General features: G+C 62.3%; 47 protein-coding genes, 2 tRNA genes and 1 pseudogene (2 of these 50 running past the window's edge). 28 read left to right on the top strand and 22 right to left on the bottom strand.

Annotated elements, in window-relative coordinates; all coding sequences use genetic code 11:
- A protein-coding gene (locus tag DEM26_RS16790) for a leucyl aminopeptidase family protein (protein WP_233243162.1) crosses the window boundary here: on the top strand, positions 1-1217 show its 3' portion. The gene continues 208 nt to the left of window position 1, outside the view; 1217 of the gene's 1425 nt are visible here — the last part of the coding sequence; the start codon falls outside the window, past its left edge; it ends in the stop codon at positions 1215-1217.
- Positions 1214-2044 carry a C40 family peptidase gene (locus DEM26_RS16785; RefSeq protein ID WP_109172886.1) on the top strand — a complete coding sequence of 277 codons (831 nt, stop codon included), beginning with the start codon at positions 1214-1216 and terminating at the stop codon, positions 2042-2044. The genes DEM26_RS16790 and DEM26_RS16785 overlap by 4 nt, the downstream gene beginning before the upstream one ends.
- 236 nt (positions 2045-2280) lie before the next feature.
- Here the strand turns inward: DEM26_RS16785 and DEM26_RS16780 are convergent, their stop codons facing one another.
- From DEM26_RS16780 to DEM26_RS16770, 3 genes are all read right to left on the bottom strand, one after another.
- Positions 2281-3303, bottom strand: coding sequence for an aspartate-semialdehyde dehydrogenase (locus DEM26_RS16780; RefSeq protein ID WP_075775716.1), 1023 nt, complete (start codon positions 3301-3303; stop codon positions 2281-2283).
- 75 nt (positions 3304-3378) lie between these two features.
- On the bottom strand, positions 3379-3993 hold the full coding sequence (locus tag DEM26_RS16775) for a glycosyltransferase family 29 protein (protein ID WP_109172885.1): 615 nt from the start codon (positions 3991-3993) through the stop codon (positions 3379-3381).
- Positions 3994-4002: 9 nt separating this feature from the next.
- Entirely contained in the window at positions 4003-5193 is a 1191-nt protein-coding gene (locus DEM26_RS16770; protein WP_109172884.1) for an MFS transporter, read from the bottom strand.
- A gap of 152 nt (positions 5194-5345) precedes the next feature.
- Between DEM26_RS16770 and DEM26_RS16765 the strand changes: the two genes are divergently transcribed.
- Both DEM26_RS16765 and DEM26_RS16760 read left to right on the top strand, forming a co-directional pair.
- The gene (locus tag DEM26_RS16765) at positions 5346-5687 is read left to right on the top strand and encodes a winged helix-turn-helix domain-containing protein (RefSeq protein ID WP_233243161.1); all 342 of its coding nucleotides are present in this window, start codon (positions 5346-5348) and stop codon (positions 5685-5687) included.
- A gap of 98 nt (positions 5688-5785) precedes the next feature.
- Positions 5786-6250, top strand: coding sequence for a hypothetical protein (locus DEM26_RS16760; protein ID WP_109172883.1), 465 nt, complete (start codon positions 5786-5788; stop codon positions 6248-6250).
- Positions 6251-6319: 69 nt separating this feature from the next.
- Here DEM26_RS16760 and DEM26_RS16755 read toward each other — a convergent pair whose 3' ends face one another.
- From DEM26_RS16755 to DEM26_RS16730, 6 genes are all read right to left on the bottom strand, one after another.
- Complete coding sequence (locus DEM26_RS16755; protein WP_075775721.1) at positions 6320-6784, bottom strand: Hsp20 family protein; 465 nt, start codon at positions 6782-6784, stop codon at positions 6320-6322.
- A gap of 152 nt (positions 6785-6936) precedes the next feature.
- A complete protein-coding gene (locus DEM26_RS16750; RefSeq protein ID WP_075775722.1) occupies positions 6937-7818 on the bottom strand; it encodes a trypsin-like serine peptidase in 882 nt (293 codons plus the stop codon).
- 5 nt (positions 7819-7823) lie between these two features.
- Positions 7824-8621 (bottom strand): trypsin-like serine peptidase, encoded by a 798-nt coding sequence (locus DEM26_RS16745; RefSeq protein WP_109172882.1) that lies wholly within the window; start codon positions 8619-8621, stop codon positions 7824-7826.
- A gap of 69 nt (positions 8622-8690) precedes the next feature.
- Positions 8691-9968 carry a glycolate oxidase subunit GlcF gene (gene glcF / locus DEM26_RS16740; RefSeq protein ID WP_088720135.1) on the bottom strand — a complete coding sequence of 426 codons (1278 nt, stop codon included), beginning with the start codon at positions 9966-9968 and terminating at the stop codon, positions 8691-8693.
- The gene (locus DEM26_RS16735) at positions 9968-11047 is read right to left on the bottom strand and encodes an FAD-binding protein (RefSeq protein WP_109172881.1); all 1080 of its coding nucleotides are present in this window, start codon (positions 11045-11047) and stop codon (positions 9968-9970) included. The genes glcF and DEM26_RS16735 overlap by 1 nt, the downstream gene beginning before the upstream one ends.
- Before the next feature lie 74 nt (positions 11048-11121).
- On the bottom strand, positions 11122-12555 hold the full coding sequence (locus DEM26_RS16730; RefSeq protein WP_075775726.1) for an FAD-linked oxidase C-terminal domain-containing protein: 1434 nt from the start codon (positions 12553-12555) through the stop codon (positions 11122-11124).
- An 81-nt stretch (positions 12556-12636) separates the two neighbouring features.
- On the opposite strand from DEM26_RS16730, the gene DEM26_RS16725 reads away from it, so the two are divergent.
- The 4 genes from DEM26_RS16725 (at position 12637) to DEM26_RS16710 (ending at position 15483) form a co-directional block, all read left to right on the top strand.
- Positions 12637-13338: a DUF599 domain-containing protein gene (locus DEM26_RS16725; protein ID WP_088720133.1), complete on the top strand. Its 702-nt coding sequence runs from the start codon at positions 12637-12639 to the stop codon at positions 13336-13338.
- A gap of 54 nt (positions 13339-13392) precedes the next feature.
- Positions 13393-15135: a single-stranded-DNA-specific exonuclease RecJ gene (gene recJ / locus DEM26_RS16720; protein ID WP_109172880.1), complete on the top strand. Its 1743-nt coding sequence runs from the start codon at positions 13393-13395 to the stop codon at positions 15133-15135.
- A 171-nt stretch (positions 15136-15306) separates the two neighbouring features.
- Positions 15307-15381 (top strand) — tRNA-Glu (locus tag DEM26_RS16715).
- A 27-nt stretch (positions 15382-15408) separates the two neighbouring features.
- Positions 15409-15483, top strand: a tRNA-Glu gene (locus tag DEM26_RS16710).
- A gap of 158 nt (positions 15484-15641) precedes the next feature.
- On the opposite strand, the gene DEM26_RS16705 is transcribed toward DEM26_RS16710, so the two are convergent.
- The 5 genes from DEM26_RS16705 to DEM26_RS16685 form a co-directional block, all read right to left on the bottom strand.
- Entirely contained in the window at positions 15642-18002 is a 2361-nt protein-coding gene (locus DEM26_RS16705) for an aldehyde dehydrogenase family protein (protein ID WP_199224688.1), read from the bottom strand.
- A gap of 12 nt (positions 18003-18014) precedes the next feature.
- Positions 18015-19022, bottom strand: a complete 1008-nt coding sequence (deoC, locus tag DEM26_RS16700; protein WP_199224692.1) for a deoxyribose-phosphate aldolase — start codon at positions 19020-19022, stop codon at positions 18015-18017.
- A 103-nt stretch (positions 19023-19125) separates the two neighbouring features.
- Positions 19126-20058, bottom strand: a complete 933-nt coding sequence (gene rbsK / locus DEM26_RS16695; RefSeq protein WP_109172879.1) for a ribokinase — start codon at positions 20056-20058, stop codon at positions 19126-19128.
- Positions 20059-20157: 99 nt separating this feature from the next.
- Positions 20158-20892, bottom strand: coding sequence for a DeoR/GlpR family DNA-binding transcription regulator (locus DEM26_RS16690; RefSeq protein ID WP_158275145.1), 735 nt, complete (start codon positions 20890-20892; stop codon positions 20158-20160).
- Between the two features lie 134 nt (positions 20893-21026).
- Positions 21027-22655 (bottom strand): FGGY-family carbohydrate kinase, encoded by a 1629-nt coding sequence (locus DEM26_RS16685; protein ID WP_109172877.1) that lies wholly within the window; start codon positions 22653-22655, stop codon positions 21027-21029.
- Between the two features lie 349 nt (positions 22656-23004).
- Between DEM26_RS16685 and DEM26_RS16680 the strand changes: the two genes are divergently transcribed.
- From DEM26_RS16680 to DEM26_RS16670, 4 genes are all read left to right on the top strand, one after another.
- Complete coding sequence (locus DEM26_RS16680; RefSeq protein ID WP_088720128.1) at positions 23005-23946, top strand: sulfurtransferase; 942 nt, start codon at positions 23005-23007, stop codon at positions 23944-23946.
- Positions 23947-23960: 14 nt separating this feature from the next.
- Complete coding sequence (locus DEM26_RS16675; protein WP_075776991.1) at positions 23961-25079, top strand: YeeE/YedE family protein; 1119 nt, start codon at positions 23961-23963, stop codon at positions 25077-25079.
- Positions 25076-25240 (top strand): hypothetical protein, encoded by a 165-nt coding sequence (locus DEM26_RS20430; protein ID WP_157771600.1) that lies wholly within the window; start codon positions 25076-25078, stop codon positions 25238-25240. Before DEM26_RS16675 ends, DEM26_RS20430 begins: the two co-directional genes overlap by 4 nt.
- Before the next feature lie 133 nt (positions 25241-25373).
- Positions 25374-26288: a DMT family transporter gene (locus DEM26_RS16670; protein ID WP_109172876.1), complete on the top strand. Its 915-nt coding sequence runs from the start codon at positions 25374-25376 to the stop codon at positions 26286-26288.
- Between the two features lie 5 nt (positions 26289-26293).
- Here the strand turns inward: DEM26_RS16670 and minE are convergent, their stop codons facing one another.
- From minE to minC, 3 genes are read right to left on the bottom strand one after another with little or no spacing between them, the layout of a single operon-like run.
- A complete protein-coding gene (gene minE / locus DEM26_RS16665; protein WP_075776902.1) occupies positions 26294-26614 on the bottom strand; it encodes a cell division topological specificity factor MinE in 321 nt (106 codons plus the stop codon).
- The gene (minD, locus tag DEM26_RS16660; protein ID WP_075776903.1) at positions 26611-27453 is read right to left on the bottom strand and encodes a septum site-determining protein MinD; all 843 of its coding nucleotides are present in this window, start codon (positions 27451-27453) and stop codon (positions 26611-26613) included. Before minD ends, minE begins: the two co-directional genes overlap by 4 nt.
- A complete protein-coding gene (gene minC / locus DEM26_RS16655) occupies positions 27450-28205 on the bottom strand; it encodes a septum site-determining protein MinC (protein WP_075776904.1) in 756 nt (251 codons plus the stop codon). Before minC ends, minD begins: the two co-directional genes overlap by 4 nt.
- Positions 28206-28603: 398 nt before the next feature.
- Between minC and DEM26_RS16650 the strand changes: the two genes are divergently transcribed.
- Entirely contained in the window at positions 28604-30898 is a 2295-nt protein-coding gene (locus DEM26_RS16650) for an arginine/lysine/ornithine decarboxylase (protein ID WP_075776905.1), read from the top strand.
- A 102-nt stretch (positions 30899-31000) separates the two neighbouring features.
- Positions 31001-32077 (top strand): alcohol dehydrogenase family protein, encoded by a 1077-nt coding sequence (locus tag DEM26_RS16645; RefSeq protein WP_233243157.1) that lies wholly within the window; start codon positions 31001-31003, stop codon positions 32075-32077.
- A gap of 61 nt (positions 32078-32138) precedes the next feature.
- Here the strand turns inward: DEM26_RS16645 and DEM26_RS16640 are convergent, their stop codons facing one another.
- The gene (locus tag DEM26_RS16640) at positions 32139-32327 is read right to left on the bottom strand and encodes a hypothetical protein (RefSeq protein ID WP_075776906.1); all 189 of its coding nucleotides are present in this window, start codon (positions 32325-32327) and stop codon (positions 32139-32141) included.
- A gap of 47 nt (positions 32328-32374) precedes the next feature.
- A complete protein-coding gene (locus tag DEM26_RS16635; protein WP_088727707.1) occupies positions 32375-32680 on the bottom strand; it encodes a DUF4342 domain-containing protein in 306 nt (101 codons plus the stop codon).
- Between the two features lie 417 nt (positions 32681-33097).
- Between DEM26_RS16635 and DEM26_RS16630 the strand changes: the two genes are divergently transcribed.
- From DEM26_RS16630 to DEM26_RS16605, 7 genes and pseudogenes are all read left to right on the top strand, one after another.
- Entirely contained in the window at positions 33098-34390 is a 1293-nt protein-coding gene (locus DEM26_RS16630) for a tyrosine-type recombinase/integrase (RefSeq protein ID WP_109172875.1), read from the top strand.
- Positions 34390-35160 carry a hypothetical protein gene (locus tag DEM26_RS16625; protein WP_109172874.1) on the top strand — a complete coding sequence of 257 codons (771 nt, stop codon included), beginning with the start codon at positions 34390-34392 and terminating at the stop codon, positions 35158-35160. The genes DEM26_RS16630 and DEM26_RS16625 overlap by 1 nt, the downstream gene beginning before the upstream one ends.
- 134 nt (positions 35161-35294) lie before the next feature.
- On the top strand, positions 35295-35471 hold the full coding sequence (locus tag DEM26_RS16620; RefSeq protein ID WP_109172873.1) for a helix-turn-helix transcriptional regulator: 177 nt from the start codon (positions 35295-35297) through the stop codon (positions 35469-35471).
- Positions 35472-35579: 108 nt separating this feature from the next.
- Positions 35580-35885, top strand: coding sequence for a winged helix domain-containing protein (locus DEM26_RS16615; protein ID WP_199224686.1), 306 nt, complete (start codon positions 35580-35582; stop codon positions 35883-35885).
- An 85-nt stretch (positions 35886-35970) separates the two neighbouring features.
- Positions 35971-37089 (top strand): bifunctional DNA primase/polymerase, encoded by a 1119-nt coding sequence (locus DEM26_RS16610; RefSeq protein WP_158275144.1) that lies wholly within the window; start codon positions 35971-35973, stop codon positions 37087-37089.
- A 150-nt stretch (positions 37090-37239) separates the two neighbouring features.
- Positions 37240-37407: a hypothetical protein gene (locus tag DEM26_RS20425; protein ID WP_158275143.1), complete on the top strand. Its 168-nt coding sequence runs from the start codon at positions 37240-37242 to the stop codon at positions 37405-37407.
- 404 nt (positions 37408-37811) lie between these two features.
- Positions 37812-38002: pseudogene (locus tag DEM26_RS16605) on the top strand (transposase); the annotation flags it as partial.
- A 137-nt stretch (positions 38003-38139) separates the two neighbouring features.
- On the opposite strand, the gene DEM26_RS16600 reads toward DEM26_RS16605, so the two are convergent.
- The gene (locus DEM26_RS16600) at positions 38140-41112 is read right to left on the bottom strand and encodes an SNF2-related protein (protein ID WP_109172871.1); all 2973 of its coding nucleotides are present in this window, start codon (positions 41110-41112) and stop codon (positions 38140-38142) included.
- Entirely contained in the window at positions 41112-43283 is a 2172-nt protein-coding gene (locus tag DEM26_RS20235; protein ID WP_146194475.1) for a hypothetical protein, read from the bottom strand. The genes DEM26_RS16600 and DEM26_RS20235 overlap by 1 nt, the downstream gene beginning before the upstream one ends.
- Positions 43284-44413: 1130 nt before the next feature.
- Here DEM26_RS20235 and DEM26_RS16585 point away from each other — a divergent pair.
- From DEM26_RS16585 to DEM26_RS16570, 4 genes are read left to right on the top strand one after another with little or no spacing between them, the layout of a single operon-like run.
- On the top strand, positions 44414-46588 hold the full coding sequence (locus DEM26_RS16585) for a UvrD-helicase domain-containing protein (RefSeq protein WP_233243156.1): 2175 nt from the start codon (positions 44414-44416) through the stop codon (positions 46586-46588).
- A 30-nt stretch (positions 46589-46618) separates the two neighbouring features.
- Complete coding sequence (locus DEM26_RS16580) at positions 46619-49777, top strand: helicase-related protein (protein ID WP_199224685.1); 3159 nt, start codon at positions 46619-46621, stop codon at positions 49775-49777.
- Complete coding sequence (gene drmB / locus DEM26_RS16575; RefSeq protein ID WP_109172867.1) at positions 49774-51594, top strand: DUF1998 domain-containing protein; 1821 nt, start codon at positions 49774-49776, stop codon at positions 51592-51594. The genes DEM26_RS16580 and drmB overlap by 4 nt, the downstream gene beginning before the upstream one ends.
- 2 nt (positions 51595-51596) lie before the next feature.
- Entirely contained in the window at positions 51597-53273 is a 1677-nt protein-coding gene (locus DEM26_RS16570; protein ID WP_109172866.1) for an NERD domain-containing protein, read from the top strand.
- Positions 53274-53290: 17 nt separating this feature from the next.
- Here the strand turns inward: DEM26_RS16570 and DEM26_RS16565 are convergent, their stop codons facing one another.
- The gene (locus tag DEM26_RS16565) at positions 53291-54925 is read right to left on the bottom strand and encodes a DNA cytosine methyltransferase (protein WP_109172865.1); all 1635 of its coding nucleotides are present in this window, start codon (positions 54923-54925) and stop codon (positions 53291-53293) included.
- Positions 54926-55028: 103 nt separating this feature from the next.
- On the opposite strand from DEM26_RS16565, the gene DEM26_RS16560 reads away from it, so the two are divergent.
- The 3 genes from DEM26_RS16560 to DEM26_RS16545 form a co-directional block, all read left to right on the top strand.
- A complete protein-coding gene (locus tag DEM26_RS16560; protein ID WP_441351183.1) occupies positions 55029-55457 on the top strand; it encodes a very short patch repair endonuclease in 429 nt (142 codons plus the stop codon).
- A gap of 170 nt (positions 55458-55627) precedes the next feature.
- A complete protein-coding gene (locus DEM26_RS16555) occupies positions 55628-56494 on the top strand; it encodes an HNH endonuclease (protein ID WP_109172863.1) in 867 nt (288 codons plus the stop codon).
- Between the two features lie 682 nt (positions 56495-57176).
- Positions 57177-57671 carry the 5' portion of a hypothetical protein gene (locus tag DEM26_RS16545; protein ID WP_109172861.1) on the top strand. Its footprint extends 210 nt past the window's final position, so 495 of the gene's 705 nt are visible here — the first part of the coding sequence; the start codon lies at positions 57177-57179; its stop codon lies off the right edge, out of view.

The raw sequence follows: 57671 nt of genomic DNA, 5'->3' as shown, positions 1-57671 counted from the left end.
GGGCGGACGGCGCGGAGGCGGCGCTGCTGGGCCTCGGGACCGCGGCGGCACGGGCAAGAGAGCGGTTCTCGCTGGCGCGCGCGGCGTCGACCCTTCCCGAAGGCGCGTGGCGGATCGAGGGCGATTTGCCGGAATCTTTGAGGGCAGAGACGGCGCTCGGCTGGCTGCTCGCAGGTTATCGGTTCGACCGCTACGCCGAAGCCGCAGCGCCGAAAGCGCGGCTGGTTTGCCCGGACGGGATGGATGCTGCGCAGATCGAGGCCGTCGCCGAGGGCGAGGCTTTTACGCGTGACCTGATCAACACCCCCGCCTCCGACATGGGACCGGAGGAACTGGAGGGCGCGGCGCGCCTGCTGGCCGACCGCCACGGCGCTGAGGTCAAGGTCGTGAAGGGCGACGACCTTCTGACGCAGAACTTCCCTATGATCCACGCCGTCGGCCGCGCCTCGCCGCGCACGCCGCGGCTGATCGAGTTGAGTTGGGGCAGCGAAGGGCCGGCGTTGACGCTGGTCGGCAAAGGCGTCTGTTTCGACACCGGGGGGCTGAACCTGAAGCCCGGCGCCTCGATGGGGCTGATGAAGAAGGATATGGGCGGCTCGGCCACCGTACTGGGGCTCGCGCATATGATCATGGCGACCGGCGCGAAGATGCGCCTGCGGGTGCTGGTCCCGGCGGTCGAGAACTCGGTCGGCGGCGACAGTTTCCGCCCCGGCGACATCCTGACCAGCCGCAAGGGGCTGAGCGTCGAGATCAACAATACCGATGCCGAGGGACGGCTGGTGCTGGCCGATGCGCTGGCCTATGCCGATGAAACCCCACCCGACCTGATGGTCTGCATGGCAACGTTGACGGGGGCTGCGCGGGTCGCACTTGGGCCGGACATTCACCCGTTCTACACCGATGACGAGGGCGTCGCGCAGGCTTTGGCGAAGGCCTCGGGGGCGGTGGCCGATCCGCTCTGGCGGATGCCGTTCTGGGCGCCCTACGAGGCGAAGATCGAACCCGGCATCGCCGATCTGGATAACGCGCCCTCGGGCGGCATGGCGGGCTCGATCACCGCGGCACTCTTCCTGCGCCGCTTCGTGACCGAGACCAAGCGCTTCGCCCATTTCGACATCTACGGCTGGCAGCCCGCGGCCGCCCCCGCCCGGCCGAAAGGCGGCGTCGGTCAGGGCGCACGGGCGATCTTCGCGGCTCTGCCCGAGGTGCTGAAATGACCGACCGTCGCCGCCTGCCCTTTTCAGGTGCTTTCGCGCTGGAGGCGCTGCGAGGACAGGTCGAGGCCGAGGGTTTCACCCACGGGATGCCCGCGCGGATCATCGTACCCGTGACCGATCTCTGCCCCGAGCCCGACAGCCTGCGCGACCGACAGCTTCTTTTCGGAGCCGAGGTGACGGTGATCGATCAGCGCGACGGCTTCGCCTTCGTGCAGGCGGCATGGGACGGCTATTGCGGTTGGATCGCCTCTGACGCCTTCGCCACGCCCGAGCCCGCCACGCATGTCGTCACCGCGCCCGCCACGCATGTCTATCGCGAGGCGGCGATCAAGCGCGGCGAAGTGATGCAGCTCTCGATGGGCGCGCGGCTGTCCGTGACGGGGGAAACCGGCATGTTCGCGGTGACCGCCGAGGGCTTCGTTCCGCTGCAGCATCTGCGCGCGCTCGATCGGCCCGGGGACGATCCCCTCGCGGTGGCCGAGCGACTGCTGGGCACGCCCTATCTCTGGGGCGGCAACAGCCGCGCGGGGATCGACTGCTCGGGTCTGGTGCAGATCGGCTTCGCGCTGTGCGGGCAATCCGTGCCGGGCGACAGCGATCTTCAATGGGCGGAGATGGGCGAGACCGTGCCCGAAGGTGCGCCCCTGCGACGTGGTGACCTGCTGTTCTGGAAAGGCCATGTCGCGCTCGCCTGCGATGGCGAGACGATGATCCATGCCAACGGCAAAACGATGAGCGTGGCCTGTGAGAGCATCGAGGCCGCCAAGGCACGTATCGCGGCAGCGGGCGAAGGGCCGTATCTCGGGGTTAAGCGGGTCGCGCGGTAAGGCTTTGTAGCGCGGGGCGACCAGCCCGGGCCGCGCCCGACCCTCCCCCCGGGAGGGCGCATTGGCGATGGCCTCGCGGGCACAAGCGACATTCGGGCTTGCGAGATAAAGCGCTCAGCCACAGGCGGAGCAAAGCGCCCGCCCGAAGCTCGGGCGCGTCCCTCATCGCTTTGCCCCAAACGAAAAACGCCCGATCCTCCGACCGGGCGTTTCCCAATTCAAATAAGGCCGAACGCTCAGCCCTTCTTGAGCACGCGCTTGCCCAGCGTCTCGGCGATCTGCACCGCGTTAAGCGCCGCGCCCTTGCGCAGGTTGTCCGACACGCACCAGATGTTCAGGCCGTTCTCGATGGTCGAGTCCTGACGGATGCGCGAGATGAAGGTGGCGAAATCGCCGACGCATTCGACGGGGGTGATGTAGCCGCCATCTTCGCGCTTGTCGACGACCATGATGCCGGGCGCCTCACGCAGGATGTCACGTGCTTCGTCCTCGTCGAGGAACTCTTCGAATTCGATGTTGATCGCCTCCGAGTGGCCCACGAAGACCGGCACGCGCACGCAGGTCGCGGTCAGCTTGATCGCAGGATCGACGATCTTCTTCGTCTCGGCGACCATCTTCCACTCTTCCTTGGTGGACCCGTCATCGAGGAACACGTCGATATGCGGGATCACGTTGAACGCGATCTGCTTGGGGTAGACCTTCGGCTCAACTTCCTGACCCGGCACATACATGCCTTTGGTCTGGTCCCAAAGCTCGTCGATCGCCTCTTTGCCCGAGCCCGACACCGACTGGTAGGTCGAGACCACGACGCGCTTGATCTTGGCGCGGTCATGCAGCGGCTTGAGCGCCACGACCATCTGCGCGGTCGAGCAGTTCGGGTTCGCGATGATGTTCTTCTTCGCGTAACCGTCCACGGCTTCCGGGTTCACCTCCGGCACGACCAGCGGCACGTCCGGGTCGTAGCGGTAGAGCGACGAGTTATCGATCACGATGCAGCCCTGCTTGGCGGCGATCGGCGCATATTTCTTCGTGGCGTCCGAGCCGATCGCGAAGAGCGCGATGTCATAGCCCGTGAAGTCGAACCCTTCGATGTCTTTGGTCTTCAGGGTCTGATCGCCAAAGCTGACCTCTGTGCCGAGGCTCCGGCGCGACGCGAGCGGCACCAGTTCATCGACCGGGAACTGACGCTCGGCCAGGATGTTCAGCATTTCGCGGCCCACGTTCCCCGTGGCGCCCGCAACGACGACTTTATAGCCCATGAGGACCTCCTTGCTCCAATAGAACGCGGCTTACTACCGCTTTACGTCAGGAAATGAAAGGGGCTCGACGCGCAGTCAGTTCCGAATGATGCGCGGATCGGAGGCAAGAAGCCCGCCGACCATCTCCGCTTCCGCGACGAAATCATGGGGCACCTTGTCGGCCGAGCGCCGCCCCGACAGAGATAGCGAGGCGAAGAAATCGAACCCGTATAGATCGAGCCGCGCCAGATCAGAGCGCGCGAGCATGTCGATCAGCATGGCTCCGGTCGTGGGCTGCGCGCCAAGCTTGGCTTTCAGCCCCTCGTAATCGTTGAGCGGATGCAGGTAGAAACCGGGGCTGGTCGCCGTTTTCCAGTCCAGCCGCTTGCGCTTGTGGCTCATCCAAAGGATGCGTGACGGCGCGATGCTGGCGCGCTCGGCTTCGGGCAGCGAGGTCGCGAGCGCCAGCCAGTCGGTGCGCTTGCCGTGGCTCTGCGCCGACGGCATCGGGGCGCGGTTGATCCGGATCACCACGTCATGCGCGTCGATCTCCGCCCCCGCCTGTCCCTCGGCCAGCGCGCGGGCATTGCCGACGAGCGCGACGGTTTTGCCCGCAAGGTCGTCCAGCAACGCCTTTTGCGAGACGGAGAGCGCGGCCAGCGGGGCCTCGCGCCGCAACGTTCGACTGATCAGAAATCCGAGCCGGGTCATGCGATGGGTTTAGCTCAAGCCATCGCCGCTGTCGCGGGCGAAAACGTAGAACATCAGCCCGATCACCAGCGGTGCAAGGAAGAACGCGAACAGCAGCCCATAGGCCACGGCGGGCGTGTGCCCCACCGACACCGCATCGAAAACGGGCCGCGAGGCGAATTGCATCCCAGCCACGCCCATGATCGAGAACATGTTGTGCAGCGTCACCCCCCGCCCCGTCAGATGCGGCGGATAGAAGGTGCGGCCATGCGCCATGATCACCGGGAAGGACGCGCCGAAGAAGCCGATCGCGGCCAGTAGAACCGTCGCCAGCCACAGCGACTGTCCCGGCAACACGAAGAGCATCGCCAAGGCCACGGCCAGCACCGCATTGCCGTAAAGCGCGACGCGCTTGTGGCTGCCGAAAATCTTGTCCGCCGGCCCGTAGGCGAAATTGCCCGCGATCATCGCGAGGCCCATCACCAGCGTCACCCGGCCGATCAGATTCGCATCCGCTCCGAAGACATCAGCCAGATAGGAGCCCGCCCAGACGCCACGAATCCCGGCAGCGGCGGTGTAATTCGCGACCGTCAGCGGCAGCAGCACCCAGAAGCCCGGCAGGCGCAGCACGTCGAGCGCGGTGCCGCGACGGCCTGCCGGCTGCTCCACCCGCTCGGGATCGCGCGCGAGCCACAGGATCAACGCCGCCACCAGCAGCGTCAGCGCCGAGAGCGCCCAAAGCGTCGGACGCCAGCCGAAAGCCTCGATGGAGGCCGCCAGCGGGGCCGCGCCCGCGAGATTGCCAAGGCTGCCAGCCCCGATCATCGAGGCCGCGAGCGTGCCGAACAGCGCCGGCTTGAAACTGCGTGCGAAGATGAAATAGCTGCCCACCAGCACAGGCGCGCAGCCCGCCCCGATCAGGATCATCGCGAGGTGGATGCCCATCGGCCCCTGCGCCATAGCGAAGACGGCGGCGCCCCCACCCCCGCCAAGCGCCATCAGCACGCCCACGGTGCGGCGCGGCCCGATCCGGTCCAGCGCCTCGCCGATGGGAATCTGGATCAGCGCGAAGGCCCCGTACCAAAGCCCCAGAGACACGGCGAGATCGCCCGGCGTCACGCCGATCTCCTTGCCCAGAACGGGCGTCAGAACGGCCAAGCAGGTGCGGTAGAACTGGCTCAGAAGATAGGCGCCCACAAGCGAGGCGATCGAGATATACATGCGGGGGCTCCTTCGCGCGCACGCTCGCCCAAGGCGCGGGCAATGGCAAGAGCACATGCCCCTGTGCATTCGCGCCCCCGCCCCCTTGTCTTGGCCCGGGCACAGGCTCAGGATAAACGCCGCACGACGTGACGAGCCCGAGAGATGCCAGAATGGAACTGACCCGCCTGATGATGCGCCTCTATTTCGACAAGGCGATGCTGGGCCCCGGCAAGGTCCGGCTGCTCGAAGAGATCGCCGAACACGGCTCGATCTCGGCGGCGGGCCGCGCGATGAAGATGAGCTACAAACGCGCTTGGTCGCTCGTCGAAGAGATGAACGCCGGATTCAAGGAACCGCTGGTGGATCGCTCGCGCGGCGGCGCGAAGGGCGGTGGTGCCTCGCTCACCCCCGAGGGCGAAGCGGTCCTCGCAGCCTACCGCCGGTTGGAACAGAAAGCCCGCGACGCTGGCGCCGAGGAGATCGCGCTGATCGGCGCAATGGTCGCTGATTGAGGCCGCGGCGGGCCTTGCGCCGGATCAATGCGGATGGGTCCTCAGTCCGCGCATCCTGCTGAGAGCTGCCGGAAACGGCCCAGTCACGGACCAGAACCATGAGCGATTTTTCGGCGAAGACCGCCGCGCGCGTTACCGCCCTTGGTCTCGCAGCCGCGCTCGCGGCCTGTATGCCGGGCGGTGTCTCGGACGCCCAGACGCTTGCCGCCAAGGTGGAGACCCGGCGCGCCTATGACCTCGCGACGGTGGACGGCAAGGCACCCACCCGCGCGATCCGCTTCTATATCGGGGAGAATTCGCGCTTCGCCGTCTGCGGTCATTGTCTTTGCGTGACCGGGGTGATGTTCGCCCCCTACCCCGCGCTTGGCATCCGGCCGACCTCGGCCTCGCCCACGTTCGCCTGCGAGCAGGAGACGCCGGAATTCAAGGCCGATGCGGGCCTCGCGCAGCTGTTCTTCGACATGAAGCAGGCGCAGGTTGATGGTTCGGCCGTTACTTTCACCGGCAGCGGCGACCATGTGATGGTGTTCAGGCGCGGTGGCGAGGACCTCACTCCACCCTGACGATCCCAGACAGCAAAAAGCGCGGGAGTTTCCCCCCGCGCCCGTCATTTTTCAACGATGGCAGATGCCTCAGGCGTCGACCGTCTCGACCTGCTTGGCCTCGGACTTGGTCGGGCCCGCAATCTCGATCCGGCGCGGTTTCAGCGCCTCGGGCACTTCACGGACAAGATCGAGGTGGAGCATCCCATCCTCATGGGTGGCTCCGGTGACCTTGACATGATCGGCCAGCGCGAAGCGGCGCTCGAAGGCACGGGTCGCGATGCCACGATGCAGATAGGTGCGACCGGAATCGTCCTCGGCCTTGCGACCGGTCACGATCAGCGCGCCCTCTCTGAGTTCGACACTCAGCTCATCCGAACCGAAGCCCGCGACGGCGATCGAGATGCGATAGGCATTCTCGTCGGTCTTCTCGATATTGTAGGGCGGATAGGTCGGCTGCGCGAGATCGCTGGTCAGCGCACGGTCCATCAGATCAGCCACGCGGTCGAAGCCCACGGTGGCGCGGTAAAGGGGCGAAAGATCAAAGCTTCGCATATCATCATCCTCTCTTGAGCGATGGTTATGAAACCCGCCCCTTGCGGGGCCGGGCAGTTAGGCGCCGGAACCCTCATCAGGCATTCCGGCACTCATAAATTTGGGAAATCTCTCGCGACGTTTCAAGAGGGGCGCCGCTTCGGGCCAAGCCCTTAGGGACGCAGGAATTTCGCGCCGGTTGTGCGCCCGCCAGACAGTATACGCGGCTGGCCCTGCCCGGGCTCCGTGCGACGGATCTGCGGCGCGGCGGAGACGCTGGGGGAGGCGGCGCGGATCACGCCGCGCCCGCTGCGCAGCGCGGATTTCAACTGCGCGACGATCGCGGGCAATTCCATCCCATAGGCGCGCGAGACGCCATTCCTGCGCGAGCCCGAGGAAACCAGCGACACGATCTGCGCCCGCCCGCCAGCAGCAAGCCCCGAGCGGTCGAAGACCGGCGCACCCGAGGAGCCGTGATCGACATCGCAATCGAAGCCGATCAGCCCCTTGGCCCGCCCGAACACGCGGCAGGCCTTTTGCCACGACAGCGCATCGGCCCGGCCCTGCGCATAAGACACCACCGACACTTCCGCCCCTGCGGCGGGCACGTCGCCGACGCGAAAAGGCGCGGCGATCGACGTCGGGATCGGCGCGGAGAGCTGTAAAAGCGCGACGTCGTGGCGCACGGTGTCGATCGAGAGCGGCACGAACGGGTTATAGTCCGGATCGGCGACCATCGCGACGACCGGGCGCGCGGCCACCTCCGCCCCGTCGGTTTGCGCGGCTGCAAAACCCAGCGTCGCGGGATCGCGCGGCCCCTGCGCGCGTCGGTCGAAGATGCAATGGCCAGCGGTCAGCACCAGATCGGGTGCGATCAGCACGCCGGTGCAATAGCCCTCGGCCCCGATGGTGACCTTGCCCACCGCCTCCCAGCCGAAGAGATCCGCGCGTTGCGACAGGCGGTCGAGCGCGGAGTTGCGCGCCTCCTGCGCCTCGCCCATGCCGCCAAGCAGTGCCAGAGCGATCACGCCGAAGATGACCCGCTTCACGCCCATCGCGCTCAGTTCGCCTTGATGAACTTGGCCCCGCCCGCGCGAATTTCGCGGGTAGTGGCGACGTTGTCGCGGCTCTCGATGGCCTGCCGCAGATCGGCGACCCCATTGGCCAGCGCCCCGATCGAGACCGGGCGCGTGCCCATCTCGGCCTTGGCTGAGACCACCGAGACGATCTCGGGGCGGCCGTTGGCGAAGCTGAAGACCGGCGAGCCCGAGGCCCCGAAATCGGCCGAGCAACTCATCACGACCGTCGCGCCTGCGCGCTCCAGCACCGAGCAGTTTCGTTGCAGCGACGGTGCCTCCGAGCGGCCCTGCGCATAGGAGAGCACGCCGACTTCCTCGCCACGATAAGGCGCGCTGCGCGACACTTCGAAGGGCTGAAGCTGTGGCAGGCGGATCGGCTGGGCGAGCTTGATCAGCGCCAGATCGAATTCCGAACGCTTCACGCCGACCGGCCCGCCATAGTGATAGGAGGGATGCAGCACCGCGCGCGACACCTTGCGATAGGCTTCGGCGCGGCCGTTGCGCCAACCCGCGAGGAACTCGATCTCCCGCGCGTCTATCAGTGCACCGCTGCGCTTGTCATAGAGGCAATGCCCCGCCGTCAGCACCAGATCAGGCGCGATCAGCGTGCCGGTGCAAAAGCTGCCATGACCCAGATCGAGCCGCCCGACCGCCTGCCAGCCGCGCGTATCGTCGCCGGTTTCCAGCGCGCGCAAGGACGTCGCATGGGTGATCGTCTCGGCCCGCGCAAGCACAGGAACGGCGGTCAGACAGGCAAGAGCGAGAGCAAGAAGGCGCATCGGGGCTCCGAAGATTGCGGGGCGTTTCGTCCTGCTTAGCGCCCCGATGCGGCCAGATTGTGGCGTGGATCACGCTTGCGCAAGCGCGGGTGGCTTCGGCCCGCCCGTGGCCCAATCCAAAAGTTCGACAGTGTGGACAACGGGCACCTCCGTGCCGCCGCCGATCTGCACCATGCAACCGATATTGCCCGCCGCGATCACCTCCGGCTGCTTCGCCTCGAGCGTCGCCACCTTGCGCTTCTTAAGCTCGTCGGAAATCTCCGGCTGCAGCAGGTTGTAGGTGCCCGCCGAGCCGCAGCACAGATGGCTATCGGCAGGCTCGACCACCTCGAAGCCGGCGCGTTTCAGAAGATCCTTCGGCGCGGATTTGATCTGCTGACCGTGCTGGAGCGAACAGGCCGCGTGATAGGCGACTCGCATCCCGCCCTTGCCCTCGGGGAGACCGATCTTCACGAGGAATTCCGAGATGTCGCAGGCGAGCCCAGCCACCTTCGCCGCATCCTCGGCGATCGGATCGTTGCGGAAGATATGCCCGTAATCCTTCACGGTCGTGCCGCAGCCCGACGTATTGATGATCACCGCATCCAGATCGCCCTCGCTCAGATAGGCACGGATATTGTGCGCGGCCTGCGCATGGCTCTCTTTCTCGCGGCCCATGTGATGCGACAGCGCCCCACAGCAGCCAAGGTTCTTCGGTATCACCACCTCGCAGCCCAACCGCCGCAGCAGCCGGATCGTCGCGTCGTTGATATCGGTGTTGAGCGCCCGCTGCGCGCAGCCGATCTGCAGCGCCACGCGGTATTTCTTCTCGCCCATAGGCGCGAAAACCTGAGCGTCATCGTTGCGGCTGACCGGCGGGATGGTCTTGGGCGCCATGCCCACCATCGCGCGCAGCCGCTTGTCCGGCAGCAGCCCCGCGAAGGGCTTCGCCAGCTTCGCGCCGCCCATCGCAAGACGGAAGCGGCCCGGATAGGGCACGATCTTCGCCAGCGTCCAACGCAGCAGCCGGTCCATCATCGGGCGCTTGTAGGTCTTCTCCACATGGGCGCGCGCATGGTCGATCAGATGCATGTAATGCACGCCCGAGGGGCAAGTCGTCATGCAGGCCAGGCAGCTCAGGCAACGATCGAGATGCTTGACCGTCTTCTCATCCGCGGGCCGGTCATTCTCCAGCATGTCCTTGATCAGGTAGATGCGCCCGCGCGGACTGTCCAACTCGTCGCCCAACACCTGATAGGAGGGGCAGGTCGCAGTGCAGAACCCGCAATGGACGCAGGCGCGCAGGATCTCGTTGGAGCGCGCGACGCCGGGATCTTTCAGCTGTTCGGGCGAAAAATTCGTCTGCATCAGCCCATCCTTCCGGGGTTCAGAATACCTTTGGGGTCGAATTGCGCCCGCAGCGCGGTGGTGAGCGTTGCGATCGGCGCGGGTTCGGGCTCGAAGGTCACGCCCGCCGCGCCGCGCATGCAGGTCGCATGGCCGGTATAGGGCGCGGCCAGCGCACGGACATCGCTGCCTTCCGGCAGAAGCGCCCAGATCAGCCCGCCGCCCCAGTCGAGCAGCACCTCGCCGCCGAGCCTTGCCACGATGTCAGACGCCTCCGAAGGCTTCACCGAGAGCCGCCACAGATCGCCGTCCTTGCCGATAAACGGCTCCAGATCGCGCAGGCTTTGCCAGATCGCGGCCGAGCCCTCTTCCTCGACCCGAACCGGGCCGAACGGCTCCATCAGTCTGCGCAACTGTTCCGCCCGGTAGGCGACGGATTCGGCGAGACCTTCGACCCGGACCACCGCGCCGGTGCCGGGCAACCAGCCCGCACCGGACACGTCGAAGGGCGAACCAAGCGCCGCCGCCAGCGCAACTTGCGCGGCCCCTGCCGGAAGGTCGATCACCACCGTCGCCTGAGACGGCGCGGCGGGCAGCAGCTTGAAAGCCACCTCGCTCATCACGCCGAGCGTGCCCCAGCCTCCCGCCATCAGCTTCACCAGATCGTAGCCGGTGACGTTCTTCATCACCCGGCCACCGTTTTTCACGATCTGCCCGCGCCCGTCGACGAAACGCGTGCCGATCAGACTGTCGCGACAGGCCCCGGCCTGCACCCGGCGCGGCCCCGAGACGTTCGCCGCCACGACACCGCCTACGGTGCTCTGACCGCGCACGCCCAGGACCGGGCCCCAATTCGCTGGTTCGAAGGGCAGACGTTGACCCTCGGCGGCAATCGCGGCCTCCACCTCGGCGAGGGGCGTTCCGGCGCCGACGACCAGCGTCAGCGCGCCCGGCTCATAGAGCGTGATGCCCGAAATCCCGACTTCCAGCGGCTCGCCCAGACAACGTCCAACCGGCCGCGTGCCGCCTCCACGCACCGCCAGCGCGCCACCCGCATCCCGGACGGCCTCGGCCAGCTGCGCCTCGCTTTCAACTCTCATGAAATCTGCCTTCCTCTTGGCAAAAATATCCCGGGGGCTCGCGTCAGCGAGCGGGGCAGCGCCCCTCTCCTTTTTCAGCTCGCACGGCGGCTCGCGCTCGCACCGAGCGGGAACACCTTCGCCGGGTTCAAAAGCCATTTCGGGTCGAACACGTCCTTCACCCGCATCTGCGCTTCCAGGTCGGCGGGTTCGAACTGCACATCCATCAGGTCGCGCTTCTCGATGCCCACGCCATGCTCGCCGGTCAGGCAGCCGCCCGCCTCGACGCAGAGCTTGAGGATCTCCGCGCCCAGCTTTTCGCATTGCTCCTGCTGGCCCGGCTCGTTGGCGTTATACAGGATCAGCGGGTGCATATTGCCGTCGCCCGCGTGGAAGACGTTTGCGACGTCGAGCCCGAAATCCTTCGACAACTCGCCGATCCGGCGCAGCACGAAGGGCAGCTCCGAGACCGGGATCGTCCCGTCGAGGCACATGTAATCGTTAATCTGCCCCATCGCGCCGAAGGCCGACTTCCGGCCCAGCCAGATCCGCGCGGCCTCGTCGGCCGATTGCGCCTCGCGGAACTCGACCGGCTCGTGACGGGTCGCGATCTGGCGGATCATGCCGATCTGCTCGTCGATCTCGGCTTCCGAGCCCTCGCATTCGACGATCAGCAGCGCCTCGCAATCGGGATAGCCCGCATGGCAGAAGGCCTCGGTCGCGCGGATGCAGGGGCGGTCCATGAACTCGATCGCGACGGGCAGGATGCCCGCCTTGATGATATCGGCGACGCAGGCGCCCGCGACCTCGTTCGAGTTGAATCCGATCAGCACGGGGCGTGCGCCTTCGGGTTTCGGCAGGATCTTGAGCGTGGCTTCGGTCACGACGCCCAATTGCCCCTCCGAGCCGCAGATCAGCCCCAGCAGATCGAGCCCGCCCGCATCCAGATACGGTCCGCCGATCTCGACCACCTCGCCCTCCATCGTGACCAGCGTCACGCCGAGGAGGTTATTCGTCGTCACCCCGTATTTCAGGCAATGCGCACCGCCGGAATTCATCGCGATATTGCCCGAGATCGCGCAGGCGAGCTGCGAAGACGGATCGGGCGCGTAGAACCAGCCATCGCTTTCCACCGCCCCGGTCACCGAGAGGTTCGTCCGTCCCGCCTCGACCCGGATGAAGCGGTTGGTGTAATCGGTCTCCAGCACGGCATTCATCCGCGCGAGCCCCAGCACCACCGAATCCGCCTGCGGCATCGACCCGCCCGCAAGCGAGGTGCCCGCGCCGCGCGGCACCACCGGCACGCCCAGTTCGTGACAGGCCTTCAGCGCCGCCGCGACCTCCGCCGTCGAGCGCGGCAGCACCACGCCCAGCGGCTGGCAGCGATAGGCCGAAAGCGCATCGCATTCATAGGCGCGCGTCTCGCTGGGGTCGTCGATCACCGCATCCGCGGGCAGCACCTCGCGCAGGCGGGCGATGATCTGCGGCTTGCGCGCCAGCAGATCCTCCTTCGGCTTGGGCATTTCCATGGCAAACTCCTCCCGGTTGGTCAGAAAATATAACCAATAAGCCCCGGTGACAAGGGAAGCCGCATCGCGCTAACTGTCGATATGACGACGATGTTTCATATCGGCCCGCTCGGGCCTCTCGATCTCGCGGCGCTTGCGCTTCTCGTCACCTGCTGGCTCGTGATCGGCTGGACGACCGAACATCCGAGCACCGCCCGCCCTTCGATGGGCAAGCTGATGGAAAATTACCGTCGCGAATGGATGCGCCAGCTGGTGACGCGCCAGCCGCGGATCTTCGATTCGGCCATGGTGGACGGGCTGCGGCAATCGACGACCTTCTTCGCCTCTTCTTCGCTGATCGCCATCGGCGCCGGGCTGGCGCTGATCGCGAACCCGCAGCCCCTGACGAATCTCGCCGATGATTTCGACATCGCGCGCGGCCCGGACCTGCTGTGGGAGGCGCGCATCCTGACGGCCGTGCTCTTCGGTGCGAATGCGTTTCTGAAATTCGTCTGGTCGCACCGGCTGTTCTCCTATGCCGCGATCGCAATGGCGGCGGTGCCCAACGAGCCCGAGGACCCGCTGGCCTATCCGCGCGCCGAACAGGCGGCGCAGGTGAACATCAACGCGGCGAAGAGCTTCAATCGCGGGCTGCGTTCCGTCTATTTCGCGCTGGCGACGCTGGCATGGCTGCTCGGGCCCTATGCGCTCATTGCGGCGACGCTGTTCACCACGGCGATGCTCTGGCGGCGTGAATTCGCCTCGGACTCGCGCCAGGCGCTGCTGGAGAACATCCCCGACTAGGCGCGGCGCGCTCGCCTCTGGCAGCCTCCGCATGATTTGGCTAAACCCGACGCCATGAGCAGTTTCCTTTCCGTCGAGCAATCCCTGACAGGCCGCCGCTGGATCGGCCCCACACCCGAGGCCGACCGGCTGGCCGAGGCGATGGCGCAGCAGACGCACTTGCCCCTGCCCCTCGCCCGCATCCTCGTCGCGCGCGGTGTGACGCCGGAGGAGAGCGAGGGCTTCCTCGAACCCACGATCCGCGAACTTCTCCCCGACCCCCGATCCTTGCGCGACATGGAGCAGGCGGCGGCGCGGTTCCTGAAAGCGGTGAAGTCGGGTGAGAAGATCGCCGTTTTCGCGGATTACGACGTCGATGGCGGCGCCTCGGCGGCGCTGCTGATCAACTGGCTGCGCGCGATGGGGCGCGAGGCGACGCTCTATATTCCCGACCGGATCGACGAGGGCTACGGGCCGAACGTGCCCGCGATGGAAAGCCTCGGGGCCGAGCACCCGCTGATCGTTTGCGTCGATTGCGGCACGCTGAGCCACGAGCCCGTGGCCGCCGCGAAGCCCGCCGATGTCGTCATCCTCGATCACCACCTTGGCGGCGAGACCCTGCCCCCCGCGCTGGCCGTGGTGAACCCGAACCGACAGGACGAGACCGGCGAGCTGGGTCATCTCTGCGCGGCTTCAGTCGTCTTCCTGATGTTGGTGGAGGCGAACCGGCAGCTGCGCGACGAAGGTGTGCAGGGTCCGCCCTTGATGACGCTTCTCGATCTGGTGGCACTTGCGACGGTGGCCGATGTCGCGCCGCTTACAGGCTGCAACCGGGCGCTGGTGCGGCAGGGGCTCAAGATCATGGCGCGGCGCGAGCGGCCCGGCCTCGTGGCGCTGTCGGACGTGGCGCGGCTCGACCGTGCGCCCGCCGCCTATCACTTGGGCTTCGTGCTGGGACCGAGGATCAATGCAGGCGGGCGGATCGGCGCGGCCGATCTGGGCGCGCGTCTGCTGTCGACAACCGACCCGCACGAGGCGCAATCCATCGCGGAACGGCTCGATCAGCTCAACACCGAGCGCCGAGAGGTCGAGAACGCCGTGCGGGAGGCGGCACTGACGCAGGCCGAGGAACGCGGGCTAAACGCGCCGCTGGTCTGGGCGGCGGGCGCTGGCTGGCACCCGGGCGTCGTCGGCATCGTGGCCGCGCGGCTGAAAGAGGCGACGAACCGCCCCTCGGTCGTGATCGGGGTGGAGAACGGGATCGGCAAGGGCTCGGCCCGCTCGGTCGCGGGCGTAGATATAGGAGCCGCGATCCAGCGCGTCGCCGCCGAGGGGCTGCTGCTGAAAGGCGGCGGGCACAAGATGGCGGCGGGCCTCACGGTGGAGGAAAACAAGCTGGAGCCTGCGATGGCGCGCCTGTCGGAGCTTCTGGCCAAACAGGGTGCGGGAGAGATCGGCCCGCGCGACCTGCGTCTCGACGGGATGCTGATGCCGGGCGCGGCGACCGCGCAACTGATTGAAGACCTCGACCGCGCCGGCCCCTTCGGCCAAGGCGCTCCTGCCCCGCGTTTCGCCTTTGCGGATATGGAAGTCGTGGGCGCGCGCCGGATCGGCGAGAGCCATCTGCGCTTCATGTTCGGCGACGGTATGGGCGCGCGGATCGAGACAGTCTGCTTCGGCGCGTTCGACTGCCCGCTCGGCCCCGCGCTGAGCCAGCCGGGCGCGAAGCGTTTCCACCTCGCCGGACGGTTGGAGATCAACACATGGGGCGGGCGCAACAAGGTGCAGCTGCGGCTCGAGGACGCGTCCGAAGCGTAAGCGACGCCCCACGATTGCACACAGAAAAGGGCTGTAATTCCAAGGCTTCGAGGCTGCCGTAACGGAGGGACAAAAACTTTCCAAAAATCCGCAAATACCCTCTTGCGAGTCACGGTTCTCTGGCCTAAACACCGCTCCACCTTAGGCAGGTATGCCCGGAAGGTTCAGAGTGGTCCGTTCGTCTATCGGTTAGGACGCCAGGTTTTCAACCTGGAAAGAGGGGTTCGATTCCCCTACGGACTGCCACTTCTGAGCCCTGACTGAGCGTTGTGCGGTCCGTTCGTCTATCGGTTAGGACGCCAGGTTTTCAACCTGGAAAGAGGGGTTCGATTCCCCTACGGACTGCCACTACTCCCCCCATTTCAAAGCGATTTCACCACGCGCGCCGCTTGGTCGCGTGTGTTTTCATTCGTGGTACAGCGCGGCTCTGCGCGCGCCGATCCCTCATCAAAAAAAGCGGCCCTTCCGGGGCCGCTTTCTCGTTTCCCTGTCAGGGGCCTGAGGCCTCACGCGCCGTAGGGCACCCAGATGTTCTTCACCTGCGTCGCGCGGTCGAGGAACAGGCGCCCCTGCCCCGCACGGGTTCCCCAGTCGCGTGCGTCGTCGGCTTCGACCCAGGTCTGTTTGAGGTTCCCGGCGCTTTGCGCCTCGACCATCCGGCAGCCCTCGGCATTGCCGAAATACCACATCGCATCGACGCCATCATGGGCGGCCAGCGTCTTCGCCAGCTCGTCGCGCGGGCCGGTGACGATGTTGACCACGCCCCCCGGCACGTCGGAGGTGTCGAGCACCTGATAGAGGTCGGTCGCGGCCAGCGGGTGTGTCTGGCTCGGGACCAGCACGACCCGGTTGCCCATCGCGATCGCAGGCAGCACCAGCGAAATCGCCCCCAGAAGCGGCTGCGCGGTCGGGGCCACAAGTCCCATCACCCCGATCGGCTCATTCATCGCGAGGGTCACGAATTCGGACTTCGTCGCGTGCACCGCGCCGTCGAACTTGTCGGCTTGGGCGGCATACCAGAAGCAACGTCCCACCGCCGTCTCGACCTCGGCCTCGGCGGCTTTGCGCGAGGCGCCGAAGCTTTCCAGACGGGCGGCGAATTCCGCGCCGCGCGCCGAGAGGTTCTCGCCGATGTAATAGAGCACCTGCGCCCGGTTATGGCCCGTGGCCTTGCCCCAGCCCTTCGCCTTATGCGCCGCCTCGACCGCGTTGCGGATGTCCTTGCGGTTGCCGAGCCCTGCGAGCCCCACGACCGCCTTGCCACCCTTCACCTGATAGCTGTAGCCGCTATCGGGCCGCGCCTGCTTGCCGCCGACATAGAGCTTCGCGGTGCGGTCGATCTCGCCACCCTTGATCGTGTCGGCGGGGCCGGTCTCCAGCTCGGCGGGCTTCGTGCCCTTTCCCTTGCCGGTAGCTGCTGCCGGATTGCGTAGGTAAGCGCGCATGCCTTCGCGCCCGCCCTCGCGCCCGAAGCCGCTCTCGCGATAGCCGCCGAAGCCCGCGCCTGCGTCGAAAATGTTGGTCGAGTTGATCCAGACGATCCCGGCCTTCACCTGCCCCGCGATGTCGAGGCACAGGTTCACGTTCTCCGACCAGATGCTGGCCGCGAGCCCATAGCGCGTATTGTTGGCGAGCGCCACGGCGTCAGACGGCGTGCGGAAAGTGGTGAGCGTGACCACGGGGCCGAAGATTTCCTCGGTGGCGAGAACGCTCGCAGGCTCCACATCCGTCACCAGCGTCGGCGGGAAGAAGCAGCCCTGCGGGGCAGAGCCTTGGGTCAGCGTCGCCCCCTCGCTTGCGCCCTTCTCTACCAGATCGCGGATACGCGCGAGCTGCGAGGGGTGCACGATCGCGCCGATATCGGTGCTCTTGTCCATCGGATCGCCGGTGCGCAGCGTCTTCATCCGGGCGCGCAGCAGCGTCTCGAACCGTTCGGCCACCGCCTCGGCCACGAGGATGCGCGAGCCAGCGCAGCAGACCTGACCCTGGTTGAACCAGATTGCGTCCACCACGCCCTCGACGGCGGCGTCCAGATCGGCATCTTCGAAGACGATGAAAGGGGATTTGCCGCCCAGCTCCAGCGTCAGCGCCTTGCCCGAACCAGCCGTGCGCTCGCGCAGGATGCGGCCCACATCGGTCGAGCCGGTGAAGGCCAGCTTGTCGATCCCCTCATGGCCGACGATCGCAGCCCCAGTTTCGCCGTCGCCGGTGACGATGTTGATCACCCCCTTCGGGATGCCGCATTCCTGCGCGATCTCGGCGAAGGCCAGCGCGGTGAGCGGCGTGTATTCGGCGGGCTTCAGCACGACCGTATTGCCAGCCGCCAGTGCCGGTGCGACCTTCCACGCCAGCATCAGAAGCGGGAAGTTCCACGGGATGATCTGGCCGCAGACGCCCTGCGCCGTATGGCCCGGCAGCTCGTCCTCGATGATCTCCGCCCAGCCCGCATGGTGATAGAAATGGCGCGCGACCAGCGGGATGTCGATGTCGCGGCTCTCGCGGATCGGCTTGCCGCTGTCGAGTGTCTCGAGCACGGCGAGCAGGCGCGAATGCTGCTGGATGTGACGGGCGAGCGCGTAGAGGTGCTTCGCGCGCTGATGGCCCGACAGCTTCGCCCAACCGCTTTGCGCCCTGCGCGCGGCTGAGACGGCTGCATCCACGTCCGACGCCGAACCCTGCGTGACGCGCGCCAGCACCGTGTCGCTTGCCGGATCGCGGACTTCGAACAGATCGCCCGGCTTGGTCATCGCGCCGTCGATGAAATGGCCGAAGCCGCCCTCATGCTTGGCGAGCCACTTGCGCGCCTGGCTGTCGTCTTCGGGGGCCACGCCGTACTCCATGGTTTCGAGGATGCTCTGAATGCTCATTTTTGTCTCTCCTCAGGCCAGCGCGTGACGGCTGCTATCGGCGTAACGGCCAGTGACGTAGTGCTCCAGCTGGCGCTCGATATCACCCAGCATCGAGCTTGCGCCGAAGCGGAACAGGTCGGGGTTGAGCCAGTCGCGGCCCAGCTCTTCTTTCATCAGGATCTGCCAGGCCAGCGCCTCTTTCGCCTGCTTCATCCCGCCTGCGGGTTTGAAGCCGATGCGGTGGCCGGTCGCCATCCCGTAATCGCGTAGCGCACGCAGCATGGTCAGGCTGACAGGCAGCGTCGCGTTGACGCTTTCCTTGCCGGTGGAGGTCTTGATGAAATCGGCGCCTGCCTGCATCGCCACCATCGAGGCGGAATAGACGTTGTTCAGCGTCTCCAGCTCGCCGGTGGCCAGGATCGCCTTCATATGGGCGTCACCGCAGGCCTCGCGCATCGCCGCAATCTCGTCATGCAGGCCCTGCCAGTTCCGGGTCAGCGCCAGTTCGCGGTTGATCACGATGTCAATCTCGGCCGCGCCCTGCGCCACCGCCCAGCGGATTTCCTCGAGCCGCAGATGCAGCGGCATCAGACCCGTCGGGAAGCCCGTCGCGACCGAGGCCACGGGAATCCCCGTGCCCTCCAGTGCCTTGAACGCATGCGGCACCATCGTCGGGTAGACGCAGACCGCGCCCACAGTCAGCTCGCCCGGGCTGAGTCCGAGACCCGCTTCGATATGCGAGGCCAAGGGCTTGCGCGCCTTCGCACAGAGCCGCTTCACCCGGCCTTCGGTATCGTCGCCCGCAAGCGTCGTCAGGTCGATGCAACGCACCGCGTTGACCAGCCATGCCGCCTGATGCGCCTTCTTCACGCTGCGCCGGGCAGTGAGCGTCGCACAGCGGCGTTCGGCGGCGGCGCGGTTCACCCGGTGCCCCTCGAACATCCCCACATCGAGCGCCATGCCGGGGTTGCGCACATGCTCCCCCGCCGCGTTGGCGGTGGGCACCAAAGCCCCTTCCGCCTGCGTCTCGGTTTTCATTTCGGTCTTCATTGCGTGTCTCCTAAATCGGGACTCGTCACAGCCTCGCCATCACGTCCGGGGACATCTCCGGGGCGCGCGATCGGGACAAGATCAGCATACTTCAGCCGAGCCCATGCTCGGAAAGAAAGTCGTCGAATTCGGCGGGCGTCGCGTAGCTGGTTTGCGTACCGCGACGGGTGATCGAGAGGGCTGCATATCGCGCGGCCCGGGTCAGCGCCGCGGTGGGCTCCATCCCTTGTCCGAGGAAATGCGCGAAACTGCCGATGAAGGCGTCGCCTGCGCCGGTCGTGTCCACGGGGGTCACGGAGACGGGCGTGATCTCTTCGACGATGTCCGCCGTGATCCGACGCGCACCGCGACCGCCGAGCGTCACGACGACGTTGTGGATGCCGCGCTCGATCAGGCTGCGCGCGGCGGCGATCACTTCATCCTCGGTGCCTGTCGGCAGCCCCGAGAGCATTGCCAGCTCGCTCTCGTTCGGACAGAACCAGTCGAGCCCGTCGAGCCGCTCGATATCCAGATCGGGATGCGCGGGCGCCGGATTGAGGATCGTCGTCACGCCTTCGCGCCCCCCGAAGGCCACGGTGTGATAGACGGTCTCCAGATCGACCTCGAGCTGCATCAGGATCGCGGAGGCGGCGCGCAGCGTCTCGGATGCCGCATCGACGTCAGCCGGGGCGAGCGCCGCGTTGGCACCTTTCACGATGAGGATCGCGTTCTCGCCATCGCGCTCGACGAAGATCGGCGCCACTCCCGAGGCTGCCCCTTCCACCGTCCGCACATGGGTCGTGTCGATCCCGTTCGCTTCCAAATTGGCACGGACCTGCGGGCCGAAGCCGTCATCGCCAACGCAAGTGACCATCGCCACCTCCGAGCCCAGCCGCGCGGCGGCCACCGCCTGGTTCGCGCCCTTGCCCCCGAAGCCCATCACGAAATCGGGGGCCTCCAAGGTTTCGCCGCGACCCGGCATCCGGTCGATATAGGTCACCAAATCCATCATGTTCGAGCCGACGACGGCAATCTTCTCAGGCATTCTCTTTCTCCGTCAGTTCGAAAATTCTCGCGGCTCCGCCCGATAATGTTACGATCGCAACATAACTCGGACCTTCTCGCGCGACGCAGCGAGTGTCAACTACAACGTGAAGCTCATCCCGGCGAGAAGCCCAGCCTCGGTCACAACGCCCGAAATCTCGTCGAGCGTCGCAAAAACCACCGGCTTGCGCTGGCCGATCTTGCTGGCGTCCACCACCACAAAACACTGTTTCGAAGCCTCGATCGCCGCGCGTTTCAACGGGACTTCGTACTCGTGCGAACAGCTGAGCGCACCGTCAGAACCGACGCCACCAGCCGAGAGGAACGCCACGTCGATTCCGAGTGGCGCCAATCTCTCCTGCGGATTTCCGGCATGACAGGAGCGTGTGCTCGACTTGATCTCCCCGCCGAGAAACTCGACCGGGACACTGCTGCGCCCCTGAAGGATCTCCGCCGTGGTCAGACAATGGGTGATGATTCGCCGCGCTTTGCCCTGCGCCAGGAGCCGCGCGAGATGGGGCAACGTGGTGCCGGTATCGAGGAACACGACCGCGTCTTCGGGCACCAGGTCGAGCGCATGGCCCGCCGCCGCGCGCTTGGCGTCGATGGCGCGGTTCATCTGCGCGTCGAAGTCGTAATGCTCGGTCGTGCGGGTGGTGACGATATAGCCACCCCGGCAGGCAAACCCCGCCTCGGACTGGGCCGCGTCGCGTCGCAGCGTCATCTCTGTCACGCCCATCTGCTCGGACAAATCCCGCAAACGCAGGGCGGGCGAGACATCTAGCAAGGCGGTTATCTGGTCGATCCGCTCTTGCTGGCGGCTGGGTCTGGTCACGATTTGGCTTTCAAGATCAGGATTTCGAAACGCGTTCCATAATCTGCAGAGTGTCCGTATCCGGCCCCACGAAAGCAAGACCTGCGTTCCAGACCGCGCTGCGCCGCTGCGTCACGCCTCGTCAGCCAGTCGCGTCACCCGACCGCATTGGCCATGCTCTCGCGCACCGATCGGGCGGTTGATTGCAGCGTCAGGAAGGCGTCGAACCGCGCCGCGTGCAGACGTTCTATCACACCGCCTGCGGGCACGAACCGGGTCGCAACCTGCGACATCTCCCCCATCGCGGCTTGCAGGTCATCGAACCCGTTCGCCGCGACCGCGCCAAGCATCGCGGCGCCCAGCAGCACCGGTTCTTCGCAGCGCGTGACCACAACATCGCGCCCCGTTGCATCGGCGATGATCTGACGGGTGACGGGATGCGCACCCGCGCCGCCCGAGATCGAAATCTCCGAGATCGGCGCGCCGTGTTCGGCCTGCACCTCGATGATCTGGCGCAGGCCATAGGCCAGCCCGCAGACCCCCGCGACATAGAGCGCCACGAGCGAGTCCAGCCCGGTCTCCATCCCCTGCCCCACGATAACCGCCCGTGCGTCCGGATCGGCGAAGGGCGCACGGTTGCCAAGGAATTCCGGCACCACATGCAGCGCCTCGGCAAGCGTCGCGACCTCCGAGGGTGACCCCACCTTCTCGAGCGCGAGATCAGCGAGGAATTCGGGCACGGATTTGCCCGCGGCCTGCGCCCGGTCTCGTGCCTCCTGGGCGGCCGGATGCAGTTGCACCAGTTGCGCAATCGCAGCGCCCGCGCCGGATTGGCCGCCCTCATTGAGCCACATCCCCGGGATCATCGCCGAGAAATACGGCCCCCAGACGCCGGGCACGAAGGCAGGCTCGCGCGTCGAGGTCATGGTGCAGGAGGACGTGCCGAACACATAGCCCAGACATTGCGCCGGATCGCCCGACCCGCCCTGCGCCGCGACTGTGCCAATCCCACCGGCATGGGCGTCGATCAGCCCGGCGGCGACCGGCGTTCCGGGCGTCAGGCCCATCTGCGCGGCGGCTTCCTCGGTCAGCCCCGCCCCAAGCGGCGTGCCCGGGTCGACAATCTGCGCGCCGATCCGTTCGAAGCCGCCCTCTGCCAGATCGCCAAGGCCGATCGCATGGAAATACTCCGGGTCCCAGCGGTTCTCATGGGCGAGATAAGTCCATTTGCAGGTGACCGTGCAGGCGGAGCGCTCCAGCGCGCCGCTCGCCTTCCATGTCAGGAAATCTGCGAGATCGAAGAAATGAAGCGCCTGCGCATAGATCTCGGGGCGCTCCTCGCGCAGCCACATCAGCTTCGGCGTCTGCATCTCCGGCGAAATACGGCCGCCCACATAGCGCAGCACCGCGTGATCGCCCGCATTGATCCGCGCCGCCTGATCGCGAGCTCGGTGATCCATCCAGACGATGACATCGCGCTCGGGCGCATCAGGATCGCCCACGGGCAACCCGCCCTCCGGGCCGATCACGGCGAGCGAACAGGTCGCGTCGAATCCGATCCCCGCGACATCGCGCGGGTCCGCCCCCGACGCGGCGAGGGCTCCCGTCACGGCATCGCAGACCGCCTGCCAGATCTGGGCGCTCGATTGTTCGACATGGCCATGATCGTCCTGCCACATCTCCAACGGATGCTTGCCGACACCGAGAAGCGTGCCCTCCGGGTCGAAAATCCCGGCACGCGCCGAACCGGTTCCAACATCGACACCGACGAAAAGCTTGCTCACGTTGATCCTCCCCAGACGCGCATTTTGCCCAATCCTTAACGGTATCGGGCGGGGACTGCCAACCCGAGCCGGGGCAGACGATTCTCGCAGCACAGAGCTGTCACGCCGCCGAACCCCCGATATCGAGGCCGAAAGGCGTTCCGCTGCGAATAAAAACGCGGTCGCGCGGTTCAGCGTCGCGATGGACCGCGCGTCCACCCCGCCACGAGGAAAGGGACGCATATCTCACGATCGATCACGTATTTGGAACATTGTCCCCACGCGCAATAGAACCAGCGAACCGCCAAAGCTTGCCATCACAAAAATCCTGAACAATTTGGGACAAAATCCCTAACCAGCGAGGTTACCCATGACCCGTCTCGCACGAATTTCCGCAGCCGTCGCCACCGGCGCTGCCCTGTTCGCCGCCAGCGCCGCGATGGCCAGCGATCTCGGCCCGCTCGTCACCCCGAGCGAGCTGAACGCCGAGATCGACACGCTCGATCCGGTGCTGCTCGACATCCGCACCGGCAGCTATGAGAAAGGCCATATCGACGGCGCCGTCTATGCGCCCTATTCGCTCTTCCGGGGCCCGGACAACAACCCCGGCCAGGTGCCGCCGATCGCGAAGCTGCAGGCGTCCTTCGAGCAGATCGGCCTCGAGCCCGATCGTCCGATCGTGATTATCGCACAGGGCGACACGGACACCGATTTCGGCGCCGCCGCGCGCGTCTACTGGACGCTGAAGAGTACCGGCTTCACCGAGCTTTCGATCCTGAATGGCGGCACGACCGCCTGGGCCAATGCCGGGTTGCCGATGTCGGACGTTACCGAGAACCTGATGCCGACCGATCTCGATCTGACGTGGAATGACCGCTGGACGGCGGAAACCCCGGCCGTGAGCGATGTCGTCAATGGCAAGGGCAAGGCGGTGCTCGTCGATGCGCGCCCGCCGGCCTTCTTCGAAGGCAAGAAAGCGCACTCCGCCGCCGCGCGTCCCGGCACCCTGCCCGGCGCCGAAAACCTGCCCTATACCAAGTTCTTCCGCTCCGGCGCGACGGTGATCGACGCGAAAGCCGATGCGGCCGCACTGAAGGAGAAGCTGGGCATCAAGGACGGCGAAGAGGTCGTGTCCTTCTGCAATACCGGGCACTGGGCGGCGACCGACTGGTTCGCCATGTCCGAGCTGGCGGGCATCGACAACGTCAAGCTCTATCCCGGTTCGATGGTGGAATATTCCCAGACCGACGGTAAGATGGCGAACACGCCCGGCCTGTTGCAGAACCTGCTGAACCAACTCACCGGAGGCTAAGAGTGTCCACGGCCATTCTTGAGAAACAGGCAGCGTCGGGCGGGATCGCCCGGCGCAGTGCTTTGATCCTCGCCGCTCTCGTGGCCATCGGCGCGCTCGCGCTGTTCGGCGGCGCGCGCTACGGCTTCATGCTGGCGATCGGCCTCGGCTTCGGCATCGCGCTGGAAGGGCTGCGCTTCGGCTTCGCGGGCCCTTGGCGGGCGATGATCGTGCGCCGCGAACCGGCGGGCATCCTCGCGCAGCTTCTGGCGATCGGTCTCGTCTCCATCGTCGCGATCCCCGCGATCACCAGCCATCCGGGTGAGCTGACCGGCGCGCAGGCCCCGATCGGCTTCGCGATGGTCGGCGGCGCGTTTGTCTTCGGCGCGGCGATGCAGGTTGTGATGGGTTGCGGCTCGGGCACGTTGGTCAATGCGGGCTCTGGCAACCCGATCGGGCTGCTCGCGCTCCCGTTCTTCGCGATCGGCAGCTTCTTCGGCGCTTACGGCCTGATCTGGTGGACCAATCTCGGAGCGCTGCCGATCCTGACCCTGCGCGGCACGAGCGGGCTCGCGGTGACGCTGATCCTGCTGGCTCTGGTGGCCGCCACGGTCTTCTTCCTCGGCAAGCGCGGCTCGCGGAGCCTGCCGCGGCGCTATGTCATCGCAGCGCTCGTCCTCGCAGCGCTCGCCATCGCGAACCTGCTGGTCGCCGGGCAGCCTTGGGGCGTCGTCTACGGGCTGGGTCTCTGGGTCGCGAAAGGCGTGAACGGGATGGGCTTCGATCTGACGCAATCGGCCTTCTATGCAGCCCCCGGCTCGATCACCCGCGTGAATGAGAGCCTGCTGACGGATTACACCTCGCTCACCGATATCGGCCTGATCGCCGGCGCATTCGGTGTGGCGGCATGGCGTCAGGGCGGCTTGTCGCAGAAACTGCCGAGCTATCCGGCGCGCGCCTGGGTCGCGACCGTCGTGGCGGGTTTCCTGCTTGGCTATTCCTCGCGTCTGGCCTTCGGGTGCAACGTCGGCGCCTTCTTCTCGGGCATCTCGACAGGCAGCCTGCACGGCTGGGTCTGGTTCGCGGCCGCCTTCGCGGGCGCCTATCTCGGCATCTGGCTGCGGCCTCGCCTTGGACTGGAGGCGCGCGCATGACCCGGAAAGCGACAGCCTTCACCGCGATGGCGGCACTGCTCCTACTGATCTGCGCGGATCTATTGGGCGCACCGCTCAATCCCTACCAAGCCCCTCCGGCCTTCGCCTTCGGATCCGGTCAGGTCGCAAGCGGCGGGTTCTGCGGAGCGCTGCCGAACTGATCTCCCAAATCCTTGCGATCTGGAACACCGGCCCGCTTCCCTCGGGCCGGTGTTTTCCTGCCCGACCTTGGAACCCCGTGCGCGGCCAGCTAGAGATCACCTGACGCGCCATCCGCGCGAAGGGAGCCCCACTATGACCAGACATCCGATGTTCGGCATCTTGCTCGCGCTGTTCGGCGCGCTGGCGATTTCGCCCGACACGCTGCTGATGCGCTGGTCGGAGATGAGCGGCGTGCAGATGGTGATGTGGCGCGGCCTGCTGATGGGCGGCGCGATGTGGCTAATCTCGATCGTCGTGCGCAGGCGTCACCTGAAACACGACCTGAAGGCGCTTGCCAGCGGCGCAGGCTTGGCGCTGGTCGCATGCCATTTCTCGAACATGACGCTGTTCGCGGTGGGGATCGCCGCCGCGCCTGTGTCTATCGTGCTGTTCAGCGTCTCGACGGTGCCGGTATTCGCGGCGCTGCTGTCGCGGCTGATCCTGCGCGAGACGACGCATTGGTCGACATGGCTCGCCATCGCGGCCGTGCTCAGCGGGATCGGGCTTGCGGTCTTCGGCCCCGCCCCGCCGAGCGTTGGCGGCAATCCGATCCTGGGCGCGCTTGCCGGTCTCGGCGTGGCGTTGAGCCTGTCGACGACCTTCGTCACTATCCGGCGCAATCCACATCTGCCGATCCTGCTCGCCGTGGGCTCCGGGGCCGGGCTGGCCGGGCTCGCGGCGCTGGTCTGGACGGGGGGCGCTGCCGCGACCGGCGGTCAGGTCTGGGCGATCGCGCTGGCAGGCGGCGTCGTGCTGCCGGTCTCCTTCATGTCGCTGTCGTTCGCCTCGCGCTACACCTCGGCCTCGAATGTGAGCCTGCTGATGCTTCTCGAGACGATCCTCGGACCGATCTGGGTCTGGTGGGGCACTGGCGAGGCCCCGAGCCACGCAATGCTGATCGGCGGGGCGATCGTGATCGGGAGCCTTGCGCTCTATCTCTGGCACGCGGGCCATCGTCGGCAAAGCGTCCTCCGGCGCAGCCAGTCAGCCGCGCCGGAGCATCTGTGAACCGCTTACTTCCGGGCTGCCGGCTTGGCAGCCGGTTTCGCGGGCTTCGCGGATTTGGCGGCTTTTTCCGCATCCGACGGCATCTCGATATTGATCTCGAGGCTCGAGATATCGTCGTTGCGCTCCATCCGGATATCGACGCCGTCCTCCTCGATCTCCATGTACTTGCGGATCACGGCGAGGATGTCGCGTTGCAGATCGGGCAGATAGTCGGCCTGCGCCGACCCGCTGCCGCGTTCATGCGCGAGAAGGATCTGCAAACGGTCCTTGGCCGTCTGCGCCGATTTCGCGCGGCGGGGTTTGAGCGAGAAACCGAACAGGCTCATGCGGACCGCCCGAAGAGCCGTCCGATGAAGCCCGGACGCTTCTCGCCCGGAATGCGCATCGGAATGTCCTCGCCGAGAAGCCGGCCGACAGCGTCGTCATAGGCGGCAGAGGCGCTCGACGGCTCGTCGAGCACGACCGGCATGCCGGTGTTCGACGCGCGCAGGACGGCGGTGCTTTCGGGCACGATGCCCAGCAGCGGGACGGCCAGAAGCTCCAGCACGTCTTCGACCGTCATCATCTCGCCCTTGTCAATGCGCGACTGATCGTGACGGGTCAGCAGCACCTGCGCTTTGACCGGCTCGCCGTCGGTTTCGGCACGACGGGTCTTCGACGACAGAAGGCCAAGCACCCGGTCACTGTCGCGCACCGAGGAGACTTCGGGGTTGGTCACGACGACCGCCTCATCGGCGAAGAACATCGCCAGCTGCGCACCACGCTCGATCCCGGCGGGGCTGTCGCAGATGATGTAGTCGAATTCCTGCCGCAGCTCGTCGAGCACCTTCTCGACGCCCTCTTGCGTCAGCGCATCCTTGTCGCGGGTCTGCGAGGTCGGCAGGATCGAGAGCGTCTCGACCCGCTTGTCCTTGATCAGCGCCTGCTTCAGACGGGCATCGCCCTGAATGACGTTGATGAAGTCGAACACGACACGGCGCTCGCAGCCCATGATCATGTCGAGGTTGCGCAGGCCCACGTCGAAATCGATCACGACGGTCTTGTGGCCGCGCTTGGCGAGACCGGCAGAGATTGCGGCGGCCGAGGTAGTCTTGCCCACGCCCCCCTTGCCCGAGGTGATCACGATCACCTTGCCGAGCGGCTTATCATCCTTGAGTTGCGTCATTCGAACGCCTCCACACAAAGTTTGTCATCGTCGAGGTAAACCTGCACGGACTTGTGACGAAGCTCCGCGGGAATGGTTTCGCTCGTTTTGTAAAGGCCCGCGATCGCGAGCAGTTCGGCGTCGAGCTGGCGGCAGAAGATGCGCGCGCTCTCGTCGCCATGTGCGCCTGCCATCGCCCGTCCCCGCAGCGCGCCGTAGACATGGATATTGCCCGCCGCGACCAGTTCCGCGCCCGAGGCGACGGAGCCGACCACCGTCAGATCGCCATGTTCGGCCACGATCATCTGGCCCGACCGCACCGGCGAGCGCACGATCTTGTTACGCGCGACCGGCGGCGCCGTCCGCTTCGCCGCGGGCTGCGGCTTTTGCGGCTTCGGCTCGGGCATCGCGGTCTCGCGGCCCACTTTGATCGGGATAATTCCGTAACCTTTCACGGCGCTTAGCTGCGCGTCGGTGGCGTTTTGCGCCCCGAAGATCTGCAGATCGCGCGCGAAGAGGTTGTCGATCATGTCGCGCACGTCGGCCGGTTTCGAAAACTCCGGCACCTGCGCGAAATCGAGCACCATCGGCGCACCGGCCAACAGATGCGGCGTTTTCGCAAGCTGTGCGTCGAGCGCGGCGTAGAACGCACCATCGGGCGCGTCGGTCTCGAGCCGAAGCGCGATAGCGGTGAGGAAAAGACCGCGGAACTGAAAAGGCTGAACCGAGACCGGCGCAGGCTTCTGCCCGGTCTGAGATAGGGAATCGGACACGAGGGTAACTCGCTTCTGCTCAGGTGTGGGGATGCAGGGTGCACCCGCCTTGTTTTTCTTTGTTGTGTCGGATCGCGCACTGCAAATGCCAGCACAAAATCGCGATGGCCTCTCTACTCGGCTAAATCCTGCCGTCAACCGGAAGTGGACGAAGTTTTCGTGTAAAGACGTACGCTCTGACCGAGATCCTCGGTTGACCCAACGTCGAAAGGCCGGAGCGCAGCCCCGATCAGTTCCGGTCAAAGCCTCCGCGCCCGTCCAAAGCTGATCTGCCCCTGACTCGGCGGGAGGGTCTCCCGCGCGGGCTTGACCTTGCCTATATTCGACTGAAATGAACGGGGCGCGGCGCATGCCGCCCATTCGCCTGCCCCAGCTTGGCCCGAGAGAGGACCCACCTGATGAAATTCCGCTTCCCGATTGTCATCATCGACGAGGATTTTCGCTCCGAAAACACCTCTGGCCTTGGCATCCGGGCACTCGCACAGGCCATCGAGGCCGAAGGTTTCGAAGTGCTGGGCGTCACCAGCTATGGCGACCTGTCGCAATTCGCCCAACAGCAGAGCCGCGCCTCGGCCTTCGTGCTGGCGATCGACGACGAGGAATTCTCCGCCGGTCCCGAACTCGACCCGGCGGTCGAGAAGCTGCGCGCCTTCATCGAGGAAGTGCGCTGGAAAAACGCCGATGTGCCGATCTTCCTGCATGGCGAGACGAAGACCTCGCGCCATCTGCCCAACGACATCCTGCGCGAACTGCACGGCTTCATCCACATGTTCGAGGACACGCCGGATTTCGTGGCCAAACACATCATCCGTGAGGCGAAAAGCTATCTCGAAAGCATCCAGCCGCCTTTCTTCAAGCAGCTTCTCGACTATGCCGAGGACGGCTCCTACTCGTGGCACTGCCCGGGGCACTCGGGGGGCGTGGCCTTCCTGAAATCGCCCATCGGGCAGATGTATCACCAGTTCTACGGTGAGAACATGCTGCGCGCCGATGTCTGCAACGCCGTAGAGGAGCTGGGCCAGCTGCTGGACCATAACGGCGCGATCGGCGCGTCCGAGCGCAACGCCGCGCGGATTTTCAACTCCGATCACTGCTTCTTTGTGACCAACGGCACCTCGACCTCGAACAAGATGGTCTGGCACCACACGGTGGCCCCGGGCGACGTGGTCGTGGTCGACCGCAACTGTCACAAGTCGATCCTGCATGCGATCATCATGACCGGCGCGATCCCGGTCTTCCTGAAACCCACGCGGAACCACTGGGGCATCATCGGCCCGATCCAGCGCTCGGAATTCGAGCCCGAGGCGATCAAGGCGAAGATGCGCGCGAACCCGCTTCTGGCCGATTACGACATCGACGCTGTGCAGCCGCGGATTATGACCCTGACGCAGTCAACCTATGACGGCGTGCTTTACAACACCGAGGTGATCAAGGGGCTCCTCGACGGCTGGGTCGACAACCTGCATTTCGACGAGGCGTGGATCCCCCATGCCGCCTTCCACCCGTTCTACGGCCAGTATCACGCGATGGGCCGCAAGCGTGAGCGCACGGCCAAGTCGATCACCTATGCGACGCAATCGGTGCACAAGCTGCTCGCCGGGATTTCCCAGGCGAGCCACGTGCTGGTGCAGGACAGTCAGGAGGAAAAACTCGACCGGCACCTCTTCAACGAGAGCTACCTGATGCACACCTCGACCAGCCCGCAATATTCGATCATCGCAAGCTGCGACGTGGCGGCGGCGATGATGGAGCCTCCGGGCGGCACCGCGCTGGTGGAGGAAAGCATCGTCGAAGCGCTCGATTTCCGCCGCGCCATGGTGAAGGTCGAAGAGGAATACGGCCCCGAGGACTGGTGGTTTCAGGTATGGGGCCCGACCGATTTCCGCGCGGATGGCGACGGGATGGCCGAGACCCGCGACTGGGTTCTCAAGAAGACCGATGCCGAGGGCGTCGAGACTACCGGGTCGGATAGCTGGCACGGCTTTGGCGACATGGCGCCGGGCTTCAACATGCTCGACCCGATCAAGGCCACGATCATCACCCCCGGCCTCGACATCGAAGGGCATTTCGACGACAGCGGCATCCCGGCCTCGATCGTGTCGAAATACCTCGCCGAGCATGGCGTCGTGGTCGAGAAGACCGGGCTTTACAGCTTCTTCATCCTGTTCACGATCGGCATCACCAAGGGCCGCTGGAACACGCTCCTGGCGGCTCTCCAGCAGTTCAAGGACGATTACGACAAGAACCAGCCGCTGTGGCGCGTGATGCCGGAGTTTTCCGCGAAATTCCCGCGCTACGAGCGCATGGGGCTGAAAGATCTAAGCCAGCACGTCCATTCGCTTTACGCGAAATACGATGTCGCGCGGCTCTCGACCGAGATCTACCTGACCGACCATCACCCCGAGATGACGCCGTCGGAGGCCTTCTCGCATATCGCGCGGCGCAAGACCGAACGTGTCTCGATCGACGAGCTGGAAGGCCGGATCACGACGAGCCTCGTGACCCCCTACCCGCCGGGCATCCCGCTATTGATCCCAGGCGAGGTATTCAATTCGAAGATCGTCGAATACCTGCGCTTCAATCGCGAATTCGCGCATGAATGCCCTGGCTTCGAGACCGACATCCACGGCCTCGTGACGGAGACCGGCGAGGACGGCAAGACGCATTACTTCGCGGATTGCGTGGCGCGCTGAGGCGGCACGCCTAAGGTCGAACGAACAAAGGGCGCGGCTCGGTTTATCCCGACCGCGCCCTAACTCATTTCACAGACGGATCGGTTTCGAGAGGAAAGCAGCATGAGCGACATCCCGAAGGGCACGATGATGGCCGTGGTCACGACCGGCACGGGTGGCTACGAGCGGCTCGAATACCGCGAGGTTGCGATGCCCGAACCGGGGTCCGGCGAGGTGCTGCTGCAGGTGCTGGCGGCGGGCATCAACAACACCGACATCAACACCCGACTGGGCTGGTATTCTTCCGAGGTCAAATCCGGCACGCAGGAGTCGCGCGAGGACGCCGAGCATGCCGATGGCGGCTGGAGCGGGGCCACGCCCTTCCCGCTCATCCAAGGCACCGATTGTTGTGGGCGGGTCATCGCGGTGGGAGAGGGTGGCGATGAAGCCCTGATCGGCACTCGCGTACTGGTGCGGTCCTGCATGCGCCAAAACGGTTTCTCCTCGATGGACACCGTCTGGCTCGGCTCCAATTTCGACGGGGCCTTCGCGCAATATGTGAAAGTGCCCGCAGGCGAGGTCTTCGCCATCGACAGCGACTGGAGCGACGCCGAACTCGCCACCCTGCCCTGCGCATATGGCACCGCCGAGAACATGATCCACCGCGCAGGCGTCACCGCGGGCGAGCGCGTGCTGGTGCCCGGTGCCTCGGGCGGCGTGGGCTCGGCGCTCATCCAGCTTCTCAAACGGTGCGGCGCGAAGGTGATCGCTGTCACCAGCGCCACCAAGCGCGAGATGGTGCTGGAGATCGGCGCGGATCGGGTGCTCTGTCGCGAAGACGATCCCGTAGCGGCAATCGGCGAAAGCTGCGTGGATGTCGTGATCGACAACGTCGCCGGGCCGGGTTTCGGGACGATGCTGAAACTGCTCCGGCGCGGCGGGCGCTATGCCTCCTCCGGCGCGATTGCCGGACCAATCGTGGAGTTGGACATGCGCGACATGTATCTCAAGGACATCACCCTGATCGGCTGTACCGCATGGGACGAACCAGTCTTCGGCAACCTGATCTCCTATGTCGAGAAGGCCGAAATCCGCCCCTTGCTGGCGGCCACCTACCCGCTCGATCAGATCGCCGAGGCGCAGAAGGTGTTTCAGCAAAAGCGACACGCCGGGAAGATCGTGCTGATCCCGGAGCCGTAAAGTGTCGAAACGGCAGACCCGGGTCGGACTCGGCCGTGCGGATATTACCCGGTATCGGTCGTCACTTGCCGGGATCGGGGGGATCGGTGAACACCCGCACCAGCATCGTGCCGACGATCCACACTCCGAAGGTCAAGACGATGGTGGCGCCGGTGCTCAGGTAACCGCCGACAAAGCCGGCCAGCGCGATCACGACGCCGATGGCGCCGACGAGCCCGACCAACTCATGTCTTTTCTGGCGAAAGCCCATCGGTCTGCCCCCGTCCTCATGCTCTGCCGGGCCGTCCGGCCCGGCCCCTACGCGTTCTTCTGATCGTCCTCGTCGGCCTCCTTGACCCGCTCGATCTCCACCTTGACCCGGGTGACGAGCCCCGCGATCACGCCGAGGACGGCCAGCCAAGGCGCGGCGAGCACCACGACCCCGCTGACGGCGAGGCTGAGATTGAGGGGTGCCTCGACGAAGGGATCCCCGTCGGCGGAGCTGATACGCAGCTGGCGCACGCTCCCCTCTTTCGCCAATTCCTTGACGCGATCGACGAGTTGGCTTCCCGCGACCTCGATTTCTTCCCAGGCGGTACGGTCGGACTTCTTGTCGTCTTCCATCGAACTGTTCCTCTTCAAGGGGTAACATAGATGCGATTGTAGCAGCGCTTGCGACAGGTTGATGCGAAAGCGCGATCACAGGTGACCGCTTCCCACTGCGCAGATGGAGAGAAACACGATTTTGCGACTTCCGCCTTGATCTTCGTCAGGCAAGGCCGGAAAGGGCCACTCGCAGATCGGGAGATCGCAGTCACTCTCCCTCCGGACCGGCCCCGCTGCCCGGTCAGATTGCGGGTTTGCAGCATATGGCGGAGGAGGTGCCCGCCAAAGAGGTTTCTTAGCCTGCCGCAACCTGTCGCGCTAACCCAATATAATAACATAATTTATTCAAGCCGCCTTCGCAGCCCATTGCAATCAATCGCAGAGGTGTGCATCCTCAATGGTGGGTAGGATGTTGGGCGAATGCGTTAGGTTCCCATGCCGAAAATCGCAAAAGAGCTTTCCGCGCTAGAGGTGAAGAACCTCGCGCATCCCGGCACGGGGCGAAACGTGATCCGTCCGGTGGGCGGAGTCACGGGGCTTTACCTGCAACTCACGCCCAAGGGCGGGCACTCTTGGCTCTTGCGCACGACTATTGGCGAGAAGCGCCGGGAAATCGGTTTGGGTGGATACCCTGATGTTACCCTAAGCCAAGCGCGTGAACGGGCCAGAGAGGCCAAGGAGCAGGTGCGTGCGGGTATTGACCCCGTCGAACAGCGGAAGGCCAACCGTGCGGCCCTAGTGGCGGCCCAGCGCCGGGGGCTGACATTTTCCGAAGCGGTGGAGAGCTACCTGTCGGCCAAGCTCGACGCCTTCACGAATGACAAACACCGCGCGCAATGGCGCAGCACCCTTGAAACCTATGCCGTGCCGAATCTGGGAAAGATGTTGGTGCAGGATATTGCGGTGCAGGATGTGCTGCGCGTCTTGGAACCGATCTGGCAAAGCAAGACCGAAACAGCCTCGCGCCTGCGCGGGCGGATCGAGGCGGTTCTATCTTGGGCCACAGTCTCGGGCCATCGCCAAGGAGACAACCCGGCTCGCTGGAGCGGCAACCTCAAGGAGCTGTTGCCAGCGCCTGGAAAGGTCAAGGGAAAGGCCAATTACCCCGCCTTACAAATCGACGATGCACCGCAATGGCTGACCGAACTGCGCGAGCGTGAGGGAATGAGCAATCGCGCACTCGAATTTGCCGCGCTGACCGCTTCGCGCTCGCAAGAGGTGCGCGGCGCGCGCTGGGAGGAAATCGACCTAGAGGCGGCTTTGTGGATAATCCCGGCGGCGCGGATGAAGATGGACCGCGAACACCGCGTGCCGCTCTCTACCGATGCGCTGGCGCTGTTGAAGGCCCTGCCGCGCTTTCAGGGAAGCATCCATGTGTTCCCGGCACCAAAGGGGGGCGAAATGTCCGACATGGCTCTCAGCGCCGCGATGAAGCGCCTGCACGCCGCCAAGCTGGCCGAGGATGGGGTGGGCTATGTGGACCGCGTGAGCAAGCGCCCTGCAGTGCCGCACGGGCTGCGCTCGACCTTCCGCGATTGGGTGGCAGAGCGCACGCATTTTCCGGGCGACATGGCCGAGGTGGCGCTGGCGCATAAAGTGGGAAACGCCGTGGAAGCTGCCTATCGGCGCGGCGACATGGTCGAGAAGCGGCGTGGTATGATGGACGCTTGGGCGGATTACTTGGCGGGCCGCGTGCGGGCTGGCGCTGATGTGGTGAGGATTGGGTGATGTTTGCTCCTGATGGATTTGTACCCTTTGCGGTTGCACAGCGATGGATATTAGAAAGAGCCGACGAGTTTTATCGTGAGTGCGCGCTGCCGTGGGCTGCCCGGCTCGCGGATGAAAGCGATGACGCCGACGCTCAAAAATTATTTCGCACAGCTTTCGCTGGTCGGATGATATTCTTGGAGTGGTTGGTAGACACTTGTCTGTATTACCAGCCGGTTGCGGTATATCCCGCAAGCCCTGGCGGGGACATCATGCGGGTGGGCAACCAATTTTTCGAAGCCGAGGACCATTTGTCATGGTATGATTTTCAATGGCCCCTCTTAGATGATGAGCTTCGGCCAATTGCGGAGAGCGGAGCCGTTAGGGAAACTCTTGACGGACGATTTGAATACTATTTCTGGGACCGCGACAATTGTTGCATTAGAATCCCGGAGGTCGAAGAGTGCAGGAACCTCCCGGCGCAAGCAGGATTTTTTTTGGACGTAGCTCTAGAGTTTGACGGCTGGTCAGTCTGCTTCAAACACGAGGATTGCGACACACTCGAAACGATTTTGGTCAGGCTTTATGACTGGACCGGAGAGCGTACGGCCCCTTCCCTCAAAGGGCGCCCGCGCAAACAGGAAGTCGCAGCAAGTATATACGCTTCACTCTATCCGGAAGGGCATGAGGTGCGAGGGCATACCTGGCTGCAAGTTGCCGACTCCGTTGGAAAGGCGGGCGGAATTTCGGTGAGTGTAGATACATTGAGGCGTGGCTTGGCTCAAAACTGAAAAGCAAAACGGAGCGCAAATAGCGCGAAAAAGAAGCGAAAATTAATGCTGTTTTTCGCTGTTTTTGCTTGTCTGTTCAACGCAATTTGCCTCGCGCAATGTGCATCCAATCGCAAATGATTGGAGCACGCAGCATGGCACAGACCTACCTCTCGGACCTTCAACTTGCCGCCCGCTATGGCGTCCACCGCTCGACGCCTTGGCGCTGGGCCAAGACTGATCCGCACTTTCCCAAGCCGGTGACGCTTTCGCCGGGATGCACCCGCTGGAACCTCGCAGAGCTTGAACGCTGGGAAGCTGCGCAGCGCTAAAACCGCGCCCCACAATCGGGGGCGGCGGTTCTAGTTTCGTGTGTGGTGATACTTCGCGACCCTAGCCCAGCGCCCCCTAATCCCACAACTGAATTAGGAGCCGAAGGAATGGCGAAACATGGCTTTGACCATGCCCGATACCTTATTGCCGAAAGCAATGGCAGACAGGTTGAAATCCACCTCTACGGGCGGCTGCGCTGGGCGCTCGACAACCTGATCCGCGCAGGGGAGCGGGGATGCACCCCGATTGACCATCCCGGCCCGCGCTGGTCAGCCTATGTCCACAAGCTCAAGGAACATGGCCGGCGGATCGAGACGGCCCACGAGCGCCACGAAGGAGCCTCCCCCGGCACACATGCGCGCTACGTTCTGCGCTCGACGGTCGCACGGCCCCGCCAAAGCGGTGCGCGATGAGGCGCGCCCAGATCCGCCGATTGATGCGCCGGGGACTTAGCGAGGCCCAAGTCCGCAACCTCGCTATATTGGTCTATGGGGGGTGGTGGCATTGACGGCCCAGCGCGCTTCCCTGCTGGCCGAGGAAATCCGGCAAGAAATTGTCCGGCTCAATCTGGCGGGCTTTCACCTCTTGCCGCTTGGGCGCGGCGATGACGGGAAAACACCCGGCATCAACAATTGGACCGCGCCAAAGGTCAAGCTGGGCCAAGTGCTGGCCCCGCTCCATCGCCATGGGGTGGGCGTCTATGGCGTGAGGTTGGACGGGCTGGCCGTAATCGACTGCGACAACGACGACCTTGCCCTTGTCGCTGAAATGGAATCCCGGTTTGGCTCTAGCCCGGTGCATGTCCTTACGCCAAGGGGGCGGCACCTCTACTATCGCGCGGGCGGTGCAATACCGAACCTGCGTGCCGAAGGGCTTCCGGTCGATCTGAAATCGGGCGGGCGGTCCTATGTGGTCGGCCCGCTCTCTCAGCGGCCCGATGGCGAGCGCTACGTTCCTGTAAAGGGGGTGCTGGGGGTGGATGGTCTGCCCGTAATCTACGGCGCAAAAACGGCGACGGGTGCGTCAGTGCCGATCCGACAGGGCGAGCGTCATCAAAGCTTGGTCAGCGAGGCGATTGCGATGGTCGAAACCGTCAGCGGCCCCGGTGAGCTGGCTGCGCGCCTTTTCGTGATGCGCGATGAGCGGTGTGAAGCCCCTTCGAGTATGCCCGATGCTGAGCTGCGCGGAATTGCCGATTGGACCTGGCAACACTTGCTCAGGGGGGAACTATATCAAGGGCGGGACAGCGCCTTTCCGGTCCATAGGCTGGCACATGACGCCCTGCGCGGAAAACCGGGTGGGAGCGATGCAATCGCGCTGTATGTCTTGCTGGTCGATCTGCATGGGCATGACCCCGGCAAACGCTTCGCGCTCGATCACGGCGCGATGAAGGCGGCGGGGCTGACCGATCTGTCGGTGCGTGGGTTTCGGGCAGCGCGTCGGATGTTGGAGAATGCGGGGCTATTGGGGGTCGCGACCAAATACCGCCCCGGCTCGCATCGCCAGCAATACCGGCTTGAGCGCCTGCGCCCCGGTATGGCCGCTGCGGCGAATGTCGAGCGAATTTCCGAGATCGCGCCGCGCGGGAAGGATGAGGAAAAAAGGGGGAAGGACTAAGGTTATATTTGTGGCGCAGATTTGCGCCACAAGAGAGTTCGCAGGTGATTTTGGTCCCTGAGCAGGCTACCGATCAATTCAGCATATTCCGTGCGGGTCGGGCCTCATGTTACCCAAGGTTCGTTTGGAAAGTCTGAAGGGGACAAGTGTATGCTTAACAATATCGGGTTCCTTGGCCTAGCTATGATTGCTCTTGTGGTCGTGTTACCCATTTGGCTCATCGCCAAGCTGGCTAACGGGAAGGCTAAAGGACGTAAGCGCATCGCAGACGCAATTGAGGAGATTGCTAAATCCCAAAGCGACAAAGGACAGAAGTAAGAAGTCTCGATCATCTTGCGCGACCAGTACGCGCGTGCAAACACACTTGTTCGTCTGACTGCTTCGGAACCGAAAAAGAGCAAGGCTAACTGCAGCGTCCACGGCCGGTGTCTACCTCGACAATGAACAGGCGGCTGCCGCGCGTGTCGCTGGCGCGGATCAACTGGCGGTTGCCCGGCGCGCCCTTGATCGCATAGACCCGGCGCGAGGAAGCGACATGTCCAGCGCGCAGTTCAAGATGGATTGGCCATGCTGGATTCCTTGCCACCCGTCCTTCGTGTCTTAGTTGATCAAAAGGCCCGCCGCGCTCCACTCGGTCAGAGACCGGGCAGCACGCATGACACAGGATTGAGAGCATCCGGGAGGCGTCAAGACGGCGCTGGCGCGTGGCTTGATGTTGTAAAATGTTGAGGTTGGGACCCGCAAACGGTCGCGCATGTCGTCAGCGCCGCTGGACTTCGTCTGAGGTGCTTCGGATCGTCGAGGAAACGCTGGAAGAGAACGCCAGCATCTCGGTCGTGCACGCCGCAATGGCGTGGCGCCAAACCTGCTGTATCGTTGGCGCCGTCTGATGCTGGAGGGAGGGACCATGGCAGGTCACAACACCAACCGAGCTTGGTCGCGTTTGGATGAAGATCCAGTTGACGGTCACCTCGGCTAGGTCTGCGCGCATGATGACGTTAGGAAACCAGCGGATTCCAACAGCATGAGAGTTTCGATTTCGCTTTGCAGTCACTCGTCGGCGACGAGAGCCAAGAAAATCGAGCAGGGCTGAATTTCGCCGAATAGAACGCTTCCATCAGCAATGCCACGGATGAACTGTGTAGCTTCCGAACGGTTAAGACGGGCCATCGCGAGCGATCTTTCCAAAGCGGCCACCTGACCCTGCCAAAGTTCGACTGGACCGGCTTCGGGTGGTGATCGTCGACGGCGCTCCAAGGCCAGTTCTATGTTTCTGATCTCCGCCTTGAAATGGGCACTTACTTGCAAGGCGAAGTCTGCAAGTTCTCGGCGGATACCATTCAGGACCGACGCCTTATGTTGCTCAACCTGTGACTTGAGCGCTGCCAACTGTCTAGATCGGATCGCGTTCAAAACCTCATGCTTCTCGAGAGGCACTAGTGGGGTTCTACCCTTGGCCAACGCATTCTTGGTCGTCGTAGTTATCGGCGTGAGACAAAGGTCCACTTCGTCATCCGTCAAATTCTGCCAGCCATCTCGCGCCTTCCAAGACCCAACGCGAGCAAACCTTGCTGGCGCCGCAATCCTGATTTTGCGTTGAAGAGCGTGAAATAGAGCTTGAAGCGCATCGCGATCGGCGCTGAGTGCTCGCCTTTGTGCATCTGTCGGCGCGTCGGCGAGTATTTTCTTTGCTTTGGGTGTCCAAATTGGCGGAAGGAGTCCATCGGGAAACGAATCGATCTGCGCCACCGAAATTAGCACCAGTGGTCCAAACCCTCTTGCCGGGTGACCTTCTGGCAGCCTGACGCTCGTCTGCGCAACCGGCTTTGCCATTCCGAAGCCATTGACGCATGCAGCTGTGTAACCGGCGACCAGACCATCGTGTAGCTCTCCGCCGTGGTCGAAAAAGCGTAGCGGGCGTCCGGATCTTTCCCCCTCTACTGAACGCTCCCCATCGTCCGTGAAGACGATTTTCCGAGGCGGTGCAGAGAGGTCCGCTCGACGATAGATGAATGGGATATGTCCCGACATCCAGTTCTCCCGGGACGCACTGAGCAAAGCGAAAGGACTGTCGCCCGCGCGCCCTCTCTCGCCAACGCCATGATACCAGATCGTCTGGAACCCGTAGTCGTCGACCTTGTCACGTCGATAACCGACGTCGAAATCGCGGGACGCAGTTATTGACTTCAGCCATGCACCGATTGCTCGTTCTTCCCGCCGTATTGGTGTATCTTTTGGGCGCGCGAGTTCAGAAAGCATCGCAGGCGCCGGACAAGGCTTCTGATACCACTGAGCAAATTGATCAGCTGTCTGTTGATGTGTGAACGGATCTGCTTCGTTGAAACGAGAGGGCAGTCCGGTGCCATTTCCCGTAAGTCGAGCAAGCGAAAGGGCTGCCTTGCGACCGATGGCGGCGCTTCCCAGAACTGTCTGAAGCCCAGCTAGTTCTGAGGGTGAAAGAGGTGGCAGCGGAGCGTCGAACACGCCAAGTGCCGCGACAGTATCGGCGATCGCGGTTTCCTGAGATCCTTCGATCAGGATGCGCCAGATATCGATGACACGCTTCGAGCCTTTGCGATCGCCCGTGGGGCCAAGACGGTCTACACGGCCGATCAGCTGGTCGATAGCGTCGATTTCCCAAGGCAAAGAGAAAAAGATTATCCCTTGGGCCACGTGATGAAGGTTGAGCCCTGCTTGCACCCAGTCGCCGACGAGCAAAATGCGGCTCTCCCCGGAAAGCAAAGGAGCAAGCGTTTCCTGGATTTCGCGAACATTCGTTACCCCTTCGACATCCGACGCTGCAGGGCGCCGCAGCACTGAGATGCCATCTGAGAGGAAGGGGAAATACCTTGGAAGCGCTGTGCGCAACATGTCGATGGTTGGATTGTCTCCACAGACGATGATGAATGCGCGATCTTCATCATGGAACCATTGCTCCGACAGAATGTCGAGCAAGGCTTCTAGGCGACTATCACCGGGATCCTCTAATGACTTGATGCGTGCGGCTTCTGCCAGCTGAGCGAGGCTCCCTCCCCGCGTCGCAAGTTCCGTCAGAACCGTCCGCGCCGCTCTAGCGCTGCGCTGCAGGGCACGTGCAGATGTCCAGGCAGGTCCCTGTATGCCTTCGCCTGGATCTGCGTCCGCAAGCACCAAGGCAGCGATCTCATGCCGCATTCGCTCGAAAGTAAGTGGTTGGAGCCGAACCTCATGATTACGTCTCTGGGGCAGATATTCGCCCCATTCGGCGCGACCGTTCCTTATGATGCGCCGTGCTGCTCCCGATTGCAGGAAGCCTTGGGTCCAGTCTTCAGGGCTATCCGACCCGGCAAGAGCCGCAATTGTCGCTTCCTCGCGGTCTTGAAGAACGTCAGCTACGCTGCGACTCTCCATCCGCGCAAGCGAGGCAGCCTCCGGCTCGATCATTCGCAAGATCGGTTCGCGCCAGACAGGATCGCCGAGTCTCGGAGTGGCCGATAGAACAAGAACTTGCCGGAACTCGTCCGCTGCTTGTGAAATGGCTTGGATCGCGTCTCGCGGCATCGTTTGGGGTTCGTCAACAATCAAAAGATCAAACACAGCAGGATCCGCGCTTATTGTTCGCGCCCCCTGTCCAGGACGTGTCATCAGATCGCGTGGACGCGCCAGCGTGACCGGCGACAGTTCGTTTTGAATACCATCTCCGATCGAACCGGCGATAGCAGGCATCACATGGCCTCGGATCCAGCACTCCTCCTGCCATTGCGCTAACAGATTGTCTGGCGCAATCACGAGTGTTCGGTGTGCGGAATGTTGCCAGCGGAGGGCATTCACGATCATCAACGCCTGCACGGTCTTGCCGAGTCCCACCTCATCCGAAATTAAATGACGAATGTGGGAGTCTCCAAGGACCCGTCGCACAGTTGCTATCTGGTGGGGCAAAGGATCAGCGGCGACTCCGAGGGCGCCACCCAGACCGATATCGAGAGCTGAAACCCTTCGCCGCAACGCCTGTACGCAATTCACGAATCTAAGGTAGTGGTCCATCAGATGGTACTCCCGTTCGGCAGGTCTCCAAGTGCGAGCTTGCGCCGAAGCGCAACGTAACGAACGGCTCTACTGGTTCGGACGTCCGAAAGTCCCTTTGCCACGGACTCTCGCCAACCTTCTGTTTCCACCATTGCCTTCGGTGAAAGCCATAGCTGCAACATGGTTCGGATTTCGGAACGTCCGAGCCAACGCAGACCGGGTCGCCTGGAGGCGTCAACATGGGTAGAGTCAAGAAGATCGACCAAGTCGTCTTCCGTAAGCTCGCTGTAAAAGGGCTTGATAAGTGCCAACCACCTCGCCTCAGGCAGAATGAACGGGCGGAACATCGGAAGCAGCGGAATCTCGCGCGAGCGTTCCAGCGCATCGTGCCATGAGGCCGCAGGACGGGCCATGTCCACCTCGTCGAAGGCTTCAATACCGTTCGTTTCCAATTTCTGTCGCAAGTCTTCGTATGCATCGATCACGGCGAGATCGAGTTCTCCCGCCAGATCTTCAGTCCACTGCAAAAGCGCTTCTGAGATGTCCGGTACAACCTCTCGAAGGCGCACGACCAATCGCTCACGCAGAAACTCTTGATCGTGAGCCGCCTCAATATTCGGCAAGTCCTCGCCGGAGACCAAGCCAAGGGCCTCGGCAGATCGAAGTAGCGCGCCATGCGGGGACAGAATCGAGAGGTTGATACCCGCTTCCAACCTGCGCCATCTCGCGCCGCAAAGCTGCTCGATCAACGCAGCTTCAAGCTCCTCGACGACCGACCATCGTCGCCAGTTTCCGAGAAGGTCATTCGCTTCTGCAAGTTGCCACGCAACATTCGCACGGGCCAATTCGATGATTCCAACGCTATTATCGCTCGACTTCGGTTCCCGAAGTAATGCGGGAAGTGACACTCTCCTGCGATCTCCCAAGCCAAGTCGAGTGGACCGCGATTCTGAAAGGATCAGGCCCGCCGTCAACGCCTCGTGGTCGGCCGCGTCCGGCAGTACCAGCCGGGTTCCTCCTAGGCGGCGCCCCCCTGCTGCCCCGAGAAGAGGCGCAACGACCGTCGCGATGAGCGAAGGAATTGCTCCTGTATCTTCGCCACTCCTCGTCCACTCACCCGTTTCCCCATCATAATTTATCTCGCGGCGAACCGGTGGAAGCGAAAATACCTTCTCCAGAATACCCTCGGCTTCGACATGCAATCGCAAGCCGCTTTCGTTTGCTCGCAGCCCAGCCAACTTTCCCTGGATTTCATGCAGAACCGGAGAACGACCCGTTATCCTCGCCGGAAGGCGTTCTACCACACCTTGAACCATAAGCGCCGGCTCGTTCGGGGAAACTACTCGAATGCGGATCGGAACAGCCTCAAGCGCAAGGGGAGCCGTTACTCTGATCTCAAGTCGGCCTGTCTCGAGATCGGAGACATTTGCGTTGGCTGGAAACAATTTTACCATTGCAGGTTCAATATCCGGCGGCTCTACGACTTCGAACTCCAGCCTGTCGAGTTCTCGACCTTCGGTCGGCTCGATCAAATGACGACCAACGTCCGGTCTGAATGCCTTCCAATCGGTCCCGCCGATACTCAGAAGGCCCCCTGCGGCAACTGCGCCATCGAGAAGGAACTCAGCATCCTTCACTCCGCGCTGAGACACGAGAACCGGAAAGTCATCGATGAACTTGTTTGAAACGCCAGGCGCAGGTAATCCCGCGATCTGCAGAGTTGGGGCACGGTCTGCTATCCCAAACCCGCGGCGACGCAAGAACTCAATATCCGAGGGGACAGATGTTTCCAGAGTCCGCATTTCGACGTTGTCGTTCTCACCCGCGCGAATGAATTGCAAAATCCTCGATCCGGGCTGAAGCATTTCGCCCGGAAAAACCGCGTGGGCTACAGAGCCACTGGACTCGACAGCGAAAAACTCCGGTTCGAGTGGCTGCAAACGGTCTAGAGTGAACTTTGAAGATCCCTCATCGAGGTCGAGTGCATCGTCCCGTCGCAACGGGGACAAAGGAAAAGGATAAAGATTCCTTAGAACGATTTCGCCACCAGCGAGGAATGAGCGAAGCGAGATCATATGAAGCCCGTCAGCGGCCCGAATGCGGTCGCCATGTATACGCAAAGCGGCGATCACTTCATCGCGCACTTGGGCCGGTAGCGTTGGCCCACGAATGATCAGCTGTCTTGGCACATCATGACTCAGTGCAAGGACATAGCGGGATGGTGCGAGCTTAGTGAGGCGTTCCGTTCTTTTTGTGACCGTTTTCCTCGCCTCAGTGATAGCTCGAAGTGCGCTCCAATCTTTTCGGATATCTCCGTCGACTCTCTCGAGAAGGCTCCGAGACAGCCAGCCTTCCGACTCGGGCGCAAGTAGCCTGCGCATAACCTCTAGGGCGACGTCCCTCTGTAGGAGCCAGTTTTCGAAACGACGACTTACATGCCCAGACGCAAGCGTTCTCAGGTAGTCTAGCAGCCCGTCCGTATCATCGGCTGAGACTCCTGCCCTGACGGCACGTCTTAAGGCGCCTGTAAGCTGGGGTTGAATTTCAAGAGGCACCACGGAGTTCCCGATGGGCCATGAGATATGTGGGAAATGGCGTTCCCAAGGGCTATCGCCGGGTTGCGCAAGACGAAGTCTATTGTGTCCGAGTTCGAACAGCCGAGACAAACCTGATCGAAACGCGGGCCCCGCTTCCACCCCGAGTTCTTGAGATAGCACCGGCCAAAAATCGGTTCCTGTGCCCCGGTATCGGTACCCGACCTCCGTTGCTATCACCAGCAACGGAAGATAGTTCCACGACCACACTGCTCCCGCGAGTTGTGGATCCTCCTCAATCTGCAGCGAGACCGTCTTTCTCAGCTCTTCTAGCGATGGCTCGTCAAGCCCGTGCTCGATAGCAAATACTGGCAGTTGACCTCGAGTCTCAGCAAGGCCGAACAAGCGCTCGGCAAGTGCCTCATGTTGGTCGGTCAACATATTCGCATTATGCATCTTTCCATCCGAGTTCGTACAACGTCGTGGAGCACGATCACCGCAGAGACAGTCCGAGGCAATCACCTTGAGGTTGACTACTAACTATCTGAACGTCAATCATATTCAGGACGTGTGAAGAAAGGTGCCGTGTGACTTCTGAAACTGTGCTTGCGCCCGGCTTGTACGTGCCGGACGTTCCAATCGACGGCAGCACAAGAGCCGTTGCGGATCTCGTCCGGCGCATCGTTCATGCACGTCGAGGGCTAAGCCGCGCCGAAGTTGTGAATTGGGTTTTGCAGTTCCTCGATAACATTGACCGAGTTGACACTACAGCCAGAGTCGCCGGAGTGATCGATGTGCTGTGCGAATTGCAAGATATTGGTTACGGCACGATGCGCGACGAGCAAGTTCTCGTCAGCCTGCCGGAGCGTCGGGTCGAACTTCCGGACGGCACGATCGTGGCTCTCGGCGATCATGGCATCTCCGTTGGAACAGGTTCCGAAAAATTGTTTCCAGAAGTCACTGGAAGCGCGACCGAGAGCCTTGTCGAGGTTCTTGCGTCATTTGATAAGCCAGTATCCCTGATGGGCCACCAGGCCATTGAGCCCATCGGGCACTGGACTGGAGACGGCAAGATGCCTTCTGCACTGCGCAAGGCAATTGCGCTCAGCGGAGCCTTCGATCCAGTCGAGCAGAAATGGTCGATAAGTGAAGAGAACGCCTCCTTCCTGAATGAATGGTTCGGCCTCGCACCCCTCGCCTCTTCGGATCTGGACGCTGTGCCCGAAGAGAGCCAGCTTCGCGTGGCGAAGGCTCCTGCGGGACTGAGAATGGTCGTCGAGGCTGGCCCGGGGCGTGGCAAGACTCATGTGGCCCGTGAACGGGTCATCTCCCTATTGGAGGCAGAGGGTCTCGCCCCTTCGCGTATACTGCTACTCAGTTTCACGCGCATTGCGGTTGCAGAGCTTCGAGACCGGATCGGTCGCCGCCTGGGTGAATTACCGAACGCCTCTGCGCTGCAAGTCAGGACGTTCGACTCTTTTGCGGCGCGCCTCCTTGCAAATGCTGGTTTGAGTTCTTCAGGCGGCCATGACGCCTGCATTCGGGCTGCGACAAGACTGATGCGATCGGACAACCCACTCGTTGCAAATGCACTTGGTCAGCTTGAACACGTGATCATCGATGAAGCGCAGGATCTCGTCGGCGACCGCAAGGAGATGTGCGAGGCGCTTCTTGCGTTGCTCGACCCCGCATGCGGCGTAACCGTCTTCGGGGATTTTGCACAATCGATCTACGGCTACCAGCGCAGGGGCTCTTCCGGTTCCACATTGCTCGCAGAAGTCGCGACGCGTGCAGATTTCTCTTGCGATCAGCTTGTGCGCGACCACCGCACCCGAACGAAAGCCTTGAAGGAAATGTTCTCCACAGTTCGCGAGACATTGAGAGGCGATCCGGTGGGTTCACGGGAGGGCTACTTTCATGTTCGAGAGCAGATCAGGAGGGCTGCGGTTGAGAATGACATCACGGGATTTGCTTTTCATCCGTCTACAACAGGCGGCCTGATCCTGACACGAAGCCGTCGGGGCCTGTTCACTGCTGCCGAACACATGCGCACTGCCGGCAGAAGCTTCCGGCTCCGCCTGCCCGACCGCCCACCCAGGATTGAGGCATGGATCGGCGCGCTTCTCGGGGGGCTTCCGGCCTCGACCCGTATGTCGCAGAGTGACTTTCGTTCCCTCCATGAGGCACTGAGCCCGGCGCCATGGCGGAGCGTTGAGGAGTGCTGGGAGATCCTGCTCGACCTAGATGCTTCGGGTCGAGATATGATCTCTGTTGGCAACATTGCCGAAGGTCTTGAGGATCCCCCCCTTGAGCTCCTCAGCGACCATGAGGGGAGCTCGGGACCCTTGCTCTCGACGATCCATGCGATCAAGGGGAGAGAAGCCGAAAGGGTCATGCTGCTGCTCACGCGGGCACCGTACGGCGACCGTGTTGACTGGGCGGAGGAGGCCCGCACCTTGTACGTCGGTGCGACCCGCGCAAGCACGGAACTGCGGACAGGGTGGATCCGCCCGAGAAAATTTTACAAGATCGGGGACCCGGGACGCTACTGGACCGCGCATCCCGATCATCGTTTGATCGAGATCGGACTCGAGGGAGATCTCGTCGACTGGGCGGAGTTCACGCGTTCGGGCCACGTCGTAAATGAGGCGGAAGCGATCTCGAGCATTTGGCGTGCGTCTAATGAGGAACCGAGAGTGGCGGCCTATCCTGATGCAGACGCACGTCTGGTTCTCAGGATAGGAGATCACAACGGAACCGCGATCGGATGCATTTCGCATGGCTTAATCGAATTGATCCAAACGCTAAGAAAGATCGAGCCAGATTCCGCTCTTCCAGAAGTCGTCGCAGGAATTTCCGTCGTTGGAGCGACTACGGTTGTTGTGCCCGGGCGGTCCGGAGAGGCCCCGCGCCTAGCTCTCATGCCACTACTTGGCGGCTTTGGCAGCATTCCTCGCTAAGCAATAATTTTGATTTTTTGGAGAACTTAAATGGTTGATGCGCGCGACACACTCTTGGAGCGACTGAAAGTTGATCTCATCGGCCCTGAGGAGCCGAATGAACTGATCTCAGATCGGCCGACTGATCGATACCTGACCGGAATCCTGTTTCCGCCTCGCACGACGATTTCGCCGGAAGATGACGACGAAGCGAACGATGCTGACGATGCGGATGCGGTGGGGACCGCGCTGGATGGGGTCAAGGCAGCTTCAGCATTCCGACCAAGTTCGGCTGGTCTTTCCTTTGCCATCCGACCGAGCGGTTCGGCGCCCAGATTGCGGGTTCGGGTGGATGGGGCTCGTTACAGGCCCGAAAGCGCGGCCGATGATAGCGCCGGTTCATCTAGGAAGCGGGTGCAGAGCTGGCGGCGAGATCCTCAATTCGCCGAGGTTTCACTTGAACTCGCGGAGCTGAGCGAGCAAGCGGCCCCCGTCATCAGCCTTGAGGGCAGTGGGCTTGCCGGAACGTCCTTGCACTGCCGCATCGCCCCTTGGGGTGACATTATGCTCGTGACGCTTGCGGTGACAAACGACGCGAGGCCAACCGAAGCAAGAAGTCGCGCAGCCAACGAGGAAGCAGCGCTTTTTCAGTTTTCGCTGAGTGTAGAATGCGAAGCTGACTGCAAGTTCGTTCCAAAGCCGGACAGGGCCGGACTGGCGAGCGACGAAGACGATGCCCTAGCGTCCGCCTTGCTGTATCGGGACGTCCAGCAATTCGCAGTGGGCCACACCTGTTCCGCGATGTGGGACGAGCCCGTTGATGGGACGGTAGGTCAGGTGAGGACCAGCTGGTTTCCGGAAGCCACCGTCCACGTCGTGAGCGCAGAAGGCGATATCGAGTTTCGGCAGGACGACGCTCGATTGCCGCTTGCGGCGTCATGGCTTGCATCCGAAGACGCCCCTAGTCTCGTCGCAGGGCTGAAATCTTTCGTTGCCGCCTACACAAAATGGGTTGCGAGGATGGAAGGTGCAGCGCTCGACATGCCGCAGGAGCACGTCAAGCAGGCACAAGTGCATATGCAGCGCTGCCGAACCGCTGAACAAAGGATGCGATCTGGTATTGCGCTCCTAGAGTCATCGCCCGAGGTGCTGACCGCGTTCAGGCTCGCGAACACCGCTCTTTCGCTTCAGTACTCATGGCGCGTCAATCCACAACCTCCCGAACTGATCTGGCGCCCGTTTCAGCTCGGTTTCGCACTCTTGTGTCTGGAGTCGATTGCGAACCCGGACTCCCGCTATCGCGAGAGGATGGATCTACTTTGGTTTCCAACCGGTGGTGGGAAGACCGAGGCCTACCTTCTACTGACAGCTTTCACGATCTTCCTGCGTCGTCTCCGCGCAGCGGGGAACCCGAGCGGCGCGGGCGTGACAACGTTCATGCGTTACACCCTCAGACTTCTGACCATCCAGCAGTTCGAGCGCGCAGCTGCTTTGATCTGTGCCTGCGAGATGGTCAGGCGCGGCAAGGTCAAACTGCGAAATGTCAACCTGCCTGCACACTTCGCTACGGATACGCCAATTTCCCTCGGACTTTGGGTCGGAGAAGGTGCCACACCGAACACAGTTTTGCAGGCGGAGCAGGTGCTCGATACAGAGGCGGAAAGCTCGCCGGCTCAGTTGAGCAGTTGCCCATGCTGTCGTGAAAACCTCGACTGGAAGATCTCGTCAGACAAGAGCCGTGTTGAGGTACGCTGCCTGACGAAGTCATGTGATGTGGGGCAGGAACTGGCATTGCTCCCGATCTGGACCGTTGACGAGGATGTCTATCGAGAGCGGCCAACATTGTTGATCGCCACAGTCGACAAGTACGCGCAGATCACGAGAAATCAGAAAACTGGTTGCCTTTTCGGCATCGGAACGGCGGCGGATTCCCCGGAGTTGGTAATCCAAGACGAACTACACCTGATATCTGGCCCTTTGGGCAGTTTGGCGGGGCTATATGAGACCGCGATCGATGAATTGTGTCGCTCAGGAGGGGGCATAAGGGCAAAGATCATCGGGTCAACGGCAACAATCCGCAGGGCAGAAGACCAGATAAAGGCCCTGTTTGACCGCAGATCCTTTCAGTTTCCCCCGCCTGGGCTCGATCACACCAATTCTGGTTTTGCGATCGAAAATCGTGACGTGCCGGGCCGTCGCTATGTTGGCATCTCGACAGTCGGTCGCTCGGCCAAATTCACTCAACAGGCTGTCGCGGCATCTTTGCTTCAGGCGGCTACCGACGCGACGTTACCGGAAGACAGACGCGACGGATACTGGACCCTCGTCAATTACTTTAATTCGCTAAGGGAGCTGGGCGGCGCTCTCGTTCTAATGCGTGACGACGTTGCGCGCAGTATCCGGGATTACGCCGCACGCAGACCGGCTGAAGTCGAACGCGACGCGGGGATGCAGATCGAACTCACCAGCCGCGTCCGTTCCAGCGACATTCCGAAATACCTCAAGGATCTGGAGCGTGACTGGAGCGATCCCGACCACGTCGATATCGTTCTGGCGAGCAACATGATCTCGGTGGGGATGGATATTTCTCGTCTGGGCCTGATGGTAGTAAATGGTCAGCCAAAAACGATTGCCGAGTACATTCAGGCCACTAGCCGGGTTGGCAGGAGCCAGCAGGCGCCCGGACTTGTGATCACCTTGTTCAATGCTGCCAAGTCCCGCGATCGCAGCCGATACGAGACCTTTGCCAGTTGGCATCGCAGTCTCTACCGTGATGTAGAAGCTACGAGTGTAACGCCCTTCGCCCCGCGAGCGCGCGACCGAGCACTACATGCTCCATATGTCGCAATGGTGCGCCATCTGGTTGACGGAATGGAGAACCCGGGTGCGATCGAACACCATCAAAGAGAAGCAGAAGCACTTCTGGAAACCGTAATCGCCCGCATCGAGCGGATTGATCCGGTGGAGGCAGATGCTGCGCGTGCGCAACTCAACTCGTTCCTTGACGACTGGTTCGACCGACAGGGCCTGAAGGACTATTGGCAAGACTACGGAGAAGCTCTTCTTACTTCGGCAGAAGCAGCAGCGGAGCGTGGAAACAAGGCACGTTTTGCTGGGCAGAAGCCTACTCCGAACTCGCTGCGTTCCGTTGAGGCTTCGGCATCGTATGTTCTTTTGGAAGGTGGATCGGACAGGGGAGCAGCACAATGAAATCGATCGGCAAAATTCGCAGGAGTCAGGTTCTGACAGGCAATGGCCCCGGCGCGATCATCGACTTCAGGGGCGAGAACGGCGCGCCTGTCTCCGTGGTGTCGGCTGGTCTTGAGGCCTGGGATCAACTGGCAATCAAGAAGGGACTTCTGAACGATCAGAAAATTCATCATGAGCCACTCCAGGCAAGGCTCCAGGTGAACGGGTTCCGGTTACCTCCTGTCGGAGATGAAAAAGTCGGAAGGGAAAAGCGACCACGCCTCTTGCCCGCCTACAGGTTCCCGGATTGGCATGTCTGTCCGAAATGCAATCTCCTGCAGCGTAGCCGCTTCTGGAGTTCCGAGATCGGGAAACCCGAGCTGTGGTGCACTTCCTGCAGTTCCGGGCGAGGCAAGCGCATCAAGAAGGTATATGCAGTACCTGTCCGCTTCATCGTGACGTGCCCGGCTGGCCATCTTCAGGACTTTCCCTGGATGTCATGGCCGAAGCATGCTGAATCCTGCTCCCGGAAGAAGCCTCTCAAGCTCGTAGGGGAAGGCGCCGGGTTGAAGGGGCTCAAGGTGCATTGCACCGAATGCAAGTCCGAACGCGACCTAGATGGTGCTTTGTCCCCTGGCGCGATGGGCAAGATATCATGCGACGGCAGGTCACCGTGGCTCAGGAAGCAGCCAGAACCCTGCGACCATCAGCCAGTTGCCATTCAGCGTGGTGCATCGAACGCATATTTCCCCGTAATTGAGTCCGCGCTTGACGTGCCGCCATTCGGTGGTTCCTTCCGGGACATGCTGGAGGATTTCTGGCCGGACATCATTGCGCTGGACGACAGGGCGCAGCTTCCCGACTTCGTACGGAAACGAATCCTTCCCTTGTGGCCTGAGCCTGACACGAAGCCGGAAGATCTGACTGCACGAATCCTGACCCTGCTGACAATGCTCGACAACAAGACCGGTGACCTGCGTCCCAACGAGCACCTGATGCTTTGCTCGGGCGGCCCGGACGGAGAAGAGTTCCCGGAGTTCCAGATTTCGCCTCAGGCGCTCCCGAGCGATCTGAAGAGCATTCTGGACCGTGTGGTCTCGGTCGAGAGGTTGCGCGAAGTCCGAGCTCTCAAGGCATTCACCCGTCTCAGCCCGGTGGAGGCCGCTGACAACAGCGCCTTCGTGGCGCCGCTGTCCGAGACGAAGTTGAACTGGCTTCCGGCAATTGAAGTCAGGGGGGAAGGCATATTCATCAATTTCGACGAGAGTGCTGTATTGTCATGGGAGAACGACCCCGATGTAGTCGACAGAGCTACAAAAGCGCATCAGGCTGCGGAGCGTGCGTGGCAAGACCATAACGGCAGCGATCGTCCCTTCCCTATGACGATTTCGGCGAGGTTCCTCCTGATACACACAACAGCACATGCGCTGTCTGAGCGCCTGTCACTCGACAGCGGTTACTCGACTGCATCCATCAGAGAGAGGTTGTACGTCTCGCCAGGGCCGGGTGGGATGTGCGGATTTCTTCTATACACATCCGCACCGGACTCCGATGGAACACTGGGTGGATTGTCACGAAAGGGACGTACCAGCGAAATCGGCCCGATCTTGGACGCTGCATTGCGGGACCTCGAGTGGTGCTCTTCGGATCCGCTTTGCAGCAGCGGCATTCTCTCACTTTCCGAAGGATCTGGATCTTCGGCCTGTCACTGTTGCACATTCCTTCCGGAAACCTCATGCGAGCACTTCAACCGCCACCTTGATCGCGGGATGCTGGTTGGAACACCCGCGAACCCTAGCCTCGGTTTCTTCCGCAAGCTTCTGGATGGAGTGTCTTAAAGATGGCTCGTATGTATCCAAGAGAAGTGCCACAACATGTTCTGGACAACCCAAAACTGTCTTCGGAAGTTCGCGTCTACGAACGAATGCGAGACAAACTGTCTGGAGACTACAACTGCTATTACTCGCGCTCTTGGCATGAAGCGGATCGAGACGGTGCCGAGTTCGACGGAGAAGCGGATTTCATCGTCGCGCACGCGAAATACGGGTTGCTGTTTCTCGAAGTAAAAGGCGGGCGGGTAAGCTGCCGCGAAAAAGACGGTCAGTGGCTCAGTGAAGACCGTGACGGGTTCAAGTTCCGGATAAAGAACCCAATATCTCAGGCACGCAGCAGCAAACACCACTTCCTGAGGCGTCTCAATACAAGCCGTGCTCTGAGCGGTCGTTTCATCAGAGCACGCCATGGCGCCATCCTTCCTGGCAGCGTTCGACCTCGTCGGGCCTTGGCGCCTGATGCGCCGCTCGAAATCATTGCGTTCGGTGACGACATGGAAACCCTCGACCGGTGGATCTCCCATCGGATGACTGAAGGCGACGACCAGCGAGAAAGTCCTTTGGGGTTGGATGGTCTCAGAGCGCTCGAAGAGCTGCTTTCTAGCCACTTCGAACTGAAGGCCCACATCGGCATCAGCCTAGCCGACGATGCTAGAACTATCGAGAGGCTGACCGCCGAGCAGTCATGGATCCTCGACTCGCTCGCAGACAATAAGGAAATGGCGATTTCGGGTGGCGCGGGCAGTGGCAAGACGGTGCTGGCCGTAGAAAAGGCCATAAGATCGGCCGCTGAAGGCCGTCGTACGCTTCTGACTTGCTACAACGCGCCGCTAGCTGCCCATCTTCGTGCGGTCACTCAGGGTAATGAATGCCTCGTGGTAGCCAGTTTCCATGCACTTTGCCGAGCCCTCGCGCAGAAGGCTGGGGTCGAATTACCCTCGCATGGCGCCCAATCGATGTTCGACCACCGTCTTCCCGACGCCCTTGTTGAGGCTGTCAGTAACGATCCCGATCTCGGGTTCGAAACTGTCGTCATTGATGAGGGACAGGATTTTCATGACTCTTGGTTGCACGCCCTACGCCTTAGCATCAAAGATCCGGAAAATGGCGGATTTTACGTGTTCTACGACGACAATCAGCGCCTGTTCTCTCCAGAAAATGGGTTCTTAGCGGCTCTTCCAGAATCGTCGATCGCTTTAACAAGGAATCTTAGAAACACGCGACGGATTCATGCCCTGATGGCAAAATGGTATCAGGGCCGACGAAGCATCCCTGCAGGGCCCGAGGGGGAGCCGGTTGGATCCATCGTATGTCGCAAAGGCGAAACAGTTCTAGCGCGCCTGAAAGAACGGATTGCACAGCTGCTAAGTTCTGGTCAGGTAATGCCGGGCCAGATTGCGGTGCTCTCAGGAACAGGTGACGCCTTAACTTCTCTTGGCGAAAAGATCGCCAGTAAGCCGACCTGCCGTGCCGATGATGTGAGGCCTGATCACATCGTCGTCGACACAGTGCGGCGCTTCAAGGGACTGTCGCGGCCATGCGTCTTTTTGATCGGGATCGAGGGGCTGACCGATCCCGAATTGGTCTATGTAGCAACAAGCCGCGCAAATATCTTACTGGAACTAGTTGGGAGAGCTGAAGATATCGCGCGCCTCAAGCAGGAGGTTGAAGCTGCTGGACCGTGAAGTCTGTTCCACACAAGTTAGGTTTGCCGATAGTCGAACAGGTTGTTATGCATCGGATCCATATCTTCCGCTGGAATCCCCCGCTGTTGGGAAACATTACCGTTGCACGCGGATTTGTCGCCGGTAATGGCATTCAAAACGATTTTTGCGATCTGGCGGGCCAGAAACGGCGGTACTGCGTTCCCTATTTGGACGTACTGCTGGGTCCGGTTTCCCATAAACAGGTAGTCGTCAGGAAAGGTCTGAAGGCGCGCAGCTTCGCGCACCGTCAGGCTGCGGCACTGCAGAGGATCCGGGTGAATGAAGTAATGACCGTCTTTCGAGATATGGCTCGTGACCGTAGTCGCTGCCGCATCGGCCAGCTGGACCCGAAATCGGTCATTGAACGCACCACTGTGCCAATTCCGATGATCCGGGCTCAGCACGAGCGGAAAATCAGCGGCTTTGGGGCTGAAACCGCGAACGGCCCCGAACACGGCGGCGAAGAGGTAGCGGCCAAGATCAGACGCCATATGAGCACGCGTCTCGTGCTGGGCGATTGCTCGAAGGTCCGGACGCTCGAGCCAGTTCAGCAGTTCATCGCTCGCCCCCCTGTAGCCCTCGGCTAGTCGAGTGTCTTTTCGACTGACCGGGCCTTCCGTCGCCATTCGCCTCGCAACGGATGAGAATGCTTCGTGGAGCGGTTCGCCATCCTTCGCGGGGTGAATACGCGCTAGGAGCTTCGCAGACTTGATAACCTCCTTCCGCCACTCAACTGCGCTATCCGCACTTCGACTGATGCCGCTCCGCAAGTGCGGCATTGTGCCAATCGCATCACTGACGGTCTTCGTCCGCTCAAAGACGGCAATGTTGGTGCCTGCCACTTTGGCAGCTAGATCAGATCTGATTCCGATAATGATTACCCGGTGACGCCGCTGCGGAACCCCAAACTCTTCGGCGCGCACGAGGAAGTCCGAAGGCCGCATCGCCTCCTGCAGGCTGGCCTTGCCGTTCTCGACCCGGATGGCCCGCAGTTCGTACTGATGGCCGTGGCTAATGCCGAGAGATGACAGATCTTCCATCAACATCTCAAACACGAGCCGGCTCTCGACCGTCGAGGACAGCATGCCCTTAACGTTCTCCATGACGAAAGCTGCGGGCCGGAGCCTGTCTAGTACCCTGATATACTCGCGAAACAGGTAATGCCGTTCATCCTCCTCCGGCACATAGCCAACCTTGCCTCTCGACCTGGCCCGGCCCACGAGGGAATAGGCCTGACACGGCGGGCCGCCGATCAGGATCGTGTCATCGTACTTCGACTTCAATTTCTCGATGGCGGCATCGATCGCTGTTGCTGCGGCCTCTGTTCCGAGCTCGAGGCCGCGGGCCTCCTCGGTGGCCAACCGCCATGCAGATGCATCGACTTCCGACCAATCTGGTTCGGGAACTTCCCCCGCGTGAAAATCGATGAACTGCTTCGGCAAGCTGCCATGTTGCGCTCGGTACTCGCGCAGGAACGCGCGCAGCGTCAGAGTGCGCTGTGCCGAAGCCTCCTTTTCGACCGAAATTCCGATCCTGAACGGCGTGTGGCTCTCCTCGACTAGGGATGCAAATCCCTCACCAAGTCCGCCGGGGCCAGCAAACAAATCAACGATGCCGAAAGTCGAACGCAATTCAGGCTCCTGACGAACTTCATTCAGTCGGTGTATACTAGGTTCGAGCGCGAAAACCAGGACACATGTGACAGATATCGTGGATCAGCGGACCCGCTCCCGAATGATGTCGGGGATCAGGGGAAAGGACACGAAGCCCGAGCTTGTGCTTAGGCGGGCGTTACACGCACGCGGTTTCCGATTCCGGCTCCATTCGAAGAGGGTCCACGGGCGACCGGATCTCGTTCTACCGAGGTATCGCGCTGTCGTCTTCGTGCATGGCTGCTTCTGGCATCGTCACGAGGGGTGCCGCTACACCACCACCCCATCGACCCGACAAGACTTCTGGCAGACGAAGTTCAAAGCAAATGTCGCTCGGGACGAAGCAGTTCTTGGTAAGCTTCTGGAAGACGGGTGGCGTGTTGCTGTGGTATGGGAGTGCGCTCTTCGGAAGACGGATCAGGTAAATGCGGCCACCGACCTCCTGTCAGCGTGGCTGCGGTCGGACGAGCCTCAATCCCAAATCGGGGAGCAGGAAGCGCGTCGTTCCTGACCAAGGTTTAGGGGCTCACCCGTATGCCCGCGCCTAGAACTATCGGCTGCACTCAATGACGGGTGGACACGTCCCGAGGCTGGCGATCACTGAAGTCTCTGGCGCCAACAATCGAAGCGGGTGTTGATCGTGATCCCGATTCCGTAGAGCGCAACGGCGAGGAGCACCCAGTGCAGCTTTTAGAGATATGGGACCAGCGGCATCGCGATGTCGAAGGCGGCACTAGAGTACTGCTCCCGATCGGCCAATTCCCTGATTGTCAGCAGTCTCGTTATATTTGCATAATCAGGCGCATGAAGAACCCGGAGCAGTCAATCGAACGATCTTACTCGATGATGATTGCCAGCTACTGGCTGGCGAGGTGCGGCGTCCGTAATGAAGGCAAGGCTGCGTCACCTCCAGCGTCTCTCGGCGTAAATACTTGGAAAGAAGCATACGACAGCTTCTTCGACGCAATGGGTGACGGCCGTGCACATATCCGGTTCCGAAATAGTATGAAGAACGCGCGAGATACCTTTGACACCTTGTTCGACAATGGGCGGGTCGGGTGGGTTGATCGCAACGGGCAACAGCCTTCGTTGAGCACGAGTTTTAAGCGTATCCATGAAGAGTGGAAGGATCGATCCGATCAGGAACTCGAAAGGTTCATCTTGGGGCTACGCGCCGGACTCTCAGCAGCAATAGAAGGGGACGCCCGCAGCCCGAAAGCTCGAACGGAGGGAGGCGAAAAGGTCTATGCCTCACTGCGACGCGAACGTGATCCGAGGCTTAGAGAGGACGCACTCGCAATACATGGACTCGACTGCATGGTTTGCGGGTTCAACTTCGGCCACGTGTATGGGGCTATTGGTGAGGGCTTCATCGAAGTCCACCATATCGTTCCGGTTGCCGAAGCGGGTAAAACGGTAACCGACCCGGCGAAGGATCTCGTGGTACTTTGTTCGAACTGCCATCGCATGGTGCATCGGCAGCGCAACCTTTGCCTATCACTGGACGAGCTGAAAGCACATCTGGTGAATCGCGGCCCACATTCCTGAACGTTTTTCGAAGCCAGCCCCAATTTCCGAACCATGGAGGCCCGGCTTGCAGATAAAATTGCCCAGCAAAAATAAAGAGCAGGTTGCAACCCTACGTAAGAACATTCACGCCGCGCCGCACGCGCGGCTCTCTTCAATGTCATGGATATGAGTCCTCAGCCTGAGGATGGCACCCTAACTCGCCACCAATACAACCCCAAAACGGCGAGTCTAAGAGAACGTGACTGAATTAGTATCTGCTTCAACCTACCGATATGATAAGCAGCCTAGCGCTCGCATCTTCGCCCCCTCCAATGAGGGTTAGGTTACAGATTGAGCAACGCAACTATGTTCGCGGGAGAGACGTTGGAAAATCTATATTTGTATGTGGCCCTAGTGCTGGGCGTCGTTTGGTTCCTGATACATTTCATCTGGACTTTTCGGTTTTTCAGGTGGCTGTTCAATTGGAGGTATGACTCTCCCTTTGCTGTTTTCATCTCTCGCCTTACATGGGGCGCCGCCTGGGTAATCATCCCCGTTATGCTTTTGACTTCCTCTGGGGGATAAACCCACCCACTCGATCAGTGCGACACAAACGCTACTGGATCACCCACAAAATTAGCCAGTTCAAAGTAAATATAGCTGGCGTAACAGCGCTTCTTTGGCAAAGTCTCTTCGAAGACATTTACAAGATCGTCGAGCGATGTGCTTTCGTTCGCCACAGGAGTTTGAGACCATCGCCTTTGACCTGAACGAACTTGAAGCACGCATCCAATTATTGGATTGGCGCGATGACGAGCTGATAGCGATCACCAACCAGCTTGAAGATGCGTTTCCATCTCTCGTCTCTTCGATCGAAAGCCACATCGCCAAGATGTCCGCAATTCGAGTAACCCGGGCCCAACTGCGCGCGAAAACGCTTGCCAAAGAGCTTATAGAGCCTTGGGCAGAAGAGCAGTGTCGGGAAGCGCTAGCTCGTGCTGAAGAGAGCATATCGACGCTGGTTGGCGAGCTAGATTTAAAAACCGATCTCGGAGATCACTTTCACGCCGCACTGCCTGCCCTCCTCGGCGTGGGAACTTTGACCGCCTCGGTCGCCAGCCTGCCTGCGGTCGTGTCTTTCGCAACCGTCACTACGTCGACATTGGTATTCTTTTCGACATCGGCCGTCAGTGTGCCCCTTCTTCTGGCGGGCGGC

The organism is Thioclava sp. NG1, assembly GCF_003122275.1.
Classification (GTDB): domain Bacteria; phylum Pseudomonadota; class Alphaproteobacteria; order Rhodobacterales; family Rhodobacteraceae; genus Thioclava; species Thioclava nitratireducens.
Note: the sequence above shows the minus strand (reverse complement) of the source record. Positions and strands in the feature narration are given on the sequence as shown.

What these genes read in the sequence shown, in the direction of transcription:
- DEM26_RS16725 (WP_088720133.1), top strand. Translation starts at nt 12,637, where the DNA reads ATGACGACGATGTTTCATATCGGCCCGCTCGGGCCTCTCGATCTCGCG.
- DEM26_RS16570 (WP_109172866.1), top strand. Translation starts at nt 51,597, where the DNA reads ATGGCTCGTATGTATCCAAGAGAAGTGCCACAACATGTTCTGGACAAC.
- DEM26_RS16640 (WP_075776906.1), bottom strand. Translation starts at nt 32,327, where the DNA reads ATGGGCTTTCGCCAGAAAAGACATGAGTTGGTCGGGCTCGTCGGCGCC.
- DEM26_RS16670 (WP_109172876.1), top strand. Translation starts at nt 25,374, where the DNA reads ATGACCAGACATCCGATGTTCGGCATCTTGCTCGCGCTGTTCGGCGCG.
- DEM26_RS16630 (WP_109172875.1), top strand. Translation starts at nt 33,098, where the DNA reads ATGCCGAAAATCGCAAAAGAGCTTTCCGCGCTAGAGGTGAAGAACCTC.
- DEM26_RS16785 (WP_109172886.1), top strand. Translation starts at nt 1,214, where the DNA reads ATGACCGACCGTCGCCGCCTGCCCTTTTCAGGTGCTTTCGCGCTGGAG.
- DEM26_RS16580 (WP_199224685.1), top strand. Translation starts at nt 46,619, where the DNA reads ATGGTTGATGCGCGCGACACACTCTTGGAGCGACTGAAAGTTGATCTC.
- DEM26_RS20430 (WP_157771600.1), top strand. Translation starts at nt 25,076, where the DNA reads ATGACCCGGAAAGCGACAGCCTTCACCGCGATGGCGGCACTGCTCCTA.
- minE (WP_075776902.1), bottom strand. Translation starts at nt 26,614, where the DNA reads ATGAGCCTGTTCGGTTTCTCGCTCAAACCCCGCCGCGCGAAATCGGCG.
- DEM26_RS16705 (WP_199224688.1), bottom strand. Translation starts at nt 18,002, where the DNA reads ATGAGCATTCAGAGCATCCTCGAAACCATGGAGTACGGCGTGGCCCCC.
- DEM26_RS16600 (WP_109172871.1), bottom strand. Translation starts at nt 41,112, where the DNA reads ATGGACCACTACCTTAGATTCGTGAATTGCGTACAGGCGTTGCGGCGA.
- DEM26_RS16730 (WP_075775726.1), bottom strand. Translation starts at nt 12,555, where the DNA reads ATGGAAATGCCCAAGCCGAAGGAGGATCTGCTGGCGCGCAAGCCGCAG.
- deoC (WP_199224692.1), bottom strand. Translation starts at nt 19,022, where the DNA reads ATGAAAACCGAGACGCAGGCGGAAGGGGCTTTGGTGCCCACCGCCAAC.
- DEM26_RS16560 (WP_441351183.1), top strand. Translation starts at nt 55,029, where the DNA reads ATGATGTCGGGGATCAGGGGAAAGGACACGAAGCCCGAGCTTGTGCTT.
- minD (WP_075776903.1), bottom strand. Translation starts at nt 27,453, where the DNA reads ATGACGCAACTCAAGGATGATAAGCCGCTCGGCAAGGTGATCGTGATC.
- DEM26_RS16735 (WP_109172881.1), bottom strand. Translation starts at nt 11,047, where the DNA reads ATGAGAGTTGAAAGCGAGGCGCAGCTGGCCGAGGCCGTCCGGGATGCG.
- DEM26_RS16760 (WP_109172883.1), top strand. Translation starts at nt 5,786, where the DNA reads ATGAGCGATTTTTCGGCGAAGACCGCCGCGCGCGTTACCGCCCTTGGT.
- DEM26_RS16620 (WP_109172873.1), top strand. Translation starts at nt 35,295, where the DNA reads ATGGCACAGACCTACCTCTCGGACCTTCAACTTGCCGCCCGCTATGGC.
- DEM26_RS16645 (WP_233243157.1), top strand. Translation starts at nt 31,001, where the DNA reads ATGAGCGACATCCCGAAGGGCACGATGATGGCCGTGGTCACGACCGGC.
- DEM26_RS16615 (WP_199224686.1), top strand. Translation starts at nt 35,580, where the DNA reads ATGGCGAAACATGGCTTTGACCATGCCCGATACCTTATTGCCGAAAGC.
- DEM26_RS16680 (WP_088720128.1), top strand. Translation starts at nt 23,005, where the DNA reads ATGACCCGTCTCGCACGAATTTCCGCAGCCGTCGCCACCGGCGCTGCC.
- DEM26_RS16755 (WP_075775721.1), bottom strand. Translation starts at nt 6,784, where the DNA reads ATGCGAAGCTTTGATCTTTCGCCCCTTTACCGCGCCACCGTGGGCTTC.
- glcF (WP_088720135.1), bottom strand. Translation starts at nt 9,968, where the DNA reads ATGCAGACGAATTTTTCGCCCGAACAGCTGAAAGATCCCGGCGTCGCG.
- DEM26_RS16775 (WP_109172885.1), bottom strand. Translation starts at nt 3,993, where the DNA reads ATGACCCGGCTCGGATTTCTGATCAGTCGAACGTTGCGGCGCGAGGCC.
- DEM26_RS16745 (WP_109172882.1), bottom strand. Translation starts at nt 8,621, where the DNA reads ATGCGCCTTCTTGCTCTCGCTCTTGCCTGTCTGACCGCCGTTCCTGTG.
- DEM26_RS16780 (WP_075775716.1), bottom strand. Translation starts at nt 3,303, where the DNA reads ATGGGCTATAAAGTCGTCGTTGCGGGCGCCACGGGGAACGTGGGCCGC.
- DEM26_RS16765 (WP_233243161.1), top strand. Translation starts at nt 5,346, where the DNA reads ATGGAACTGACCCGCCTGATGATGCGCCTCTATTTCGACAAGGCGATG.
- drmB (WP_109172867.1), top strand. Translation starts at nt 49,774, where the DNA reads ATGAAATCGATCGGCAAAATTCGCAGGAGTCAGGTTCTGACAGGCAAT.
- DEM26_RS16770 (WP_109172884.1), bottom strand. Translation starts at nt 5,193, where the DNA reads ATGTATATCTCGATCGCCTCGCTTGTGGGCGCCTATCTTCTGAGCCAG.
- DEM26_RS16625 (WP_109172874.1), top strand. Translation starts at nt 34,390, where the DNA reads ATGTTTGCTCCTGATGGATTTGTACCCTTTGCGGTTGCACAGCGATGG.
- DEM26_RS20425 (WP_158275143.1), top strand. Translation starts at nt 37,240, where the DNA reads ATGCTTAACAATATCGGGTTCCTTGGCCTAGCTATGATTGCTCTTGTG.
- recJ (WP_109172880.1), top strand. Translation starts at nt 13,393, where the DNA reads ATGAGCAGTTTCCTTTCCGTCGAGCAATCCCTGACAGGCCGCCGCTGG.
- DEM26_RS16635 (WP_088727707.1), bottom strand. Translation starts at nt 32,680, where the DNA reads ATGGAAGACGACAAGAAGTCCGACCGTACCGCCTGGGAAGAAATCGAG.
- DEM26_RS16650 (WP_075776905.1), top strand. Translation starts at nt 28,604, where the DNA reads ATGAAATTCCGCTTCCCGATTGTCATCATCGACGAGGATTTTCGCTCC.
- rbsK (WP_109172879.1), bottom strand. Translation starts at nt 20,058, where the DNA reads ATGCCTGAGAAGATTGCCGTCGTCGGCTCGAACATGATGGATTTGGTG.
- DEM26_RS16750 (WP_075775722.1), bottom strand. Translation starts at nt 7,818, where the DNA reads ATGGGCGTGAAGCGGGTCATCTTCGGCGTGATCGCTCTGGCACTGCTT.